This window comes from Collinsella aerofaciens (assembly GCF_040910185.1).
In the GTDB taxonomy this organism is placed as follows: domain Bacteria; phylum Actinomycetota; class Coriobacteriia; order Coriobacteriales; family Coriobacteriaceae; genus Collinsella; species Collinsella aerofaciens_BF.
In genome coordinates this window covers 1-49,835 of the sequence record NZ_JBDGBA010000016.1, presented here as the reverse complement: position 1 = coordinate 49,835, position 49,835 = coordinate 1, and the positions used below count along the sequence as shown (strand labels likewise).

The 49,835-nt window shown below is 58.7% G+C and carries 45 protein-coding genes, 2 tRNA genes and 1 riboswitch; of the genes, 6 read left to right on the top strand and 41 right to left on the bottom strand.

What is annotated here, in order from left to right:
- Positions 1-216 precede the first annotated feature (216 nt).
- From lysS to asnB, 13 genes are all read right to left on the bottom strand, one after another.
- Positions 217-2,181, bottom strand: coding sequence for a lysine--tRNA ligase (gene lysS, locus AB5Z54_RS07285; RefSeq protein WP_368160984.1), 1,965 nt, complete (start codon positions 2,179-2,181; stop codon positions 217-219).
- Between the two features lie 79 nt (positions 2,182-2,260).
- On the bottom strand, positions 2,261-2,731 hold the full coding sequence (gene greA / locus AB5Z54_RS07280) for a transcription elongation factor GreA (RefSeq protein ID WP_368160982.1): 471 nt from the start codon (positions 2,729-2,731) through the stop codon (positions 2,261-2,263).
- Between the two features lie 107 nt (positions 2,732-2,838).
- On the bottom strand, positions 2,839-3,114 hold the full coding sequence (gene tatA, locus AB5Z54_RS07275) for a twin-arginine translocase TatA/TatE family subunit (protein ID WP_368160981.1): 276 nt from the start codon (positions 3,112-3,114) through the stop codon (positions 2,839-2,841).
- Between the two features lie 112 nt (positions 3,115-3,226).
- Positions 3,227-3,303 (bottom strand) — tRNA-Pro (locus AB5Z54_RS07270).
- A 49-nt stretch (positions 3,304-3,352) separates the two neighbouring features.
- The gene (gene ispE / locus AB5Z54_RS07265; RefSeq protein ID WP_271730202.1) at positions 3,353-4,249 is read right to left on the bottom strand and encodes a 4-(cytidine 5'-diphospho)-2-C-methyl-D-erythritol kinase; all 897 of its coding nucleotides are present in this window, start codon (positions 4,247-4,249) and stop codon (positions 3,353-3,355) included.
- A gap of 2 nt (positions 4,250-4,251) precedes the next feature.
- Positions 4,252-4,548 (bottom strand): Veg family protein, encoded by a 297-nt coding sequence (locus AB5Z54_RS07260; RefSeq protein ID WP_006234957.1) that lies wholly within the window; start codon positions 4,546-4,548, stop codon positions 4,252-4,254.
- A 183-nt stretch (positions 4,549-4,731) separates the two neighbouring features.
- Complete coding sequence (gene dtd / locus AB5Z54_RS07255; protein WP_055286755.1) at positions 4,732-5,178, bottom strand: D-aminoacyl-tRNA deacylase; 447 nt, start codon at positions 5,176-5,178, stop codon at positions 4,732-4,734.
- A 3-nt stretch (positions 5,179-5,181) separates the two neighbouring features.
- The gene (gene rdgB / locus AB5Z54_RS07250) at positions 5,182-5,823 is read right to left on the bottom strand and encodes an RdgB/HAM1 family non-canonical purine NTP pyrophosphatase (RefSeq protein WP_022094898.1); all 642 of its coding nucleotides are present in this window, start codon (positions 5,821-5,823) and stop codon (positions 5,182-5,184) included.
- 140 nt (positions 5,824-5,963) lie between these two features.
- Complete coding sequence (gene rph, locus AB5Z54_RS07245; protein WP_368134973.1) at positions 5,964-6,689, bottom strand: ribonuclease PH; 726 nt, start codon at positions 6,687-6,689, stop codon at positions 5,964-5,966.
- A gap of 54 nt (positions 6,690-6,743) precedes the next feature.
- The gene (gene murI / locus AB5Z54_RS07240; RefSeq protein ID WP_117716881.1) at positions 6,744-7,628 is read right to left on the bottom strand and encodes a glutamate racemase; all 885 of its coding nucleotides are present in this window, start codon (positions 7,626-7,628) and stop codon (positions 6,744-6,746) included.
- Positions 7,629-7,679: 51 nt separating this feature from the next.
- Positions 7,680-8,591: an HAD family hydrolase gene (locus AB5Z54_RS07235; RefSeq protein ID WP_055309432.1), complete on the bottom strand. Its 912-nt coding sequence runs from the start codon at positions 8,589-8,591 to the stop codon at positions 7,680-7,682.
- Between the two features lie 107 nt (positions 8,592-8,698).
- Positions 8,699-10,261 carry a Mur ligase family protein gene (locus tag AB5Z54_RS07230; protein ID WP_368134972.1) on the bottom strand — a complete coding sequence of 521 codons (1,563 nt, stop codon included), beginning with the start codon at positions 10,259-10,261 and terminating at the stop codon, positions 8,699-8,701.
- A gap of 112 nt (positions 10,262-10,373) precedes the next feature.
- Positions 10,374-12,254, bottom strand: a complete 1,881-nt coding sequence (asnB, locus tag AB5Z54_RS07225) for an asparagine synthase (glutamine-hydrolyzing) (protein ID WP_368134971.1) — start codon at positions 12,252-12,254, stop codon at positions 10,374-10,376.
- Positions 12,255-12,441: 187 nt separating this feature from the next.
- Here asnB and AB5Z54_RS07220 point away from each other — a divergent pair.
- A tRNA-Val gene (locus tag AB5Z54_RS07220) sits at positions 12,442-12,517 on the top strand.
- 609 nt (positions 12,518-13,126) lie between these two features.
- Here the strand turns inward: AB5Z54_RS07220 and AB5Z54_RS07215 are convergent.
- The 9 genes from AB5Z54_RS07215 to AB5Z54_RS07175 all read right to left on the bottom strand — a co-directional run bounded on the left by AB5Z54_RS07215 (position 13,127) and on the right by AB5Z54_RS07175 (position 22,496).
- Positions 13,127-14,410 carry an aminotransferase class III-fold pyridoxal phosphate-dependent enzyme gene (locus AB5Z54_RS07215; RefSeq protein WP_368134970.1) on the bottom strand — a complete coding sequence of 428 codons (1,284 nt, stop codon included), beginning with the start codon at positions 14,408-14,410 and terminating at the stop codon, positions 13,127-13,129.
- A gap of 69 nt (positions 14,411-14,479) precedes the next feature.
- Complete coding sequence (gene argB / locus AB5Z54_RS07210) at positions 14,480-15,460, bottom strand: acetylglutamate kinase (protein ID WP_368160979.1); 981 nt, start codon at positions 15,458-15,460, stop codon at positions 14,480-14,482.
- A gap of 81 nt (positions 15,461-15,541) precedes the next feature.
- Positions 15,542-16,810: a bifunctional glutamate N-acetyltransferase/amino-acid acetyltransferase ArgJ gene (gene argJ, locus AB5Z54_RS07205; RefSeq protein ID WP_368160978.1), complete on the bottom strand. Its 1,269-nt coding sequence runs from the start codon at positions 16,808-16,810 to the stop codon at positions 15,542-15,544.
- A gap of 134 nt (positions 16,811-16,944) precedes the next feature.
- Entirely contained in the window at positions 16,945-18,015 is a 1,071-nt protein-coding gene (gene argC, locus AB5Z54_RS07200; protein WP_368160976.1) for an N-acetyl-gamma-glutamyl-phosphate reductase, read from the bottom strand.
- 257 nt (positions 18,016-18,272) lie between these two features.
- Positions 18,273-18,683 carry a pyridoxamine 5'-phosphate oxidase family protein gene (locus AB5Z54_RS07195; protein WP_055286773.1) on the bottom strand — a complete coding sequence of 137 codons (411 nt, stop codon included), beginning with the start codon at positions 18,681-18,683 and terminating at the stop codon, positions 18,273-18,275.
- A 44-nt stretch (positions 18,684-18,727) separates the two neighbouring features.
- On the bottom strand, positions 18,728-19,174 hold the full coding sequence (locus AB5Z54_RS07190) for a pyridoxamine 5'-phosphate oxidase family protein (protein ID WP_368160973.1): 447 nt from the start codon (positions 19,172-19,174) through the stop codon (positions 18,728-18,730).
- A gap of 30 nt (positions 19,175-19,204) precedes the next feature.
- Positions 19,205-20,005, bottom strand: coding sequence for an energy-coupling factor transporter transmembrane component T family protein (locus tag AB5Z54_RS07185; protein WP_368160972.1), 801 nt, complete (start codon positions 20,003-20,005; stop codon positions 19,205-19,207).
- Positions 20,005-21,909: an energy-coupling factor transporter ATPase gene (locus tag AB5Z54_RS07180; protein WP_368160970.1), complete on the bottom strand. Its 1,905-nt coding sequence runs from the start codon at positions 21,907-21,909 to the stop codon at positions 20,005-20,007. The genes AB5Z54_RS07185 and AB5Z54_RS07180 overlap by 1 nt, the downstream gene beginning before the upstream one ends.
- The gene (locus tag AB5Z54_RS07175) at positions 21,906-22,496 is read right to left on the bottom strand and encodes an ECF transporter S component (RefSeq protein ID WP_271738599.1); all 591 of its coding nucleotides are present in this window, start codon (positions 22,494-22,496) and stop codon (positions 21,906-21,908) included. Before AB5Z54_RS07175 ends, AB5Z54_RS07180 begins: the two co-directional genes overlap by 4 nt.
- A gap of 5 nt (positions 22,497-22,501) precedes the next feature.
- Positions 22,502-22,694, bottom strand: a riboswitch (FMN riboswitch).
- Positions 22,695-23,074: 380 nt separating this feature from the next.
- Between AB5Z54_RS07175 and AB5Z54_RS07170 the strand changes: the two genes are divergently transcribed.
- Positions 23,075-23,770: an NYN domain-containing protein gene (locus AB5Z54_RS07170; protein ID WP_368160968.1), complete on the top strand. Its 696-nt coding sequence runs from the start codon at positions 23,075-23,077 to the stop codon at positions 23,768-23,770.
- Positions 23,771-24,068: 298 nt separating this feature from the next.
- Here AB5Z54_RS07170 and groL read toward each other — a convergent pair whose 3' ends face one another.
- The 3 genes from groL to AB5Z54_RS07155 all read right to left on the bottom strand — a co-directional run bounded on the left by groL (position 24,069) and on the right by AB5Z54_RS07155 (position 28,660).
- Complete coding sequence (groL, locus tag AB5Z54_RS07165; protein ID WP_006234938.1) at positions 24,069-25,706, bottom strand: chaperonin GroEL; 1,638 nt, start codon at positions 25,704-25,706, stop codon at positions 24,069-24,071.
- Between the two features lie 96 nt (positions 25,707-25,802).
- Positions 25,803-26,096 (bottom strand): co-chaperone GroES, encoded by a 294-nt coding sequence (groES, locus tag AB5Z54_RS07160; RefSeq protein WP_022094351.1) that lies wholly within the window; start codon positions 26,094-26,096, stop codon positions 25,803-25,805.
- A gap of 920 nt (positions 26,097-27,016) precedes the next feature.
- Entirely contained in the window at positions 27,017-28,660 is a 1,644-nt protein-coding gene (locus AB5Z54_RS07155) for an amidohydrolase (protein ID WP_346978595.1), read from the bottom strand.
- A 162-nt stretch (positions 28,661-28,822) separates the two neighbouring features.
- Here AB5Z54_RS07155 and AB5Z54_RS07150 point away from each other — a divergent pair, with 162 nt between their 5' ends.
- Positions 28,823-30,286, top strand: a complete 1,464-nt coding sequence (locus AB5Z54_RS07150) for a M20 family metallopeptidase (RefSeq protein WP_368160966.1) — start codon at positions 28,823-28,825, stop codon at positions 30,284-30,286.
- 140 nt (positions 30,287-30,426) lie between these two features.
- Here AB5Z54_RS07150 and AB5Z54_RS07145 read toward each other — a convergent pair whose 3' ends face one another.
- From AB5Z54_RS07145 to AB5Z54_RS07095, 11 genes are all read right to left on the bottom strand, one after another.
- Positions 30,427-31,710: a zinc-ribbon domain-containing protein gene (locus AB5Z54_RS07145; RefSeq protein ID WP_368160965.1), complete on the bottom strand. Its 1,284-nt coding sequence runs from the start codon at positions 31,708-31,710 to the stop codon at positions 30,427-30,429.
- Positions 31,711-31,859: 149 nt separating this feature from the next.
- Positions 31,860-32,882, bottom strand: a complete 1,023-nt coding sequence (locus tag AB5Z54_RS07140) for a YitT family protein (RefSeq protein ID WP_368160963.1) — start codon at positions 32,880-32,882, stop codon at positions 31,860-31,862.
- A 204-nt stretch (positions 32,883-33,086) separates the two neighbouring features.
- Entirely contained in the window at positions 33,087-33,602 is a 516-nt protein-coding gene (locus AB5Z54_RS07135) for an Asp23/Gls24 family envelope stress response protein (protein WP_368160961.1), read from the bottom strand.
- Positions 33,603-33,646: 44 nt separating this feature from the next.
- Positions 33,647-34,024, bottom strand: coding sequence for a DUF2273 domain-containing protein (locus tag AB5Z54_RS07130; protein ID WP_040358983.1), 378 nt, complete (start codon positions 34,022-34,024; stop codon positions 33,647-33,649).
- The gene (locus AB5Z54_RS07125; protein WP_148331925.1) at positions 34,017-34,562 is read right to left on the bottom strand and encodes an Asp23/Gls24 family envelope stress response protein; all 546 of its coding nucleotides are present in this window, start codon (positions 34,560-34,562) and stop codon (positions 34,017-34,019) included. The genes AB5Z54_RS07130 and AB5Z54_RS07125 overlap by 8 nt, the downstream gene beginning before the upstream one ends.
- Before the next feature lie 166 nt (positions 34,563-34,728).
- Positions 34,729-35,535, bottom strand: a complete 807-nt coding sequence (locus AB5Z54_RS07120) for a YebC/PmpR family DNA-binding transcriptional regulator (RefSeq protein WP_006234926.1) — start codon at positions 35,533-35,535, stop codon at positions 34,729-34,731.
- Positions 35,536-35,699: 164 nt separating this feature from the next.
- On the bottom strand, positions 35,700-37,883 hold the full coding sequence (locus AB5Z54_RS07115) for a DUF6020 family protein (RefSeq protein WP_368160959.1): 2,184 nt from the start codon (positions 37,881-37,883) through the stop codon (positions 35,700-35,702).
- Positions 37,884-38,018: 135 nt separating this feature from the next.
- Positions 38,019-38,840, bottom strand: a complete 822-nt coding sequence (gene lgt, locus AB5Z54_RS07110; RefSeq protein WP_368160958.1) for a prolipoprotein diacylglyceryl transferase — start codon at positions 38,838-38,840, stop codon at positions 38,019-38,021.
- A 109-nt stretch (positions 38,841-38,949) separates the two neighbouring features.
- Complete coding sequence (locus tag AB5Z54_RS07105) at positions 38,950-39,228, bottom strand: NifU family protein (protein ID WP_117637654.1); 279 nt, start codon at positions 39,226-39,228, stop codon at positions 38,950-38,952.
- A 172-nt stretch (positions 39,229-39,400) separates the two neighbouring features.
- On the bottom strand, positions 39,401-39,925 hold the full coding sequence (locus tag AB5Z54_RS07100) for a deoxycytidylate deaminase (protein ID WP_050766113.1): 525 nt from the start codon (positions 39,923-39,925) through the stop codon (positions 39,401-39,403).
- A gap of 84 nt (positions 39,926-40,009) precedes the next feature.
- Positions 40,010-40,861 carry a type III pantothenate kinase gene (locus AB5Z54_RS07095; RefSeq protein WP_368160956.1) on the bottom strand — a complete coding sequence of 284 codons (852 nt, stop codon included), beginning with the start codon at positions 40,859-40,861 and terminating at the stop codon, positions 40,010-40,012.
- Positions 40,862-41,053: 192 nt separating this feature from the next.
- Here AB5Z54_RS07095 and AB5Z54_RS07090 point away from each other — a divergent pair, with 192 nt between their 5' ends.
- Together AB5Z54_RS07090 and AB5Z54_RS07085 are read left to right on the top strand one after the other, a co-directional pair.
- Positions 41,054-42,757 carry an OPT/YSL family transporter gene (locus AB5Z54_RS07090; protein ID WP_347479798.1) on the top strand — a complete coding sequence of 568 codons (1,704 nt, stop codon included), beginning with the start codon at positions 41,054-41,056 and terminating at the stop codon, positions 42,755-42,757.
- Positions 42,758-42,972: 215 nt separating this feature from the next.
- Complete coding sequence (locus AB5Z54_RS07085) at positions 42,973-44,112, top strand: DUF389 domain-containing protein (protein WP_368134958.1); 1,140 nt, start codon at positions 42,973-42,975, stop codon at positions 44,110-44,112.
- A 127-nt stretch (positions 44,113-44,239) separates the two neighbouring features.
- On the opposite strand, the gene AB5Z54_RS07080 is transcribed toward AB5Z54_RS07085, so the two are convergent.
- From AB5Z54_RS07080 to AB5Z54_RS07060, 5 genes are all read right to left on the bottom strand, one after another.
- The gene (locus AB5Z54_RS07080; protein WP_040358975.1) at positions 44,240-44,590 is read right to left on the bottom strand and encodes a hypothetical protein; all 351 of its coding nucleotides are present in this window, start codon (positions 44,588-44,590) and stop codon (positions 44,240-44,242) included.
- 632 nt (positions 44,591-45,222) lie between these two features.
- Positions 45,223-45,369: a hypothetical protein gene (locus tag AB5Z54_RS07075; RefSeq protein WP_368134957.1), complete on the bottom strand. Its 147-nt coding sequence runs from the start codon at positions 45,367-45,369 to the stop codon at positions 45,223-45,225.
- A gap of 40 nt (positions 45,370-45,409) precedes the next feature.
- On the bottom strand, positions 45,410-46,009 hold the full coding sequence (locus AB5Z54_RS07070; protein ID WP_368134956.1) for a type II CAAX prenyl endopeptidase Rce1 family protein: 600 nt from the start codon (positions 46,007-46,009) through the stop codon (positions 45,410-45,412).
- On the bottom strand, positions 45,993-47,567 hold the full coding sequence (locus AB5Z54_RS07065; RefSeq protein ID WP_368134955.1) for an ATP-binding cassette domain-containing protein: 1,575 nt from the start codon (positions 47,565-47,567) through the stop codon (positions 45,993-45,995). The genes AB5Z54_RS07070 and AB5Z54_RS07065 overlap by 17 nt, the downstream gene beginning before the upstream one ends.
- Positions 47,545-48,804, bottom strand: a complete 1,260-nt coding sequence (locus AB5Z54_RS07060; protein WP_368160955.1) for a radical SAM/SPASM domain-containing protein — start codon at positions 48,802-48,804, stop codon at positions 47,545-47,547. Before AB5Z54_RS07060 ends, AB5Z54_RS07065 begins: the two co-directional genes overlap by 23 nt.
- 540 nt (positions 48,805-49,344) lie before the next feature.
- On the opposite strand from AB5Z54_RS07060, the gene AB5Z54_RS07055 reads away from it, so the two are divergent.
- On the top strand, positions 49,345-49,797 hold the full coding sequence (locus AB5Z54_RS07055; RefSeq protein WP_368160953.1) for a LysR family transcriptional regulator: 453 nt from the start codon (positions 49,345-49,347) through the stop codon (positions 49,795-49,797).
- The last annotated feature ends 38 nt before the right edge of the window (positions 49,798-49,835 follow it).

Genomic DNA, 49,835 nt, shown 5'->3' with positions numbered 1-49,835 from the left:
GGCCCCGCCGACCGATTGCAAGCGGTCGGCGGGGCCATTGTGGCTCTTGACAGCGGATTGGGTCATATGAGCGAGCGGGTCGCATTTGAGGCAAGGTGACGTGAAACGAAAGGGCGCTGACCTTCTGGTCGCGCCCTTGAAGTTGAACGTCAGATTGCCCAAATGCGGACCGCGCAGCGTCGAGCCGTTACGCGGTTCGTAGAACCGCGTAACAAGTTAGTACATCTTTGCGCCGGCGGGGATGGAGGCGTCGAGCTGGATCAGGTTGAGGCGCTCCTCGCCCTCCTCCTCGTGGACAGCGCTGATCAGCATGCCGCAGCTGGGAATACCCATCATCTTGCGCGGAGGCAGGTTGGTGATGGCGAGCAAGGTCTTGCCAACCAGGTCCTCGGGCTCGTAATAAGCGTGAATACCGGAGAGGATGGTGCGGTCGGTGCCGGTGCCGTCGTCGAGCGTAAAGTTCAGCAGCTTCTTGGACTTCTTGACGGCCTCGCATGCCTTGACCTTCACAGCGCGGAAGTCGCTCTTGGAGAAGGTATCAAAGTCGACGAACTCCTCAAACAGCGGCTCAACGGCGATCTTGGAGTAATCGAGCGTGGGCTTAAGCGACTTAACGAATGGGCTCGCGGCGTTGCCGGCCTCGGCAGCCTTGGCGGCAGCGGCACCGGACTGGAAACCCTTCTCGGGCTTCATGTGCGGGAACAGCAGCACGTCGCGGATAGAAGCCTGGTTGGTAAGCAGCATGACCACGCGGTCGATACCAATGCCAATACCGCCCGCGGGAGGCATACCGTACTCGAGGGCGCGCACGTAGTCCTCGTCATACTCCATGGCCTCATCGTCGCCGCCGGCCTTCTCGGCCATCTGGGCGGCAAAGCGCTCGGCCTGGTCGACCGGGTCGTTGAGCTCGGAGAACGCGTTGGCGTACTCGTGGCCGGCAATAACCAGCTCAAAGCGGTGCGTCAGGCGCGGGTCGTCCTCAAAACGCTTGGCAAGCGGGCTGACCTCGATGGGGTAATCGCACACGAAGGTCGGGTTGACGATGGTGTCCTCGCCCAGCTCATCGTAGATCTCGGCGATAATCTTGCCGGCGGTCCACTCGGGCTTAATCTCCAGGCCCTTCTCGCGCGCGGCGGAAGCAAGCTCCTCGACCGGCGTGTCGATGGTGACCTGCTTGCCGAGCACATCGGAGACGATGTCGGTCATGGGACGGCTGGCCCACTCACCAGAAAGGTCGATGGTCTGGCCCTGGTACTCGATGACCTCGGGGTTGCCGATGGCCTTGTTGGCAGCCTTGATGACACCCTGGGCGAGTGCCTTCATGCCCTCGAGGTCGGAGAAGGCACGGTAGGCCTCCATCGTGGTGAACTCGGGGTTGTGGGTAAGGTCCATGCCCTCGTTACGGAAGATGCGGCCGATCTCGAACACGCGCTCAAAACCACCGACAATGCAGCGCTTGAGGTGCAGCTCGGTGGCAATACGCAGGTAGCACTCCTGATCGAGCGCGTTGAAGTGGGTAATGAACGGCTTGGCAGTAGCGCCGCCCTGGATGGTCTGCAGGATGGGGGTCTCGACCTCCATGTAGCCGTCGGACTCCATAAAGCGGCGGAAAGTGGAGAGAATCTGCGAGCGCTTGCGGAAGGTCTCGCGAACATCGTCGTTGGCAATCAGGTCGACATAGCGCTGACGATAGCGGGTTTCCTTGTCGGAGAGGCCATGGAACTTCTCGGGCAGCGGGCGAACGGCCTTGGAGAGCAGCGTCGCGCTCTTGGGGGCGACGGAAAGCTGGCCGCGCTTGGTGCGCACGACCACGCCGGTCACGCCCAGGATATCGCCCAAGTCGAGGGCCTTAAGCGTGCTCCAGGCCGCCTCGTCCATGTCGTTAATACGGCAGAACAGCTGAATCTCGGCGGTAGCGTCGCGCACGACGATAAACATGATCTTGCCCTGACCGCGCTTGGCGACCACGCGGCCGCCGATCTTCACGACGCCCTCAGTATCCTCGCCATCGGCAAGATCGGCATATTTGGCCTCAATGTCGACGACATAGTCCTCGATCTCGGAGTGCTCGGGATAGGGGTTCTGGCCCGCCTCGAACAGGGCGGCGCGCTTTGCCAGACGCGTGGCGCGCTCGTCGTTGAGCGTCGAGGCCTGATCGGCGACGTTCTGGTTCTCTGCCATAAGTTAGCTCCTCAAACTAAAACGCTCCCCAGGATTCGGTCCCAGGGAGCGAAAACATACCTTTACGCGGGACCGTGGTCTAGCGTGCGATCTTGGCGATGGTGTAGACGCGGGTCTTGCCAGAAGGCGTAACGACCTCAACGGAGTCGCCCTCGCCATGACCGATGATGGCGTGGCCGACCGGAGACTCGTTGGAGATCTTGTGCTCGAGCGAGTTGGTCTCGGTGGTACCGACGAGCGTGACCTCCATGACCTCACCGTTGGGATCAATCAGCGAAACAGTGGAACCGATGGAGACGGTCAGACCGCCCGTGGTGGCAGCAACCTGGGCGTTGGCGAGAATAGCCTGAATCTCGGCGATGCGAGCAGCATTCTGGGCCTGCTTGTCCTTGGCGGCATCGTACTCGGAGTTCTCCGAAAGGTCGCCGAACGCGCGGGCTTCCTTGATGTCCTCGACGATCTCCTTGGCGTAATCGCCCTCACGCCAAGCGAGCTCCTCGACGAGCTTCTGGCGGCCCTCAGCGGTCAGTACGATCTGGCTTGCGTCCATACGGATATCTCCCCAACTATGATGTAACGATCAACTGTCAACAAAAACGAAAAAGACCGGCTAGCCTGCGGGCAAGCCGGTCAGGTGCTCACCCCAAAGGGATGGGACTACTCTGCGTCCGCGTCGCTGTCCTCTGCCTTCTTTTGCTTGGCAGCAGCGAGCTTGGCCTCGAGCTCTGCGATCTCCTTGTCCTCCTTGGACTCCTCGACCACAACGTCCTCGGCCTGCTTGGTTTCGCCCTTATCGTCGCCCTCCATACCCTCGCGGATATTCTTGACGGTAGAGCCGAGGGACTTACCGAGCTTCGGCAGGTTCTTAGGCCCAAAGATAATCAGGACAACAACGAGAATAATGATGAGCTCAGAAGCCCTCAGTCCAAACATGTAGACCTCCACAATACAGCGAGACAAGCTCGAATGAGTATACCGCGGGTATCGCGGTATCACAACAATAGCTAAAAAAAGGGACCGCAAGAAGCGGTCCCTCCTCATGCTCTGGTCGGGTTGACTGGATTTGAACCAGCGACCCCTGCGTCCCGAACGCAGTGCTCTACCAAACTGAGCCACAACCCGTTAGCTCGACTATAGTAACAAAGATTTTCGCCGCGTGCTAGAGAAATTTTTATTTCTTTGGCGCGTCGATTTGAACCGTGTTGGGAATAAACTCAGTCGCGCAGGCCCACCAGCCATTTTGCTGGGCAGCATCGGCAAGCCTTTCGACCGTGGCAGCGGTGTCGCAAATGGCAAACGAGCAGGCACCCGATCCGCACACATCTACAGCAACGGTTCCGTCCTGTTTACGCAGCCAGTCGAGGACCGTTTGAATCTGCGACTCCATCTGTGCGGAAATGACACCCAGATTGTTATGGATGAGTGCATATGCCGTCTCGGCATCACCAGCACGCAAGGCAGAAGCTATCGCGCCGGGCTTGTCCGCAGGCACCGGGGCCTCGTCAAAACGTCGATAGGCTTCAATTGTCGAAACGCTTGCCTCGCGCGGCTTGACCAGCACGACGGGCGTCGCGGGCAGCGCGGGGTACTCAGTTGCCAGCACGTCTCCCCCACCTACGTAGAACGCAGGACTCGCGTGCAAAAAGAACGGGACGTCAGCACCAATGCCCCGCGCAATATCGTCGAGCGCTGGGTCGGTGCGATCAATGCCCCAGAGCTCTGCCAAGGCGACAATGACCGCGGCCGCATCCGTCGAGGGGCCGCCCAAGCCGGCGCACAATGGAATGCGCTTCTCAATCGTCACGCAGATGTTTGCCTCGCGACCATAATGCTCGGCCATAGCAACCGCAACCCGATACGCCGTATTCTTTTGCATGGGAAAATCTGATGCCGGAACCGTCTGGACGGTCAGCGCCTGCGCCGGCGTGACCGTCACGGTATCGGAAAGACCGACGGCCGCCATCAGGGAATCGACCCTGTGGTAGCCGCGGTCATCGCGCTCGGTATGAACCCCCAGGTAGAGGTTAATCTTTGCCGGCGCGGAAAGAGTCAGGGACCGATCGGTCACCGTTAATGCTCCTCGAGCTGATTGCCGAGCGGGGTAAAGATATGCTCGCCGCTCTCGGGGTCGAACAGCTCGACCTGACCGGTGAGCACATCGATATACTGGTAGGACTGACGCGACTTGCGGCCACGACGCTCGTCAACCTCGACAATGAAGACGGCCGGGTGGACGCTCTTGATGGTGCCCATGCGCTCGACGACGCGGGTACGGCCCATGTTGGCCTTAACCTTGACGCGATCGCCCACCATATCGGTCAGCTTCTCGTGGATGTCGTCGACGTGATTGACTTCCATCTCTTCCATGAACAGGGCCTCCAGAAGGTGCAATTCAAAAAGGGGATAATACCCCTAAGATAGACAAAACTCTAATACTATAGCACCCTGTTGTGGCCATACGCAAGTAGCTAAAAAAGCCCGGTCTCGAATACGTACCAGACGACAATCTCGCATGACCAGTTGTTACGCGGTTTGGTAAAACCGCGTAACCTAAAGGTTATCGGTGTCCAAGACGATGGTGAATGGGCCGTCGTTGACCAAGTCGACTTTCATATCGGCGCCAAAAATGCCGTGCGCCACGTGTTCGACATCTTGGCGAACGAGCGTCAGGAAGTACTCGTAGAGCTCGTTGGCAACATCGGGCGCGCCGGCATCCGTAAACGATGGGCGGCGACCGTGGCGGCAGTCAGCGAACAGCGTGAACTGCGACACCACGAGTACCTCACCGTCGACATCGGCAAGCGCCAAGTTGGTCTTGCCGTTCTCGTCCTCGTTGATGCGCAGCCCGCGGAGCTTGCCCCACAGCTTATCGGCCTCGGCACGCGTATCGCCATGGCCCACACCCAGCAGCACCAGGTAGCCGCGTCCAATGCGGCCCACGCACTCGCCGTCGACCGTCACGCCGGCGTTGAGTACGCGCTGCACCACCGCACGCACGGCCTACTCCTCGCCCGTCAGTTTGGCGGATAGGTGCTCGAGCGCATGGAATCGATGGCTGATGGCGTTCTTCTCGTCCGCCGTCAGCTCGGCCATGGTCTTGCCCGGCGTGTCGACCGGCAGGAACAGCGGGTCGTAGCCAAAGCCGTGATCGCCGCGGCCCTCGTGCGCGATAACGCCCTCGCAGGCGCCCTCACCATAGGTGACCAGACCATCCGTGTCGATGAGCGCGACGACACTCATAAAACGCGCGGTGCGATCCTCGTCTGCCACGCCTTCCAAGTTAACGAGCAGCTTGGCGTTGTTGGCGGCATCGTCGCCATGCACGCCCGCATAGCGCGCGCTATACACGCCCGGCTCGCCGTCCAGGGCATCAACGACCAAGCCCGAATCGTCGGCAATGGCCATAAGGCCCGTCTCCTCAACCGCGGCTTGGGCCTTGATGATGGCGTTCTCCAAAAACGTCGTGCCGTTTTCCTCGGGATCCTCAAAATCACCCAGCTGGCCGAGCGCCACAAAGCGCACCTCGGGCATGACCTTGCCCAAAATGGCCTCGATCTCGGTGAGCTTGTGGGCGTTGCCCGTTGCCACGACGATGGTCGCCGCCGGGTCGAGGGTGTCGATGTCAATCTTCTCAAGTGCCATGACTGGCCTCCTTGTCTCTATAGCAAGCCGCGTGAGGGGCGTTTGGGCACTTGACCTCTCCCCTCTCAGGCGATCGGACCTTTCAACGCAGCATTTCAGCAGATAAAACCTACCAAAATAAACCTGTCCCTTTTGGCAGGTTAGGCGATGGCTTGGCGCTGAAGCTCGATGAGCTCGGCGATACCCTTGTCGCCCAGGTCGAGCAGGGCGTTGAGGCGTTTGCGGTCAAAGGGCGCCTGCTCGCCGGTGCCCTGGAGCTCGATCATCTCGCCGGTGTCGGTGGCGACGAGGTTCATGTCGACCTCGGCATGGCTGTCCTCGGAATAATCTAGGTCGAGCAGAGTGTTGCCGTCGACAACGCCCATGGAAATCGCGGCGACCTGGCCCGTGAGCGGGATGCGCTCGAGCTTACCCGCCTCGACCCACATGGCAAGGGCGTCGTGCAGCGCCACCCAGGCGCCGGTAATGCTCGCCGTGCGTGTGCCGCCATCGGCCTGGATCACATCGCAGTCGACGGTAACGGTGTACTCGCCAAGTGCCTTCATATTGACGATGGTACGCAGGCTGCGACCGATGAGGCGTTCGATCTCCATGGAGCGGCCCTTGCGGTTGGCATGCTCGCGCTTGCAGCGCTTGCCGGTCGATGCCGGCAGCATGGCGTACTCCGCCGTTACCCAACCGGCCTTGGCGCCCTTGCGCCAGCCCGGCACGCCCTCCTCGATAGTGGCGGCGCACAGCACGCGCGTGTCGCCGAACTCGGCCAAACACGAGCCGTGGGCGTGCTTCATGACGCCACGGGTGAGCTTAACGGGGCGCAACTCGTTGGCGGCGCGACCGTTGGCGCGGTTGACCTGCATGTACTCCATAGAAATTTCCTTTCGGCAAAAGATGTGGCGAAGGCTTTGGCGGCTGCCTTACATCTATTTCAGCTCATCGATATCGATATGTTCGATGCTCTTGAGCGGCTGACCAAAGATAAAGCTACCCGCCACCGCAAACTCGGCAATGTTATCGGCCGTCGTGGCAAAACGATGCTGCGGCTCGGCGGCGTCGCCCGCCAGCTGCTCGCGGCGCGTGAGAATATCGGTCAGCTCGCGCGTGGTCTCCTCGGCGGAACTCACGACGCGCACCCCAGGCCCCAGCGCATGGCGGATAGGTCCCACCAACAGCGGGAAATGCGTACAGCCGAGCACCACGGTATCGATACCGTGGTCGCGCAGCGGCTCAACCGTGGCACCCACCAGCGCACGCACGGCGGGCGTATCGAAGATGTCCTCGTTCTCAAGCCACTGTTCCTGCAGATGTGCACCCGAGGCGAGCTCGTGTTCGACAACCTCGACAAAGCTCGAGGCAGGACAGCCGTATACATCGACACCGGCATCTAGATCCTGAATGGCGCGCGTGTAGGCGCCCGAGCGGATGGTGAGGTTGGTAGCGAGCACGCCCACGCGACGCGTACGCGTGCTGTTGATTGCTGCACGGGCACCCGGCGCGATCACGCCGATCACGGGAACGTCGAGCACCTGCTGGGCCAGACGCAAGGCCGCAGCGGTCGCCGTGTTGCAGGCGATGACCATAATCTTGACGTCGTGCTTCGAAAGCCAACGACCCGCCTGCAACGCAAACGAGCGCACCTCATCCTCGGTGCGCGTGCCGTAGGGGCAGCGCTTGGTGTCGCCAAAGTAGTAGACGGACTCGTGCGGCAGCGCCGTCGCGATGGCGCGCGCAACCGTCAGACCGCCCAAACCAGAATCGAACACGCCAATCGGGCGCGTGTCACCTGTCGGATTCTCGATATCGGACATTACCTCACCAGTCTCTCTCAAAAAGACATGTCCAAGTGCGGCGACGCCGCGCTACGAACGCGCCGCGACCAGCAGCTCTGCCGTCGCCGCCCAACCATCGACAATTTTGCCGCGCGTAACGAAAGCGTTCTCGCAAGCAGCCAGGAACTCGGGCGCGCCGGCGCTCGTCAGGCCATTCTCGACCAGGCAGAACGTGCCCACGTGATCGGCCATGTAGAAGTCGGACTCGGAATCGCCGAGCGCCAACGTCTCCTCGCGCTCGATCCCTAGGTGCTCGCAGAAGCGCGCAATGGCGACGCCTTTGTTGAGGCCTGCGGGGTTGATGTTGAATGCGCGACCGTCCTCGACGCGATCAAGCTCGAGCGTCGTCGGCTTGGACAGATGCGTCAGGTGACCGTTGCAAGCCCAGATCAGACCGCAGCCGGCCTCGTCCAGGATGGCCTGAACCTCATCGTCGGGCACATCGCCGCGCATGCCGACGGTGACCTCACGGTATTTGTAGCCGGTCGACATGTCGTTGTGATACTCGATCTTGTGCGGCCAGCGGGCGAGGATCTTCTCGCACACGCCGGTCTGCTCGATCACCTGGTGCGGCGTGAGGCCGCAAGAGGAGTCGTAGGGCATGTCGCCGGTCAGATACTCCCAATCGTTGGCTTTGAGGTCGTACATGACCAGGCCGCCCATCTCGCCGATGTAGGAGTTGAGACCGAGCACACGCGCGTCCTCGTGGATCATGGTACGGTTGCGGCCCGAGGTGGGAACCACCTGAATACCAGCGCGAGCGAGCGCCACGACAGCCTCGACGAGTTTGGTCGAGGGGTTGCCGTCGTTGTCGCGCAGCACGCACGAGCCGGGCGCGAGCATCGTGGCATCCAGGTCGGTAAAGACGTACTTGACCTTGGCCAAGCGCTCGCGCATCTCGCCCGAAAGCTCGGCAACGGTCGGCAGGGTGTTGTGGGACATGGTTACTCCGTTTACGTAGAAGGGTTTGGACTTGGACGGCATGTTTTGATTGAGGGAACACGCTTATGGCGACAGCGCACTCAGGGCGCCGCCGCCATCATGGTTCATTAGTCAAACTGGGTAACATCGATCAGGCGATTGGCCAGCGAAAGGTCGCTCTCGATGGGCACGAACTCGTCGCCCACGTGCATGAGCTCCTCGTCACCCTTTGCCAGCAGCAAGACAATGGTGGGAGCATCGGGGTTGACGTACTCCTCGCGCGCCGCCTTGAACGCCGCATGCACAGCGGCTTCGCGGTCGAGGATGATCTTGTTCGGCGTATCGTCGGGAACATGCTCGGCAAGCTCGCGACAGACCTTCATCGGGTCCTCGTGAGCTGGATCCTCGTTGGCAAAGATCATCAGGTCGGAATACGGTGCGGCCTCGCGCGGAAGCTGCTCGCGGCGCTCCTGCGCCTTGCCGCCGGCAGCGCCAAACAGCGCAATGACGGGGCTAGCGGGAAACGCGCGCTTGACCGACGAGAAAAGCGAACGGAACGAAAGCTGGTTGTGCGCATAGTCGACGACGCAGATCACGCGACCGTCCTTCGACTCCACGACCTCCATACGGCCCGGCACACGCAGTTTGGAGAGGCCCTTCTTGATGGCATCGATACCGATGCCGATCTCGCGCGCAGCGGCGATAGCGACCAGCGCGTTCTCCACGTTAAAGTCTCCCGCGATACCCAGCAGGATCTTCTCCCCCGCCTCGGACTCGTCGGCGCTCATGCCGTGCAGGTTAAACTCGATGTTAAAGCCGACCATGCGTACGTCGCTCGCCCACAGGCTTGCCTCGGGATGCTCGACGCCAACGGTCACCAAGCGCTCGGCCGTCGACGCTGCCTCCAGCACACGGTCGACCTCTTCGGTGCCCAGATTCACCACGGCGGTCTTTGCCTGGTCAAAAATCCTGAGCTTGCTCTCAAAATAATCCTCAAACGTGGGGTGTTCGATCGGCGAGATGTGGTCGCGGCCGATGTTGAGGAAGCACGCCACGTCAAACGGCAGATTCTCGACGCGTTGGTACTTGAGCGCCTGGCTCGAGACCTCCATGACCATGGACTGGCGACCGGACGTGCGGCAGTTGGCGATATGGCGCCAAACCTCGGGGGCCTCGGGCGTAGTATTGGTGCTCTCGTAGCACTCGATACCATCGTCGGTACTCACCGAGCCGATCATGCCGCAGGACTCGCCCGCCGCTTTGATAATCGACTGGAGCATAAAAGCGGCCGTGGTCTTTCCCTTGGTGCCGGTGATGCCCACGATCTTGACGTCGTGGTCGGGACGGTCGTAGACCTCCGGCGGCAACAGGGCCATGGCCGTGCGAACACTATCAACAACCAGCATCGCAGCACCGCTCTCCTTCGCCAGCGGCTCCAGAGACTCGACCAGCGACTCCTCGCACACAAATGCGACGGCGCCCGCATCGAGCGCCATGCTCAAAAACGCGGGCTTAAAGGCAGCACCTTTACAGAAGAACACGTCACCTGCCGAGACCGCGCGCGAATCAAACGAGCAACCGGTCACGGCACGCTCGTCAACCTGCTCTGATGCGCGCAGCTCGCCGCACACATCGAGCAGCTTGGCAAGCGTATCGACCGTGGTCACGGTCGCGGAATCCGAATGGTGCATCTTTCACCTTTCTCAGCCATTTGGCAGGGACGGTTTTCATAGTAACTGAAACGTGCTCGCGCAAAAACGGCTCCCGGAGGAGCCGTTACGCGCAGGCATTCGTAGGCCGAGACTAGGCAGCCTGAACAGAAGGCTGGCCCTCGTCGATAAAGAAGCGCTTGTACCACACTAGGAACACGAGCGGCGTATAGATCTTGCGCTGGAAATCGCCCTTGCCCGCAAAGTGCAGATCGAGCAGGTGCATGAGTTCGTCGGTATTGAAGAACTCACTTGCCCACGGCGCGGTGAAGTACTCCTTGACATAGTCGTACCACTTTTGCTCGCGCAGCCAGTAGACAATCGGCACCGGGAAGCCCACCTTGGGACGGGTGGCCCACTCATCGGGCAGCGACTTGTTGGCAGCGTGGCGGAGTACCTGTTTGTTGCCGTTCTCGTTGATGCGGTAGCGGTCGGGAATGTGCTCGGCGAACTCCATGACTTTGCGGTCCAGGAAGGGCACGCGCAGCTCCAGCGAGTGTGCCATGCACATCTTGTCGGCCTTGAGCAGAATGTCGCCCGGGAGCCACATGTTCATGTCCAGGTACTGCTTCTTGACCAGTTCGGGCTGACCCTTCACGCGTGCGTAGATGGGTGCAGCGAGCTCGAAGGCGCCGTCGCCGGTGTTGTACTCGGGCTTGAGCACGCCGTCGACCTCGCGCTCCGGCCATACCAGAGCCTGTCCCAGGAACGACTTCTCGGGGATCTCGGCACCCTTGACCAGGAAGTTATGTCCCTTGAAGTACGGCATATGCAGCGCCAGGTTACCGAGCGCGCGACGGATGGGCAGCGGTACCATCTTTTTGTACTTGCGCACCGGGACCGTATCCTCGTAGTAGGCGTAGCCGCCAAAGAGTTCGTCGGCGCCTTCACCCGAAAGCACCACGGTGACGTCCTTGCGGGCCATCTCGGCCAAGAACCACAGCGGCACGGAAGACAGGTTGGACTGCGGCTCGTCCATGTGATACTGGATGTCCTCGAGCGCACCGAAGAACTCGTCGGCGGTAATCATCTTGCGAACGTTTTCGACGCCGAGCTTATCGGAAAGCTCCTTGGCGTAGTTGGTCTCGTTGAAGTTCTTGTAGTCAAAGCCCACCGAGAAGGTCTTGTCGGGCATGAGGCAAGCGGCGATGTAGCTGGAGTCGACGCCACCGGAGAGGAACGACGCGACCTTGACGTCGGCGATGCGATGGGCCTCGACGCTCTCGTGCACGACCTCGTCCAACTCATCGACATACTCTTCGAATGGCTTCTCGACGGCAGAGTAATCGCAATCCCAGTAGCGCTCGATGTTCATCTTGCCGGTCGGGATATCGGCGGTAAAGTAGTGCGCCGGCGGCAGCTTGTAGACACCCTCGAAGAAGGTCTCCTCGGTTGCCGAATACTGCAGCGTCATGTACGGACGCAGGGCCTTTTTGTTGACCGCCTTGTGGAAGTGCGGGTAGTCCAGGAAGCTCTTGATCTCGGAACCAAAGAGCACGCCCGGAGCGCCGTCGCCCGCATCGGCCATGGGATAGTAGTAAAGCGGCTTGATGCCAAAGATGTCGCGGGCGCCAAAAAGCTTGTTCTTCTTTTTGTCCCAGATGACGAAGGCGTACATACCGCGCAGGCGATCGAGGACGGCCTCGCCCCACTCCTCGTAGCCGTGCAGGAGGCTCTCGGTGTCGGCGCCGCAATGGAACTTGTAGCCCTTGGCTTCGAGCTCGGAACGGAGTTCTTGGAAGTTGTAGATCTCACCGTTGAAGACAATGACGACGCTACCGTCCTCGTTGGCCATAGGTTGGGCGCCGGCCTCGGTCAGGTCGAGGATCGACAGGCGGCGGAAGCCGAGGGCAACGCGGCCGTCGATAAACTGACCGCCCATGTCGGGACCGCGATGGACGATGCGGTCCATCATCTTGGTGAGCACCTCGGATTGGTTATCCGTCCCACCGACAAAACCGACAAAACCGCACATATACTATCCCCTCTGCTGTTGCTGGGCATCAAATCGAATCAGTAGCTTTTGAGTATACCCGAGGGCGTAAAGAGGGGCGGAATGTTCAGGCAATCTCAACTGAATCAGCTCCGCTGTGACACGCGCGAGTTACCTTTAATGGATATGAGGTGAATGAGGCGATTGTTTTGCTATACTCTCTCCGCACGGGCGATTGGCGCAACGGTTAGCGCAGGTGCTTTACACGCACAAGGCTGGGGGTTCGAATCCCTCATCGCCCACCATTGAATTGGAAACGGTCCTCGAAAGGGGACCGTTTTTGTTTGGGCCCATTTCATGGGATTCGAACCCGCAAGGGTGCGGAGCTGAGGAAACGCGAAGCGTTTTCCAGCGCAGCACGCGAGGAGCGAAGCGACGAAGCGGATGCGGGCGGCGGAGCCGCACGCGGACATCCCTCATCGCCCACCACTGATTTGATAGGCTCCCAGCAATGGGAGCCTTTCTTTTTTGGGCCCAGCGCATGGGATTCGAACCCGCCAGCACGTCTGTCACAAAGGCCGTGGCCAAATAATGGCAAAAATGAGTACTGCTACTTTGCTTGCAACATATAAACAGATAGTGTTTGCTTAGGTTACGCAACATATGTCCATTATAAGGACTAACAGTCAGATCAAAATCGTGTATTCATCGCCATTTCGACTTGCCATCTGGCCTTATTAGTCCAAAATTGCTGCTACCAAATCGGTAACAGTACTCATATTTGATGTTTTTTGACCAGCAGGTCTCCCTGCCTTAGCAAATCTAAGGCAAAACGGGCTCCAGACCGCTGAATCATGCCGCATAGGGCACGTCCGCAGTCCGGAACTCGGTCCAAATTGAGTTATTGCGCCGCGTTAGCCCAAAACACCCGACAGGATCTCGATCAGACTGTCCACGTCGGCTTCCTCGCAGACGAGTGGCGGCAGGAAACGCAGCGTATGCGCACCCGTAGCGTTGATCACGGCACCGGCGGCCAGCGCGCGGGCAACAACACCATGCGCGTCGCCCGCGGCATCATCCAAATCACAGCCGAGCATCAAGCCGCGACCACGTACCTCGGTCACGTGCGGCAGCTTGGCGAGCTTTGCCTCCATATAGGCACCCACCTTGGCAGCATGCTCGGCATAATCGCCACGCACAAGCGCGGAGAGCGTCGCGGCACACGCCGCGATGGCCAAGCAGCTACCGCCAAAGGTCGAGCCGTGGTCGCCCGGCTTAAACACGTCGGCAATCTCCTTCTTCGCCACGACGGCACCCATGGGCACGCCATCAGCAATGCCCTTGGCAAGGCTCATGATGTCGGGCTCCACGCCATAGGTCTGGAACGCAAACGGCTTGCCGGAGCGGAAGATGCCGCACTGGACCTCGTCGGCGATAAGCACGGCGCCCACTTCGTGTGCCAGGTCGCGCGCCGTAGCCATAAACTCCTCGGTCATGGGATGCACACCGCTCTCACCCTGGATCGGCTCGAGCATCACGGCACAAATTTCGCTCCCCAGCTGCTTAAAGATCGCACGCAGCTCATCCACATCGTTGGGCGTGCAGGCCACAAAGCCACCCGGCAGCGGGCGGAAGCTGTCCTGCAGCCAATCCTGCATGGTGGCGGCAATGGTCTCGAGCGTACGGCCGTGGAAGCCGCCGCGCATGCACACGATGGTGTTGCCGCCATTACCGGCACGCTTGGCGTACAGGCGCGCGAGCTTCATCGAGCCCTCGTTGGCCTCGGCGCCAGAGTTGGCAAAGAAGGTCTCCCAAACCTGCTCATCCGCAGCCGGGGCACCAAGAGCAGCTGCCGTGGTCTCATCGCCGGCGGCAATGGCATCGGCAAGCACGCGCGCACCATCTACGTCGTCGTTAGCAAGCTTGGACAGCAGCGCCGCGACCTGTCCGCGCTGCTCAATGTAGAAGTAATTGGAGACATGCATGAGCTTTTTGGTCTGTGCCTCGAGCGCCGAGAGCACAGCCGGGTCGCCATGACCTAGGCTGCACACGCCGATGCCGGCAAGAAAGTCGAGGTACTCACGGCCATCGTCGCCGGTGAGCTTCATGCCGTGACCCTCGACAAACTCGACCGGAGAGCGGCCAAAGGTATGCATAATGTAATGGGATTCAAGCGATTGCTGAGCTGCAAGTGACATGAGATGCCTTTCGTTGGGCGCCAGACGGCGCGGGGCTATGGGTGCAGGAATGGGGCGGCTGAGGGTCAGCTAGACCGTCTGAAGCTTCTCGACCTCGTCAAGGTTCTCGGTCAGACGCGCAGCAAACGTCGAAAGCGGATGCGGATGCGTATCGAACTCGTAAGCCGTCTCGGTGGAATGGATCACGGTGCCGACGCCGGCATCGGTCAGCAGCTCCAGGAGCAGCGAATGCGGCGTAGTACCGTTAATGATGTGGGCACGAAATACGCCGCCGGTAAGCGCATCGACGGCCGCACGCAGCTTGGGAATCATGCCCTTATCGACCTCGCCGCCGTAGAGCATTTCGTTAACCTCGTTGAGCGTTAGGTTGGAGATAAGCGAGTCCTTGTCGCTAAAGTCCTTGTACAGGCCATCGACATCGGTCAAAAAGATCGCCTTATGCGCGTGGAGCGCCGCGGCAACGGCACCGGCGGCGGTATCGGCGTTGATGTTGAAGAAACCGCCGTCCTCCCCCGCCGCGACGGTAGCGATGACGGGGATGTACTCGCTATCGAGTAAGCGCTCGATATAGTCGGTGTTGACGTGCGTCACTTTGCCCACGCGACCGAGCTCGGGGTCGAGCGACTCGGCGATGAGCGTGCCGGCATCGCTGCCCGACACGCCCACGGCCAGGTTGCCGTGGTGGTTGATGGCAGCAACCAGCTCCTGGTTAACCTTGCCGCCCAGCACCTCGCGCACGATATCCATAGTCGCCGGCGTGGTCACGCGCTGGCCGTTCTTAAACTCGACGGGAATATCGTAATGGCTCAGCGCCTCGTTGATAGCCTTGCCGCCGCCGTGCACGATGACGGGGCGCATACCGATGATCTTGAGCAAAACGATGTCGCTCATCACGTCGCGGCGCAGCTGCTCATCAACCATGGCGGCTCCGCCATATTTGATAACAACCGTCTTGCCGGTCAGGTTCTTAATCCACGGCAGCGCTTCGAACAGCAGCTGCGCGGTTGCTTCGTTGGATTCGCTCGAACGACAATCGCGTGCGAATTTCATAATCTGCCTCGTCTTTCGTATCGTTATCGCGCCGTGCTCCGCTGTCCGCAATCGCGGCAAGATGCGCAGCGTGCCCGGAATCTAGGAACGGTAGTCGCCGTTGATGGAGATGTACTCATGCGTGAGGTCGCAGGTCCACACGGTCGTTGCCGCGTCGCCTGCGCCCAGGTCGGCCGAGATCACGATCTCGGGCGCCTCGAAACGTCGTAGAGCCTCGTCCTCATCAAAGGGAACAGTCAGACCGTCGCGACAGACAGGCATGCCCATCATGTCGATGGAAACGTCTTCCTGATTAAACTTCACGCCGCACTTGCCAAGCGCCATAGCAACGCGGCCCCAGTTGCAGTCGTGGCCGGCGATGCAGGTCTTAACGAGCGGCGAGTTGGCAACGGCACGGGCGGCGATATCGGCTTCCTCGTCGTTCACGGCGCCGGTAACGTTGACCGTAACAAGCTTGGATGCGCCCTCACCATCGGCGGCGATATTGCGCGCCAGGCTCTCGCACACCTCGTGCACGGCAAATGCCAACTCGTCAAAGGCATCGGAGCCCTCGACGATAGGCTCGGCATCTGCGGCAGCGGCGCCGGAGGCAAGCATGATGCAGGTGTCGTTGGTCGAGGTGTCGGAATCGACCGTTACCTTGTTAAAGGTCTGCTTGACGGTCGAGAGCAGCAGGGTATGAAGTGCCGCAGGCTCGACGGGGACATCGGTGGTGATAACTGCGATCATGGTGGCCATGTTGGGCATGATCATGCCCGAGCCCTTGCACATTCCGCCCACCGTATAGACATTGCCCGCATGACCCGCAGCCTCACTGACGTAGGTCACGGCGTACTCCTTGGAGTGCGTGTCGGTCGTCATGATGGCGCGAGCGGCATCGGGGCCACCGTGAGCGGAGAGCGCCTCGTAGGCAGCAGGAATGGCGGTCTCAAACGTGTCGATCGGCAGAATCTGGCCAATCACGCCCGTGGAGGCAACCAGAATCTGCTGGGGCTCGCAGCCGATGACCTGCGATGCGATGCTGCACGTCTCGCGCGCGCATGCAAGGCCGGTCTCACCCGTGGCGGCGTTGGCATTGCCAGAGTTGACCGAAACGCCGGCGATGATACCGTAACCCTTGTCGGCACCGCCCAAGTTGGCACGGCTCACTTGCACGGGCGCCGCGCAAAAGCGATTGGTGGTAAACACGCCGGCACCGGGACAGGGTTTATCGGGCACGACGAGCGCGTAATCCAGACGCTCGGGGTTCTTGCGGAACCCAGCGTGGATGCCCGCAGCTTTAAAACCAGCCGCAGCCGTAACGCCACCCTCGACGGCGCGAATCTTGATATCAAACAGCTCGGTATTCATCGTCTTTATGACTCCTTATGTCAAACAAATAACGGACATCGGTTGGTGCGCCATGCCAGTCGTAATCATGAGACCAGCTTAAGAGTGGCGCCCCACTCGATGCCCGACTACCAAATCGTTAACAATCGAATGTGCTACACCGGGCACGCCACTGTGGGCAAGCCTCGTCGCTCGTCAAAGCCAAAGACGATATTGGCACACTGGACCGCTTGGCCCGCAGCGCCCTTGCACAGATTGTCGATGGCGCCCGTCGCCACCAGCACGCCCGCGCGCTTGTTGAGCGCGAGGCCAATCTGGGCGGCGTTGGTTCCGACGACCGAAGCCGTCTTGGGCTGCTGGCCGGCATCGAGCACGCACACAAAGGTGCGTCCAGCGTAGAACTGCTTGTAATAGTCGACAACGTCCTCAAGGGTCAAGGTATCGATAGCCTGCGGCGTAAGCGGCATCGTCACCGTGGAGAGCAGGCCGCGCTTGAGCGGTGCCAGATGCGGGGTAAAGACGACGCGATCGGTTAAGCCAAGGATTTGCTCAATCTCGGGCGTGTGGCGATGTTTACCCACGCCATAGGCTTCCAGGTTCTCGTCCGCGCTGCAAAAGTGGGTGCGGGCGTTGCAGGACTTACCGGCACCCGTCACGCCGCTAATGGCATCGACGATTACGGGGCCGCTCTGGGCAACCCAGCCGGCGCGCACGGCGGGAGCGGCAGCAAGGCTCGTTGCGGTGGGATAGCAACCGGCGCAGGCGACCAACACGGGCCTGCCAGCGGCATGGCTGGAAGCAGCGGTCTCCAAGTCCCGGCAGAATAGCTCGGGCAGGCCAAAGGCACGGGTCTTGAGCAGCTCGGGGCTCGTATGCTCGGCGGCATACCACGTCTCAAAGACGGACGCGTCGTTCAGGCGGTAGTCGGCCGAAAGATCAAAGCAGGAGACGCCCGATGCAAGCAGCGCGGGCACCTGTGCCATGGCAGCCGTGTGCGGCACGGCAAGAAAAACCGCATCGCAGCTCTTAAGCTCGGGGGCGTCATGCGTGGTAAAAACCAGATCGCTCACGCCAGCAAAGCTCGGATACACCGCGGACAGCGGCTGGCCGGCATCGGCGTTGGACGTAATGGCAACAAGTTCAAACTCGGGATGGCCGAGCACGAGGCGAATGAGCTCGGCTCCGGCATATCCAGCCGCGCCGACGATTCCAACCTTCAATGACATATCAGACTCCTTGTCTGCGATTTATGCACCGATGCGCATTTCGCAGTGGTCGTTATGAAGTGGGTTGAAACTTTAGCACCAAAAGATGCATGAACACGTAAATGGCTTGCATATTCATGCATTGAAACAATCCCGACACATTCGCTTGAAGGAATTGACAAATGGAGCGGGCCCCGTATTGACCGGCGCTCCTAACGGCACCGGGCAATACGGGGCCCGCCCATGCGAAAACCAAGTTGTTAGGATGAGCCAGCCGGCTAGAGCTCGACCGGCACCCATTCGTCGTGATTGCAGATAAAAGCCTCGGGATCCTCGACGCTAAAGAAGACGAGCGTGGGGTCGTTAGGCCCCTCATAGTGCTCGCTCAAGCGCTCAAGATGTTTCCATCCGGCCTCGCGCATTTCGCTCGAAGCCCGGTCTTCCAGCCCCGCACGCCCGCGCAGAATCAACCAACCATGGCCCGGCCACCAACTCGTGGCCTCAAAGCGCTGGTTTTGCAGCAGCTCTTGCCACACATCTTTGGTGCGCGCTGTTACAAACCACAGTTTGCCATCCTGGATCTGCGCAAACGAAAACGGACGCACATGAGGCTGTCCGTCAACGCTCGTCGCCAAATACCATGCCGGCACCGACGTCAGATACTCCAACACCGTATTCAATCCGTCCACGTTTCCTCCTGTACTAGTTAGTTTGGGAACCTGGTTTGTGCGAGCTAGAGCTCCAGGCGCTCCTCGCTGCCGTCGATATCACAGAAGCGCGCGGCAATATTGCGGACCGAAAAGAAAGCAAGGCGGCCGTCGTTGGCACTCTCGTGTTCCTCGCCAATGCCCACCATGTGCTTAAAACCCGCTTGACGCACCTTGTCGCTCGCAACTGCGTCGTCCTCAAGTGCGGCTTCGCCGGTCAATACGATCCAACATTCCCCCGGCTTCCAGCCCGATACCTCAAACTTGGGATTCGCACTCAGCTCCGCCCACACGTCCTTGTCGCGCGACGTGCAAAACCACAACTTACTGTCATCGACCATGGTAAACGAAAACGGCCTCACGCGAGGCTGATGCCCGTCACTTGCATCGGTCGTGGCCAGATACCACGCCGGAATGCGCCTGAGATACGAACAGGCGCGCTCAAGCTGAGCCGTGCGGTCGTTGTCGGTCATAGGGACCCCTTTCTTGCGCCCGAATCGCGCCTAAACAAGTTGAAGATTGATGACGATGACGCAGATGAGCAGCAACGCCGTCACTACCGCCGCCAACGCATCGCCGCGGCCAAATGCAAGCGCATGCAGGCGCGTGCGGCCCTGCTCGCCGTGATAGCAGCGTGCATCCATGGCGGCAGACAGCGTCTCGGCATGGCGGAACACGCCCGTGAACAGCGGAATCGCCACACTGCCGAGCATACGCACGCCGCCGAGCGGACCGCCCATCACGCGCGCGCCGCGGCTTGCCTGTGCATCGGCCGTCTGCTTCATCTCAGTGGCAAACTGCGGCATAAAGCGTAGCGCGATACCCATGATCATGCCGAGCTCGTGCGCAGGAAGTCCCACACGCGCAAACGGCGCGAGCAGGCGCTCAAAGCCCGCGGTGAGGTCGAGCGTCGGCGTGGTGAGTGTAATGGCGCTCATGCCGGCCATCATCAACGTCAGGCGGCACGCCATAAACGCCGCAGAACGCAGCGAGCCCTCGCTTATCTGCAGAAAGCCGAGCTGCCACAAGATGCGCCCACTCTGATCGGCAAACAAGTTGAGCACCGCGACCACGACGACGATTGCCAGCAGCGGCGCCATCGATGATAGGACCCGGCGCAACGGCACCCGGGACACGGTATAGATCAGGACAACGAAGATTGCGACCGGGACCAGTCCGCGGAAGCTGCTGACCGTGAGCGTCGTGATCAGAAACACAAAGCCCAAGAGCAACTTAGTTCGCGGGTCCAGGCGGTGGATCGCACTATCGCCGGGATAGTAGCTGCCAAACGAAAACGCCTCCATCAGCAGCCCTCCTCTCGCGCGACCGTCTTGGATTTAGCAATGTCCGCGACGTTAGAAGGACCGTCCGAGCAACCGATTAGCAGGTCCGCCAACTCGCCTGCCAACGACTCAACCGTATAGAGGCCGTCAAAGTGCAGCGGCACGCCCGCCTCCGTAAGCGCCAGCGCCATGCGCTGCGCGGCAGGAACGCCCAAACCGATCGATTTGAGCTCGTCGGCATGCGCAAACACCTGCACGGGGGTTCCCTCGGCAAACACCGCACCTTCGTTCATTACGACGATACGGTCGCAGCAATTGGCCAGGTCATCCATACTATGCGAAACCATGACAACGGTCAGGCCATCGCGGTGAAGTCGATCGATAAGCTCAAGGAAATCCCTGCGCGCAGCCGGATCGAGCCCCGCCATGGGCTCATCGAGCACCAGGACTTCGGGCTCCATGGCGAGCACGCCGGCGAATGCCACACGCCGTTGCTGACCGCCCGAAAGCTCAAAGGGACTCTTGTCGCCGACCGTGGAAAGGTCGAGGCCCACGCGTGAGAGCGATGACTCGACACGACGGTCGACTTCATCTTGCGGCAAGCCAAGGTTATGCGGACCAAACGCCACGTCCTGTGCCACGGTCTCGGCAAACAGCTGACGCTCTGGATACTGAAACACCACGCCGACCTTTGCCTTAACCGCGGCGGCATCTTTCTTGTTTGCCAGGTCGAGCCCCAATGCGTAAACGGAACCCTCCTGGGGACGAATCAGGCCGTTGAGATGCTGAATCAGCGTCGACTTACCCGAACCGGTATGACCTGCCAAGCCCAGGAACTCGCCGCGACGCACCGTCAGCGATACATCGCGCAGCGCCCACGGGCTGCTGGGGTCGTTTCCCCAGAGAGCCTGTTTGCTCGATGTGTCCGCAGTGGTCGAGCGCTTGCGCCAGCGGTGGCGCTCGCGCGGACTGAGCGAATAACTGTACGAAACATGGGATAGCTCAATGACGGGCTCCGACGCGTTTTCCTCGTTGTCTGCCGAAACAGTGCCGTCAGCGATTTCCAACTGGGGCGCGGAAGGCTGCCCCGCGGTGCCCGCCTCACTTCGCTCGGTATAGACCTGCGCAACCTCGGCAACCATATCTGCCTCACGCACCTGCGAATGAACAGGCACGCCCTTCGCACGAAGCGCCATGCCCAAACGGCACGACTCTGGCATGTCAAGGTTGAGCTGAGCGAGTTCATTCGCCTGCGTCAAGATCTCCTCGGGCGTGCCCAACATGGCAACGCGGCCCGCTTGGAAGACAGCAACGCGATCGGCCTCAGCGGCCTCTTCCATAAAGTGCGTAATCATCACGATGGTCATGCCGCGTTCGTGCAGCGCGTGACAGGCCTTCATAAGGCCCTTGCGCCCGCGCGGATCGAGCATCGAGGAGGCCTCATCCAAAATGAGAACGCGCGGCTCCATGGCGAGCACGCCGGCAAGCGCCACGCGTTGCTTTTGACCACCCGAAAGCGCATGGGTCTCGTGGTGCTCAAAGCCCACCAGGCCCACGCCCTTCAGCGCCTCGCGTACGCGCTGCGCAATTTGCGCCGATGGCACGCCAAGGTTTTCGGGACCGAACGCAACGTCATCTTCGACAAGCGTTGCCACCAGCTGATCATCGGGATTCTGGAACACCATGCCCGCGGTCGAACGAATGTCGTAGACCAGCTCGGGGTCGGACGCATTCATGCCGTTGATGCGTACCGTGCCCGCGTCGGGCTGCAGCAGTGCATTCAGATGCTTGGCAAACGTCGACTTGCCCGACCCATTACCACCGAGGATGCAGAAAAACTCGCCGTCCTCGATATTCAGATCGACGCCGTCGAGCGCCGGTACGGCACCGTCATAGCTAAAGGAAACGCCCCGACACTCAATCATGCGCGGCCTTTGACCTGGTCCTTTTTAGGCGTGATGAGGTTGGAGACCGCCTTGTACACCGCAAGCGTCAATACCGAATTAAGCACGGTCTTGATAAGGTTGAACGGCAGCACGGCAGGAATCATGAGCGGGGCGATCACATCGACCGAGCCATACCAGAACCAAACGCCGATGGTCAGGTTCGCAACCATGGACAGCGCCGTAGCGGCAATGACGCCGAGCACCAGACCAATCACGGCACCCTTGTAGGTGTGCATCTTTTGGTAGACGATCGCCGCGGGCAGAATAAAGCCCAGCGTAGCGACCAAGTTCATAAGCGCGCCGACCCAGTCACCCGTGGTGAGCGCATGGATAACGATCGCCATGGCGGCAACAGCAGTACCGGCACCGGGACCGTACGCAAACCCGCACACCATCGCCGGCACCAGCGACGGGTCATACGTCAAAAACGGCGCCGAAGGAAGGATGGGCAGCTGCACGTACATAAACAGGGCGCCCAAGGCGCACATCAACGCCATGGTAACGAGCTGTTTGGTGCTCCACCTATTCGTGTTCTCAAAATGGATATGCTGCGACTGTTCAGACATAAGATCACCTGCCTCTTTCATCCGGACTCTAACCGTTGGTACTGGGATCTCACCAGTTCAGCCGGCATGCGAACCAACGCACACCCGGGTCGCGGACTCATCGGCTCGGTCGCAGGCACCTCGCCTGCGCCACGGCACCCCTTTGGCACCGCCCGATTTACCGCCAGTGGGGAATTCCACCCCGCCCTGAAACAGCAATTGCAAGTGTAGCACCAGTAGGCTTTCGCGCAAGTATGCCAAGGGTAATTTATGGTAGGGAAACGCCCCACAAATACGCCCGGGATAGAGCGGCGCAACAACAATGCTGCAGCACGCTAACAACTGATCGCAGGCAAGTACGAAAGATCAAGAAGGGCAGTCAACACAGAATTCCCCGAAGTGCAAAGGGCGCGATTCCACAATCTAACCCGAATTCCACCACAAATTGCTGAGTCAATGGATGTAGACTCAAGCCAGACAGAGAAATTAGGTTTTCCGCCATCTCCCTGTCCTCCGTTTTTTGAAGACCTCCGACAGTGGCTCCAATCTTTAGCCGGAGTACCACAGCTCGGGGGTCAATTCATGTAGCAGGAGATATCATGACAAGAACCGCTGTCCTAATCGATGGAAATTTCTTCCTGAAACGAGCGCGCAGGCTATGGGGAGACACTTCACCCGAAAAGCGCGCATCGGAATGTCATGCCTATGCCCTGCGGCACATATCCGCTAAACGAAAGATGACGCTAGAATACGGCGACCGCTCCCTATACAGAATCTTCTTCTACAACTGTCCACCACTAGAAAACGGCACTTTTAAGCAGCCCTGGGACGAACACAATACCGTGTTCAGCCGGAAGCATCCCTCCAATGTATGGATGTCCGATTTCCACGCAGCCCTCGGGGAGAAGAGGAAAGTTGCGATGCGCATGGGCGAACTACGCTCAGCGAACGCGCATTACAACTTGAAACAAGAATCGCTCAAGAAGCTACTCAAGGGTGAGTTGACAACAACCGACCTCGGGCAGGAAGATTTCACCCTCGTTGGGTTAAAGCAATCCGGTGTTGACATGAGAATCGGACTCGATGTCGCCTCGCTCGCCCATGGGAGAACTGTTGATCAAATCGTTCTCATAGCTGGTGACACAGGCTTCATCCCAGTCGCAAAAACGGCCAGAAGGGCAGGACTCGATTTCCTAATCGATCCGATGGGCCACCATCTGCCTAGCGAGCTCATTCTTCAATCTGATGGCATCGAAGATATATCGAATGAGTTCGATCCTGCCAAAGTCAGATAGCAAGTAAGGGGCCGTCCCGCGGGACGGCCCCTTTCATAAACCTCGAGCAAGCCGTCTACCCAAGAACTTGCAAGACGCGAGTCGAGACGAGCCCGCCACTCAATTGAGCAGACAGTCGATTAAAGTCGAACAAATGAGAGATTTCGAAAAGTTGAACAATAATTCAGCACAAAAAGGACCCCTTGTCCGCGGCTCCAAAGGAGCAGGACAAGGGGTCCCAATCTAACCGAGGACGTTCCGGAGAGAAGTCCCCGTCCCGCCCCCGGATTCCCGGTGGGAGTTCTAGACCTTGTCGGCCTTAGTACATACCGCCGCCCTGCTGACCAGCGGTAGCAGCAGCGATAGCATCCTCAAGCTGAGTGTTCTTGGGCACATCGGAGACGGTAGCCTCGGTGATGAGGATCAGGCTGGCGACAGAAGCAGCGTTCTGCAGGGTGACGCGGCTGACCTTGACGGGGTCGAGGACGCCCATCTCGATCATATCGCCCCACTCGCCGTTGGCAGAGTTGAGACCCTGGCCGGCGGGCAGCTCGGCAACCTTGTCGACCACGACAGCGCCCTCAAAACCAGCGTTCTTGGCGATGGTAGCGACCGGAGCAGTCAGAGCCTTCTTGACGATGTCGACACCGATCTTCTCCTCGGGGTCGTCGATCTCGACAGCATCGAGCGCAGGAGCAGCGTCCATGAAGGCGACGCCGCCACCGGCGACAATGCCCTCCTCGACAGCAGCGCGGGTAGCCTGCAGGGCATCCTCGACGCGATGCTTGATCTCCTTGAGCTCAGACTCGGTAGCAGCGCCAACCTTGATGACGGCAACGCCGCCGGAGAGCTTGGCCAGGCGCTCCTGGAGCTTCTCACGGTCGAAGTCAGAGGTGGTGTTCTCCATCTCACCCTTAATCTGAGCGATACGAGCGTCGATGGCCTCCTTGGAGCCAGCGCCGCCGACGACGACGGTGTTGTCCTTGGAGATGGTGACGGACTTAGCGGTACCGAGCATATCGGCGGTGATGTCAGCGACCTTCACGCCCAGCTCGTCCAGTGCAGCCTGACCACCGGTGAGGACGGCGATGTCCTCGAGGATGCGCTTGCGGCGATCGCCGTAGCCCGGAGCCTTGACGGCGCAGACGTTGAGGGCGCCACGGATCTTGTTGAGGACCAGGGTCGGCAGAGCCTCGCCGTCGATGTCCTCAGCGATGATGAGCAGGCCACGGCCAGCGCGCTGGACAGCCTCGAGAACGGGCATGATGTCCTGAACGCTGGAGATCTTCTGGTCGGTGATGAGGATGTACGGATCCTTCATCACGGCCTCCATGCGGTCGTTGTCCGTGACGAAGTAAGCGGAGACATAGCCCTTGTCGAACTGCATGCCCTCGACGGTGTCGATGGTGATGTCGAACGTCTGGGAATCCTCGACGGTGATGACGCCGTCCTTGCCCACGACCTCCATGGCCTCGGCGATCTTCTCGCCGACCTCGGGGTCACCGGCGGAGATGGTACCGACGGAAGCGATCTGCTCCTTGGTCTCGACCGGCTTGGCCTGCTTCTTCATCTCGGCGACGGCGGCGTTGACGGCCTTGTCGATGCCGCGACGGATGGCCAGCGGGTTAGCGCCAGCGGCGACGTTGCGCAGACCGTCGTTGACGATGGCCTGAGCGAGCAGGGTTGCGGTGGTGGTGCCGTCACCCACGGTGTCGTTGGTCTTGGTAGCGACCTCCTTCACCAGCTGAGCACCCATGTTCTCGATGTTATCCTCGAGCTCGATCTCCTTGGCGACGGAAACGCCGTCGTTGGTGATGGTCGGGGCACCGAACGTGCGCTGCAGCGCAACGTAGCGACCCTTGGGGCCCATGGTGACGGTAACGGCGTCGGCCAGAGTGTTGACGCCCTTGGCAAGCTTAGCGCGGGCATCGGTGTTGAACGTAATGTTCTTTGCCATGGTAGGTAATCCTCCAAAAGAAATGTGACTCGCGCCGCCGCTTCCGAGTCCTATGCGGCGGGCGCGTTCAAAGACGAATCAGAGATTCTGACGAGACTAGGCCTCGACGACAGCATAGATGTCGTCGGCGCGCATCAGCAGATACTTCTCGCCGTCGACCTTGACCTCGTTGCCACCGAACTTACCGTAGATGACAACGTCGCCAACCTTGACGTCCATGGGGATGCGCTCACCCTTGTCGTTGACCTTGCCGGCGCCCACGGCAACGATGGTGCCGCGCTGCGGCTTCTCCTGAGCGTTGCTGGCGATGTACAGACCAGAAGCGGTCTTCTGCTCGGCCTCGTCGGGCTTGACCAGAACACGATCTGCAAGCGGCTTCAAAGACGACATGCTTGTCTCCTCCTTTTTGGGCCGCGCGGTTATACCACGCGAATTAACCCTTTTTGTTTGCGTACGCGTTGAATGGTACCCACGAATGGCGGGTTATACAACACGGAGTCAAAAAATCTTATTTTTTGGCACTTAGATTTTCTGAATGCTGGGGGATAACTTAGCGATGCCTCCCGTGTGGCTCCGGAGGGGCGGGGCGTAAGGTTTCCTACTCGGGCAGTCCTGCTCGCACGAAGGCCACATTAAGTGGCCTTCGGCTCGTGCGGAACTCGCGATAAACCTTATGCCCCGCCCCTCCGGAGCCACACGGGAGGCAGGTTAACTAATTCGGGCCCGACATTCAGAAAAGTCAGTGCAGCAAAATGGCGATGCGGATAGGAACGTGGGTATGGTTTTCGCTGCGCGCACGGGTCCCCTGGGAAGCACCGTGCATTTTTGGGAGTATTCAGCAAGCCAGGACGGCTGCATACGCGCCGGACATACCTTATTGGTCCCAAGAACGCCCTCAGCGGGCGGTTTTGGTCGGTGGGCAGACCCCGTTGGGACAAATGGGCGTACTTCGCGCCGTACCGGAGCCCAAAATGACGTCAATCTCCGCAACGTTACTCAGCCACAGCGGCACCGGCAGAGCTCGTGGTGCTGAATACTCCGTTTTTTGCACGGCACGGGCGGGGGTACATCAGGATCAGGAAGAACATCCCAGCCTTTTTATGCAATCTGTAATGGGAAGTATGCAAAACACTAAGAGTCAGCATTGCTGATGTCCAAATTGAGCGCACGAGGCAGCAGCACCTCAACCCCGCGCCCAAATCCAACAGAGCGGGGACGCTCCTAACGAACCCCCATCGGCAAACAAATGCGGCTCGAGCGCCATCCCAAAATAGACTGCCCGAGCCGCGTTTAACGGTGCGGTATGAACGTCAGTGCTCGTAGATCAGGTTGCCGGCTAGGTAGGTGGCTTGGACTTTGGTGGCTTGGAGCTCTTGGGGGTCGATGGTGAGCGGGTTTTGGTCCAGGACTACCAGGTCGGCATACTTGCCGGGCTCCAAGCTGCCGAGGTTTTGCTCGTCGCCCGCTGCATAGGCGCTGCCCAGGGTATAGTTGCGCAGGGCTGTTGCTGCATCGATGCGCTCGCTCGGTAACCAGCCGCCCTCGGGCCAGTGGCTTTTGGGATCCTGGCGCGTGATAGCCGTGTAGAGCACGTTCATGCTTGTAACAGCTGTGATGGGGCTATCGGTGCCGAAGGCTTGGCGGATGCCGCGCTGCTTATAGGTCGCAAACGGCCACATGATGCGGCTGCGTTCCAGGCCCAGATCGCGCTCGGGGCCGCCCGGGTCGAGTGTAATGTGACAGGGCTGGCTCGAGGCAACGACGTTAAGCTTGCGTAGACGATCGATGTCCTCGGGCAAGAGGTTCTCCAGGTGCTCGAGCGTGTTATGGCCGTGCTGGGGCAGGCCGTACAGTTCGGCGGCCTTCTCAAAGATATCGAGCGCGGCATGGATGGCACCGTCGCCGATGACATGGATGCGCACGGTATGGCCGCGCTCCGCGGCCGCCAGAACCAGCTTGCGCATGCGCTCGGCAGGAACCGTCAGGCGACCTTGATCGCCCGGGAAGCGCGGGTTGGTATAGGGCTCGGTGAGATAGGCCGTGTGTTCGCTCGACACACCGTCGAAGAACTGCTTAAAGCCTGGCGCCGAAAGCAGCGCGTTGTTCGCGTAACGTACCTGCAGCTCTTCCAAGCGTGATTGGTCATCCAGCAGCGTGGGAAACAAATGGGCTCGGATGCCCAACTTGCCGGCTGCCTGCAGTTTGTCGTAGACGTCGTCGCGGATAAAATCGCAGCCCGGCATGGGCATGAGCGACATATCGCATATCGAGGTGATGCCCTGCTCGGCCATCCGCCTCATTTGATCGGCGTAAGCGCTTGCAATGCGATCCTCGCCCAGCCATTCAAGACAGCGCGGCAGCAGCTGCATAGCAGCTGCCTCGTGGGCGATACCCGTAAGCTCACCGTTTGAGTCTTTGTCGTAACTGCCACCCGCCGGAGGCTCGCTGTCGCGTGTCACGCCGAGGGCTTCGAGTGCGCGGCTGTTGAGCCAAAGCGTGTGCCCGTCGCCCGAATACATAGCGCAGGGACGATCGGGGAATGCCGCATCGAGCGACGCCTTGGTAGGATGCTCGGGCGGGTCCCAACGGTAGTCGCGCCAGCCCTGCGTCACAACCCAAGCGTCGTCGGGCAGGTCCTGGGAAAACTCGAGCGCATGTTGCACCAGCGCCGCCTCGGACGTGCCCATATCCATGAGCATGTACGGCGAGGAACCGACCGAGGTATGGAAGAAGTGCAGATGAGCGTCATGGAAACCGGGGCAGACAAACTGCTCGCCGCAGTCGATAACCGACGTGGCGGCGGGAGCGGCGGCGATCACGTCATCGGGCGCACCGACTGCGACGATACGGTCGCCTGCGATGGCAATCGCCAGCTCGCGGGCGGTATCGATGCCGTCTTGGGCGGTAAAAACGTTCTTGGAGCGGATAATCCGATCGATATGTTGCATGGGCATCCCCATCTCTGGCAGGAAATTCAACACCCCCGAGTGTACTCCCCCGCCCTTGTAACAAAACCCCAAGCGGCAAACGGCAACTTTACCAGCCCTAGCGGCAGGTGGCATACTGGAGAGAGCCTGTACGATTTTGCGATCAACCCAGCAAGGAGCAAATCGACCATGACGAAGACCAAGGCACAGCAGATCATGGCGGCAACCGAGGTTCGCGCGGCAGATGACGTCACCGCGGCCATCCAAGATATCGCCGCTGAGTTTGAGCCCTACATCATCAAGCAGCGCCGCCACTTCCATAAGCACCCGGAGTTGAGCCTTGCCGAGGAGCGCACGACCTCCGACATCGCCAACCAGCTCGACGCCATGAATATCCCCTACGAGCGTCCCCTCAAGACGGGCCTGGTGGCGACCCTTCGCGGCACCGCGCCCGACGCCTATCGCGAGGACGGCACGCCACGCCGCCGCATCCTGCTGCGCGCCGATATCGACGCCCTGCCCGTTACCGAGCAGACTGGCGAGGAGTTCGCCAGCGTCAACGAGGGCTGCATGCACGCCTGCGGCCACGACTGCCATATCGCCATGATGCTCGGAACGCTGCAAATCCTGCGCCATATGACCGACGACATCCACGGCGAAGTCCGCATCGTATTCCAGCCCAGCGAGGAAAACGGCCAGGGCGCTAAGCTCATGATCGGCACGGGTGTGCTCGACGGAGTCGATGGCGCCTACGCCGCGCACATCTGGAGTGAGGTCGACGCCGGCACCGTGAGCTGCGAGCCCGGTCCGCGCATGGCCAATACCGACTGGTTCCGCATCGACGTCCGCGGCACCTCGTGCCATGGCGCCATGCCCCAGCGAGGTCACGACGCCGTCATGGTTGCCGCCGAGATCGTCAACGCCCTGCAAACCATCGTTTCGCGCGAAATCAGCCCCTACGAGCCGGCCGTCATCACCGTCGGCGAGCTGCACGGCGGCACCGCGCGCAACGTTATCGCCGGCACGGCCTACCTCGCCGGCACAGTGCGCACCTACGGCGATTCGACCCACGAGGAAATGCCGGAGCTTATGCGCCGCATCGTGGAGCATACTGCGGCCGCCTTGGGCGCCGAGGCAGAGCTCACCGACTACACCATCGCCAACTACAAGGTCGAAAACGACGCGGGCTCGAGCGAGCGCTGCCGTCAGGCTGTCATCAAATGTCTTGGCCCCACCGGCCAGGGTCATTACCGCGGTACGCTTTCGGGCGAGGATTTTTCGGAGTACCTGCGTCGCGTACCGGGCGTGCTCGCCTTTGTAGGTACGCGCAACCCCAAGATTGGCGCCACATACGCCCAACATTCCTGCTTCTACAAGATCGACGAGACCGTGCTGGCAAAGGGCTCCATGGTGGCCGCCCAGTATGCTATCGACTTTTTGGCCGAGCCCACGCAAGAGGAGCTCGACGGCCCCGCGATTACCGCGGTCGCCGAAACCAACCCCGATCTGGCCGCCAAATTGCGCTCTGCCAAGGCGACGACCGCCGAGGCTCGCGACGCCATCCATGATGCCCGAACGGCTCGCCATGCCGCGATCAAGGGCATCCACGACGCACGCGCTGCTGCACGCCGCGAGGAGAAGCACGACGAGTAATCGATTCGCTGGCATCTCCCAGTCATAGCCACATCGCGATGTCAAAGCGGGGGCGGACGTTTCGACACGTCCGCCCCCGCTCATTCTTCAAGCGCTATTTCTACTATTTCTACCCCGTCCCCAAATGGCAGACGGCATGGCTACTCGTCCTGAGGTTCCTCGTCGGAGCTTGGCTCGGACGCCGACTCAGGTGCAGGTGCCGGCTCAGGCTCAGGCTCAGGCTCAGGCTCAGGCTCAGATGCCGTCTCAGGCTCGGGCGCCGGTTCAGACTCGGTCGCGGGAACGGGTGCAGGTGCCGGCGAAGCATCCGGAGCACCGTAACCCGAGGGAGCGGACTTCTTCTCGAAGGGCAATACAAAAGTCAGGACGTCGTCCTTGTCCTCGTCGGCCCACTCGCTTGCATAACGTGCGGCCCAATAGCCAACGGCACGGTGCTTGAGTATCTTGCCAAAGACCGTAAGAAATACGGTGACAAAAGCGACCAGCACCAAGAACAGCGCGAGCGTGACGCCACCGCCGGTAACAATTGCCTCAATACCCGTAGGACGATAGTAGTAGCTATACATACCGACAGAGGCAATGGCGCCAAAGACGACCGTCAAGATCCATGTGACAACGTTGGCGACCAGGCCCGTCAAAAACTCGGGAAGGAACGAAGCACAGAACAGCTTGGTCTTGTTGTGCTTAAACGCCGCCCAGACCTTATCGAGCGAAAACGCGCTCTCGACACGCCCGGTCACCGCAAAGTGCATCACGGCGATGTCGGCGAACATCTTAAAGAAGACACCCAGAATCGCCGAGGCAATTAGCGCCAGGACAAGCAGGCCGAGCGAGCCAAACAGCGCAGCCTCGAGCGCATAAGAGCCGTAATAAGAATACGAGCCCGCAGCGCCAATTACCACGCCCTCCACCAGCGAAAGCACTACACCGATAACGGGAATGGCAGCGATAACCTCGAGCACGACCGAAATAACGCTCGAAAAGACTCCGAGACCAAACGACGTGGAACGCATGAGTGGACGGTCCATGCCGTCATCGACCTTGAGCGACAGATCGCGACCCCACTCGATACCGAAGCCGGAACCGCACACACTCGCAATGCAAGCTGCCAAAAAGCCGATGGCAGCTGCAATACCGCCGATAACGGGGATGAACAACACGAGCACCGACACAACGCAAATCAGCGCCGGCAAAAACGCGATTTGGCATACACGCTGAAGCACACCCGGAGTCTTGGTCATATCTTGGAACGCCTGAGCCACACAGCCCTTTGGCGCATTCGCCACGGGCGGTTGCGGAACAAACTGCTGGGGCTGAGGCTGTCCCTGGGGAGCGGGGCCAGCGGCACCGGCATTAGGAGCACCACACACGCCGCAGAACTTGTCGTTATCGCCCATGGGGGCGCCACACTGCGAGCAGAACATAGAATCATCCCTTCGTATCTTGAACGAATCACTTGGATCGCAAACGATGTCTTTGGCATCATTATCACCCAATGTGAGGACAAATACTCTTAGATGACGTATTTGCAACGCGCGAGGCGCTTTTCGATTGTTTGATGAGTGTGTCCGCGCTAGTTCGTTCCGCGGAAGCCCTTGCCGACGATCTCGGAGCTGTCGACGATCGTGATAAAGGCACCCGGATCGACTTCGCGCGCATAGCGGCGTAGTTGCACGGCCTCGCGACGGCTCAGCACGCTCATGATCACCGTCACGCACTTGCCCGAGAAGGCACCGTAGCCGCGGCTGATGGTCGCCGTGCGGTTGAGATGCTTGACGATAAACTCCTCGACCTTAAGGGGCTCGGAGCAAATGACCGTGCAGACTTTGCGCAGGTGAATGCTCTCAATGGCTTTGTCGACCACAAGCGTCTTGGCAAACAGGCCGAGCACACAATACAGACCGACACGCGGGCCATACAAAAAGGCCGCGATGGCCACGATGCCGATATCGACCAACAGCAGCGCGCGGCCAATCTCGAGCGTCGTGCGGCGCTTGAGGATCATGGCAAGAATGTCCGTGCCGCCCGTCGAGGCGCCGATGTCAAAGACAATAGCGCTGCCAAGCGCCGGCAAGATGACGGCAAAGCACAGGTCGAGCCACATATCACCCGTCAGAGAGACATCAGTCGGAATAAAGAGCTCAAACAGCGAGACATAGGCCGAAAGCGCAAACGAGGCGAAGACGCTCCACAGGATTGCCTTGCGCTCCAAAAAGATAAAGCCCAAAACGACGAGAACCGCGTTGATAATCCACATAAAGACGCCGACGGGCAGGGTCGGGAACAGCGTGGACAGAATGACCGACACGCCCGAGGTACCGCCAAAAGCAAAGTGATTAGGGGTTTTAAACGCAACGATGGCGAAGGCCGTAAGAATCAGACCCAGATTGAGCTCGGCAAAAAAGCGCGGGAAGCCTGGCTCCTGGCTGCGCTTTTGACCGGCACGCTCGCCGCGCTCGATATCGGTGCGATCAACCACGCGCTCCATCGGCACCACGGGAGGACGATGCACCTCCTCGGCAGCACGCGATGCCGCCTCTGCAGCGGCGGCCTCAATCGCCCATGCCTTGCTTTCTGTTTCGTGCTCGTCGGCCATTACGGCAACTCCTCGTTAACAATTTGGAAACAATGCGCTCATTAGCGTAACGCGGAACGTGGGGATTGCAACCCTTAGTTAGACGAGCGGTATGACTATATCGGGAGCGTACAAAAACAGCCGGCCACGCTTTTGCTTGCGCGGTCGGCCGTTTAACGTTTTCGCAGATAAAACCTGCCAAAACAAACCTGTCTTTTTGGAAGGTTATTCGTGCTGGCTGGTGCGGTGCTCGTACTCCTCGGGGGTGATGACGTCCTCGATACGCAGGTTGACGCCCGCCACCTCAAGGCCGGTCATCGCGGCAAGGCGCTCGGTGACACGTGCCTTGACATCGTCGAAAATCGCGGGCGCATAGGCGCCGTACTCGATAATGACGGAGATGTTGACGACCACACGATTGTCATCGGTGACCTCGACCGTCACGCCCTTGGTCAGATTCTCGGCACCAAACTGCTCCTGCACAAAGTGCATGAGGTTACCCTTCATGCCCAGAACGTGCGGAACCTCGCGAGTGGCCATGGCAACGATCTTCTCGATCACACCGTTGGAATAGGTCAGCGAGTCCTCGGACTCGTCCGCCTCCTCGTCGTCCTCATCCTCATCGGACTCGGCCTCGACGAGCGCCTCATCCTCGAGCGTTACGTCCTCGGCCTCGGCGGTGACGGTCTCGTCTGCCTCGAGCTCGGTATCGGCCACATCGACCTTCGTATTAAAAGCCATGGTTCCTCCTTATGCCTGCCGCGGATGCGACAGTCGAATACATATTAGCGGCCGCTAAACAGACGGCCGAAGAAGTTGACGATCCCGTTCTCGCCGTCGCGAATTTGGCCGATCACAGCGCCGATCAGCACGAAGAATGCAATGACGAGCGTGTCCCACAGGCCCAACGTGAGCACCAACACAGCGAGGATAAAGCCAGCGACGGCGCCGAGCGTGGTGTTGGGATGACGCACAGCATAGCTCCAGATGGCAGCGCCCGTACCCTTGATGAGACCCATAGCCTCGTCAAAATCCGCGGCTGCCGCATCTTGCAACTCGGTTGCCTCTGCTTTGGAATCAACAGGTTCGCTCGCCGGCGTGGCGCTCTGGTCAATCGTCAGGCGCGGCGTACGAGCGGTCTTATCTTGATTGGTATCACTCACCGGAAACCTCCACGGTCTGGACGGTAGTCTTGGACGGCAAAAAACGGACGCGCGTGGTCGTACCCGGCGTGCCGAGCATGGTGTCGCAAGCTTCCTCGATGCGCTGCTGCATCGCGGTAGCCAGAGATGCCACGTCCTTATCGTCAAGCGCGATAGCGTCGACCTTAAATCGGACGTGCGAATCGTCGGAGCCTTGGACGCGGGCCTCGACATGCTCGACCATCACGCGGTCGTCGCGCTCGGCAGCAGCTCTGGCGCACGAAGAAAGCGCCGCAAGGGTAACCTCGATATTGCGCTCCCCCGCCGGATGTACACAGGACGGCTCGCGACGAGCAAACATCAGGCGGAAGAAGCTTACCAGCACGCCGATCGCCACAACTCCGCCGCATGCCGTCACGACAATGCGCGGCATGGGGTCGCGCATCAGCAGCATAAAGCGATACGTATACGGCCCCCAAAACTGGCAGACAAGCGTACCCAGCGCCACGATGGCGGCGGCAAGATACACAATCGCTAGGGCTCGTTTGAGTACGCGCACGCGGCGCTCCCTTCAAATCTCGGCTCTCGAAATGCAAAACGGTTCGCATCATTATAAAAGAGCCGGGTCCGGTGCTCTACGCACGCGGATCCGGCTCATCTATTCCACGAGGCTTGCATGCTCGCTTCATTATGCCCAGATATGCACGGCTTAACCCGTGCGGGCGCTACTCCTCCTCGAGGGCAGCGATGACCTCGTCGGTCATGTCCATGGTGCTGTAGACGTCCTGGACGTCATCGAGCTCCTCAAGACGGTCGATGAGGCGCTGAACCTTCTTGGCGTCGGCGCCGGAGACCTCGGTCGGGGTGGTCGGGACCATGGTGGTCTCGGAGCCCTTGACCTGGACGCCCTGCTCCTCGAGCGCCTTGGAGACAGCCATGACCTCGTTGGCAGTAGTCCAGACGATCCACTCCTCGCCGGCGTCCTCGTAGTCCTCGCCACCGGCCTCGGCGATGGCCATCATGAACTCATCCTCGTCACCGGCAGCACCGTTGGCGATCATGGTCTCCTTCTTGGCGTTCTCGTCCAGGATCTCCTTGGCGACGACGATCTGGCCCTTGCGCTCAAACTGGAAGGCGACGGAGCCAGAGGTGCCCAGGTTGCCACCAGCGTGGGAGAAGGCGGAACGGACATCAGCGGCGGTACGGTTGCGGTTGTCGGTCAGGCAGTCGACGTAGACGGCGACACCGGCGGGACCGTAGCCCTCGTACACGATGTTCTCGTAGACAGCGGCGTCAGCACCCGAACCAAAAGCCTTGTCGATAGCGGACTTGATCTTGTCCTTAGGCATGGACTGAGCCTTGGCCTTGGCAACGGCAGCGGCGAGGCTGGCGTTGTTCTCGGGCAGCGGGTCACCGCCGAGACGGGCAGCAACGGTGATGTTGCGGCTGAGCTTGGAGAAGAGGGCGGAACGCTTGGCGTCCTGCGCGCCCTTACGATGCTTGGTTGTGGCCCACTTAGAGTGTCCGGACATACGTGTCTCCTATCGGTTTCGACCTAAAGCCCAGCGCAGATGCTCGGGCAATATAAACAAACGTCGTTATGATATACCTACTGGCCTGCGAGATAAACCCCAAAATGAAGGCGTCGTGATGATGACCCCTTTGGTGCAAAGAAACCTGACCCCAATGCACCAAGTTAGGACCAGAGGAAGTCACTGCGGGTGACGGTGGCGCCGATGGCGAAGGGCATGCAGGCGATGACCGGATACAGGTAGCGCATGTAGGTCGAGCCGTTGCACGGACCAATCAGGCACACGGCGAGCACGCCCAGCAGCGGCACCCAGATCGCCAGCGCACGCCATGAATGACGACGCAGCAGGTAGACCACCACGGCGATCATGATCCACACATAGGTGGCCGAGCTCATGGTGAGCGAGATAAACGGGACGCGTTGTACTGCCACGCGATACAGGTTGATCAGGTGGTCGCACCAGCGCACAACCTTGCTATCGACCGGATGGAAGTCGAAGTACTTAAGGTTATCGGGCTTCGCCATAATCTCGGCACTGCGCGCCGTGCTGTAGACCCACGCATCGCGGGCACTCGGATAAAAGTAGCCGTAGTAGTTATTGATGAGCGCCGAGATATAGCACTCGGGATCCTTTTTGAACATCTGGGCCCATACCTCAAAATAGGCCTTGATGTCCTCCTGCGAGGCGTACTCGTTAAAGCAATTCTTGACGGCATCGGACTTGTCGGGGTTGTAGCGGCGGCCCAGGTTCTCGTACTTGAGCACGCGATCGATCACGGCACGCTCTTCGTCGGTCACCGAACCGTCGCAAGGAGCCTCCACGATGGTGCCGTCCTCCTTAACCGTGGGGTTGACGCCCGAGTTGAGGCCGTCGTGCTTTTGGACAAAACGAGCCGTCTGCTGGAACGGAATCGAGAGGATTTCGCGCTTGGAACCAGGCGTGATGTCGTGTGCCGGCATAAAGACCTTGGTGAAGTACATATTAGAGGCAAGGCAGAGTGCAAGCACCGCAAGAACTCCCACCCAGCGGAAACGCGGGGTGGTGCCCGAAGGCGCAGCACCAGCCTGCTTGGCTGCACGACGAGCCGCATGCGCGTCCCATGCGCTAAACGCCGCCGCGATTACGCATGCCGCCAGGGGAAACACCAGGCCGCCATTGCGCAGAAACGTGGAGCCCATGGCGCCCAGAGCGAGCAACAGCCAGTCGTGGCGCACAAAGAGCACGGGGGCTTTCTCGCCCGCACGCTCGACATTGGCATCACGACGGGGCAAGCCACATGCCACGAGCTTGACGGTCTGTACCAGCAGCACCAAGAACGCGTCGGCAAAGAGCACGTCTTTGGTGAGCAACGCCGCGTAGTTAGAGAACATCGGCATAAACGCAAAGAACAGCAGGATCGCACCGCGAACCGGCAGGCTCACGCCCAGTTTGCGCAGCGACGAAATGGAATAGGCCATGCAGGCAGCCGTGATGACAAATTGAGCGCAGGTATAGATGATGAGGCCCGCGTTAGCGCTGTTGAACAGCGAAAGCCCCAGCTGAACGCACGAGCCGATAATGGCCGTGTGCACTACGGGATGATGCCCGTTGAGCAGCACGTTGGGGTTGAGTAGGCGCAGGTAGTCGCTCGTGCCGTTGGGATAGTTAAACCACTGGCGAATCTGCGCGCCCGTATCTCCCATAAAAAGGCCAGGCAGCGAAGCGATGAGCGTGGGCGCCCAGGCGATCATAAGCACCAGGAAGGGCCCGGCAAAGGGATGGACCGAGAGCACGGCGTGAGTCACACGCCATACGCGGCCAAAGTGCGCCTCGGAAAACGGAATGCGCCGAGAGCTCAGCCAATCTAGACACTCAAAGGCAAGGTAGAAGGCAACGACCGCCAAGAGCATCCAGCCCGCGCCGCCAATCCAGGCGCAGATGATGCGGGCTTTGTCGCCAAGGACAATCTCGGCCGAGTCGGTGAGATCGTAGCTGCGGCCGAACACCATGCAGATGGCGAAGAACAGCGACGGCAGAATGATCGATGGACGCCAGGTGTCGCCACGGCCAAAGAACACGTAGCGAAACGGCAAGGTGAGCAGGCAGGCAAGTGCAAGCAGCATGACCGCGTCGGTATGGCCGGCAAACGAGAGGAGCACCTCGTAGCACACGTACAGCATACCCGAGGCTTTGGGGTCAATCGCCAAGACTGCGTTGCTCGACACCGGGGCGGGATCGATGGAAAACGCCGTGGTCGCCAACAGCGCGAGCAAAAATGCGATGAGCGTCTGCTTGGCGGGGTAGCGCTTAAACCAGACGATGCGGGCAGCGTCGCGCGCAGCCGTTGTGGAGAGATCGGAATCCTTCACAGTCCAAAGAGCCTTTCTAGAAACCTGCCAAAAAGGGACAGGTTTATTTTGGCAGGTTTTATCTGGGGAAACGTTACTGTTCTGTCATCGTTGCCCAGCGAACCACCACAAAGGTGCCTGCCCCCTTTGTGGTGGTTAGGCGTCGAGGTAGATGCGCTGGGGACGGTTGTGGCGGAGGGCAAAGATGACGAGCGCCAGGCCCGCAATCACGAGTGGCAGACTCAACAGCTGACCCATGGTGATGACGCCGCCCAGCAGATAGCCCAGCTGGGCATCGGGCACGCGCACAAACTCAATGAGGAAGCGGACGATGCCGTAACCCATCACAAACACGCCCATAAACGTGCCTTGGGGCAGTAGCGGCTTTTTGCGGCTGAGCACCTGCAGAATGCAAAAGAGCACGATGCCCTCAAGAAATGCCTCGTAGAGCTGGGAGGGGTGACGCGGCATATCCCCCGCGGTGCCACCGAAGACCACACCCCAGGGCAGATCGGTCGGCTTGCCCCACAGCTCACCATTGACAAAGTTGGCACAACGGCCCAGGCACAAGGCCAGCGGCGCGCCTATGACGGCAAGATCTGCCAAAGTCCAGGCATCGAGCTTATACATGCGGCACACGATGATGCCGCCGATAATGCCGCCCACCAAGCCGCCATGGAAGCTCATGCCGCCCTCGTTGGTGGCAAAGATCTCGAGCGGGTGCGCCCAGTAGTAGCCATCACCATAAAAGACGACGTAGAACAGGCGGGCGCCAATGATAAGGCCAAAGACCACGCCGACCACGACACTCGTCAGGTCGTCGACCGTAATGTCAAAACCCCAACGGCGCTGCGTGCGGTACATGACGACCGCCGTGAGCAGAGCTCCGACCACATAGGCCAAGCCGTACCAGTAGATGGTGATGGGCCCCGCCGAGATGGCGACGGGATCAAGCATATGGTAGAGGTCGTTGAGCATATCGGTCCCCCTGCTCCCTACATACAAATGCGGCCGCGGGCCTTGCGCTCGCAGCCGCATATTCGGGCGTGACGTCTATGCGGAGCATATCGCCCGCAGCTTTCACTTCTTAGAACGGCGCATACTCGTCGTACAGGTCATCGGTCTCGCCGGAGGCATTGACCTGCTCGACACGCGTAACGCCGGGCACGTGCTCCTTGAGGATACGCTCGATGCCCATGGAAAGCGTCAGGGCGCTCATGGGACAACCGGCACAGGCGCCCTGAAGCTCCAGCTTGACGACGCCCTCGTCGTCGACGCCCACATACTCCATATCGCCGCCGTCGGCCTGTAGATTGGGGCGAATCTCTTCAAGAACCTTCTTAAGCAGCTCTTCGTTAACAGCCACAGGGGCTCCTTTCTCACAATAACGCGGGCGCGCCCGCGGACAGAAGCTATGTTACTACAGCCATGTACCCGCTCACGAGCCGTCCATGCGCGCAGACGCGACTTTCACGAGTAGTCAATTTGGGACGGGACTCTTTGAGCTGCGTTCGTCGTCAGATAGCGACAACGCATAATTACTGTCGAGCCTGTCCCCCGGTACCAATCTGGACATCGACGATAACCTGGCGGTAGCTGATGCCACAGGAGTCGAGGATGCGGCGGCTGATGCGTCCATCATCGGTGTCGGCGTACTTGTTGTCTAGGTAGACAACCTCGCCCACGCCCACCTGCGCCAAAATCTTGGCGCAGTCGTGGCACGGGAACAGCGTGACGTAGACCGTGGAACCCTCGAGGTCCTTGAGCGAGCCACGGTAGTTGAGCACGGCGTTGGCCTCGGCATGGACCACGTAGTTGTGCTTGTCCTGCAGCGGGTCGTCGCTCGTACCCCACGGAAAAAAGTCGTCGTTGAGCGCCGAGGGCGTACCGTTGTAGCCCACCGAAAGGATGCGGTGGTTGGTGTTGGCGATGCACGCACCCACCTGCGTGTTGGGGTCCTTGCTGCGGCGCTGCGCGGCGATGGCCACGCTCATAAAGAACTCGTCCCAGCTAATGACGTCCAGGCGCTTGCCTGACGAAGTTTGATGAAGATCGTCCGACATGGCAGACACCTCCGTAATCGCAATAGTTTGACCCATTGTAGCAGGTGAAAGGTGGAGGCGTTTGTCCCACCGGCGCCCTCACTTTTACACGCGGCGGGGCTTTTGGTTGATGCGGTAGAGCTCGGCGAGACCCCGCAGCGTCAGCGCGTCGTCTACCGTCAGGCTATGGCCGACCAACGCCGCGAGCGCCTCGGCATCATCGCCGGTGATGATGATGGGCACGCTGCCCTCGCCCGCCGCCTTGGTCGAGCGCATCTCGGCAAGCACCATGTCGAGCATGCCGTCGATGCGGGCTACCTCGCCCAAAACCACGCCCGAGCGCATGGCCTCGCGCGTGTTGCGACCGATCACATGCGTTGGCGCCGAGGGCTCAACCTGGGGTAGGCGCGCTGCTGCCGCCGAAAGCGAGCGGGCGCCAAGTGCCAGACCCGGCGCGATGACGCCGCCGACAAAGGTTCCGTGCGCATCGATGACCTCGATATTGGTCGTAGTGCCCAGGTCGATCACGATGCACGGAGAGCCGTAGACGGCACGGGCCGCCACGGCGTCGGCGATGCGGTCGGGACCGATCTCTGCTGGATCGTCGTAGTGCACGGGCATGCCGGTCTTGAGGCCCGGTCCCACGGTGAGCACGCGCCCCGTGCAAGTGCGGGAAAGCGCTGCCTTCCACGGGCGCTCGAGCGCCGGCACTACGCAGCTCAGCACTGCGGCTGCGGGAACGAGCGCACCCGGCATGCCCGCATCGGCTGCCAGTGCGCCCATGACCTGCGCGAGCCTCATGCGCGCCTCGTCGGCCGTGATGCTCGACGGCGTCGTGATCTCGCACGTCGCGAGCGGGCGCTCCTGCGCCGCGGCCGAATCCTCGGCAAACAGGCCAAAGCGAATGAACGTGTTGCCCACGTCGACCGTCAATATATATGCGCACCCATTAAGCATCGTCGGCGCTCCTTTCGTCTGCCCAGCAGTATATCGCCTACCTAAACCAGTCATCCCGAAATGACTAGCTTGCGGTTATACTGGTGCGCGGTCGCGCGCGAGCTCACGCGGCGGCCCTTGGTAACCCGACTTCCCGCGCCGTATCCGTAGCGGCGCTCCCGGGGGAAGCGGATATACGCAAAGGAGTTTTATATGAGCAATCCCTCGAACCGCGCCTCGATGCGCGGGCAACTCACGCTGCGCGGCGTCGTCATCGGCGTCCTTGGCTGCGTGATCATCACGGCAAGCTCGGCCTATACCGCCCTCAAGATGGGCGCCCTCCCCTGGCCGATCATTTTCGCTGCCGTCATTTCGCTGTTCTTCCTGAAGCTCATGGGCAACGCCAGCCTCAACGAGGCCAACGTCACCCACACCATCATGTCTGCGGGCGCCATGGTCGCCGGCGGCCTGGCGTTTACCATCCCGGGCGCCTGGATGTTGGGCTATGCCGACCAGATCAGCTGGCTCGACATGTTTATCGTGGCGCTCGCCGGCACCATCTTGGGCCTTCTAGCGACAGCGCTCATCCACCGTCACTTTATCGTGGACGCCGCGCTGGAGTTCCCCACCGGCAACGCCGCAGCTCAGACCCTACGTGCTACCGAGGCCGGCGGCAAGACCGGTAAGCAGCTCTTTGGCTCCATGGCCATCGCAGGCATCTACAGCGTGCTGCGCGACGCCCTGGGCGTGGTGCCCAGTATGCTGTGCACGCTCAATATCCCCGGCGTGACCTTTGCCATCTACAACTCGCCCATGCTGCTGTCCATCGGCTTCCTCGTGGGCTTCGCCCCCGTCGCCTTCTGGTTTGCCGGCGCGCTGCTGGGCAACTTTGGCATCATCGTTGGCGGCACCGCTGCTGGCCTGTTCGATATTGTGACCGCGCAGGGTATCGTCAAATCCCTCGGTATGGGTCTTATGATGGGCTTTGGCGTCGCCGTCGTCCTTAAGGACATCCTGCCGCAGGTCGCCGGTATCGTCCGTGGCCTCGCCGCCGACAGCTCCACCGACACCGACGAGCAGTCGCTTATCTCGGGCTCGCTTAAGCTCGACGCCGGCATCATCGGCCTGGGCACCGCAGCCATCGCTGTGATCGTTGCCATCGCGCTCGACCTCGGTCCCGTCCCGGCCGTCATCGTCACACTGTTTACCTTTGTCACCACCATCATGAGCGCACAGAGCTGCGGCCAGACGGGTATCGACCCCATGGAAATCTTTGGCCTCATCGTCATGCTCATCGTGGCAGCCTTCGCGCAGCTCGCGCAGGTCAAGCTGTTCTTTATCGCCGGCGTCGTGGCCGTGGCGTGCGGCCTTGCGGGCGACGTCATGAACGACTTTAAGGCCGGCGCCGTGCTGGGCACCAACCCACGCGCACAGTGGGTCGGCCAGGCCATCGGCGGCATCGTGGGCGCCCTGGTCGCTGCCGCCGTCATGGTCGCGCTCGTCACCGCCTATGGTCCGGACGCCTTCGGCCCCGACAAGAGCTTTGTGGCCGCGCAGGCAAGCGTGGTCGCCACCATGGTCTCGGGCATCCCGAGCGTGCCGTGGTTTGCGGGCGGCTTTATCGCCGGCATCATCATGTACTGGCTCGGCATTCCGGCCATGATGATCGGTCTGGGCGTGTACCTGCCGTTCTACATGTCGCTCACGGCCTTCTTGGGCTCCTGCGTTAAGCTCGCCTACGACAAGTGGGCCGCACACCGCGACGCCGAGGCCGGTCTTTCGGACGAGGAAAAGGCCGCCAAGGACGCCGCCTTCCAGGAGCAGGGCTTGGTCGTTGCCAGCGGCCTGCTGGGCGGCGAGTCCATCGTCGGCGTTATCCTGGCGTTTGTCTCTGTTGGCTTGAGCCTGCTGGGCTAAACCCAATAACAACGCACCCGTGCAGAGCGCGGGGTCGGAGACCATCCGGCCCCGCGCTTTTTTGTCTATTTGACTCTTATGATCCTCACGGCGTTTTTTGTCATGCCGATTGGCCTGACTTCCAGGTCAACAAACCCTGTCTGACACCTCGCTCAACGCGGTGTAGAGTAAAGACGACGGGCGGGATACGCGGCACGTGCCAGAACGAGGTGGACATGGAACTCGATAAACAACAGCTCAAGCGACTGCGCGAGCGCCATCATCGGCGCCATGGCATCCGCCCCGCCCACAGCGAGGCCATGGAGAACGCAAGCCGCTTTCTAAAGCGGGCATTCAACATTCGCGAGGGACGCGCGCCCTATCACGTGATTCGCAAGCGCTTTGTAAACGGGGCGCGCCTGACTGGCTCACACTTATGCATCTTGATCATTGCCATGTTGATCGCGAGCATCGGCCTCGATATCGACTCGGATATCGCCATTGTAGGCGCCATGCTCATCTGCCCGCTCATGGGTTCGGTCCTTGCCATGGCATACGGCATCGCCACGCTCGACCGCGAGATTACCCTTGAGGCCGTCGCGAGCTTGGCTCTGCAGATGGCCTTTTGCCTGGTCACGTCCACGTTGTACTTTAAGCTCTCGCCCCTTGGCACCACCACGGCCGCCATCATCGACAATTCGACACCGACTGTGTGGGACCTTGCCGTCGCGCTCGCGGGCGGCTTTGCGGGTGGCCTGGGCAACTCGCGCGACCAGGAACCCGCCACGCTCATCGCCGGGGTGGCTGTGGCGACCGCGCTCATGCCGCCCCTGTGCGCGGCGGGCTATGGCATCGCCATCGCAAGCGGGTCGCTGTTCCTCTCGGCACTCTACGAGTTTGGCATCAACGTGGTCTTTATCGCACTGGCCGCCGAAGCCGTACTGCTTCTTTTGCGCGTGCCGCTCAAGCGCGACCTGAACGGCGACGGTATTGTGACTGCTGAAGAAAACGCCGAGGTCGACGAGCTATCGCGCAAGGTGCGCCGCCGCATCATTGTGGGCACGGTAGTCTTTGCCATCCCCTGCATCGTTATGACGGCGGGTTCCATTGGCTCGGCGCAGGCCGGCGTGCAGGACGGCTACGGCGTGACCGAAACCACGCGCGAGCTTGCAGCGGTGCTGCCAGGCTTTAAGGATTACACCGTCGCCGTCGAGACCTCGGCTACCGAAGGTGACGAGGAAGGCATCGTCGAGCGCGAGATTGTCGCCCATGTGACAACGAGCGAGGCGCTTGGGGCACACGACCGCCGTATCGCCCGCAAGCTCATCGACCTCAATGTGCCCGGGCTCGATCGCGTGGAGTTTGATGTGGAGTAATGCGGAGCATGGGATGGCTCTCGCGCACAGGCGCAAGTCGCGGCGAGGCTCAGACGCGACGCAGGCACATGCAAAAAGCGGGACGTAGTTCACGTTCGCGCCCCGCTCGCTGTTTTATTGCCGTGAATCAGACGTCCGCATCGACATCGCCAGATTCCACTGTAAACGCCGGATCGGTGCTCACCAGATAAAATCGGGTCACCTTAGTATTTCTAATTAGGTAAATCTGCCCCTGATTGCGTCGGCGCGATATATACGCAACGTGAATCGTGCCGAATTCTTCGCCGTTTTCCTTCTTTAATATCAGGATGTTGGGGTCATCCGTACGCTTAAACTGCCCGTCTGTGCAGATTCCGTCTTGATCGACCAGCTGCCATCGACAGTTGTCCTCCTCAAGAAAAGCCAGGGTTTCCCGACTCGTTTTGTCATCCCGATAGTAACCATCAATGGCAAACCCTTCGGAAGCGCATTCCTGCATATAGGACGTTTCTCGGCTTATAGCAAACAGCCCTGTAGCGCCCAGGAGCACAGCCAGGCAGACCACTGCAAGGGTTATCGAAGTAGCACAGCGACCCATGTTAGCCAGACCAATACTTGTTGAACGGAGTGCAAAACATACTTGGCACCTCCGATATCAAAGCAAACGTCACCCGCGGCCCGCCGGCAACTATGTGTTTCTAACATTAAACCATTTGGCTACGACTCGTTGGAGATAGGTTCCATAAACGGACAGTGATATACGGCGAAAGGCCACACTTATCCATTAACCCAGAGTTATGAAGGCCGTTTTTCATATTGCGAGACCGCGGTTTTCGGAAGTGCGGTGAAAAACTGAGCGCCGCCGACCAGACCGACTTTTTTAGCAACAAAACCGCAGGTCACAAGGGTGCAAAAGAGCCGTGTGCTCGGAAATTCGGAGTTTTTCCCCGCACTTCCGAAATCCGAGTCCGCGAAAGGTGCCGGCAAGGCCAATTACGCAACATATATCCAGTAAAAACGGGTGGCAGCCGGTATGGCTGCCACCCGTTTTTCTCATACCAGCCTAAAGCAGGCATGTTTCTTCTTAATGCCGCCCCCAGACGCTCGGCGACCGATGCCACGGCATCCTCGCTAACCGAATCGCAGGCAGGCGAAGGGCTGCGTGCAGATGGTGTTGGGCGCACCGTGATCGATTAGGTCGAGCATCTCGGCCGTGAGCAGCCAGCCCTCGCCCATGTTATTGCATACCGAAAGCACCGTGCGGGCTTTATCTGCCATGGTGCCAACACCTGAAGATTTTGAAGATTTTGTCCGTAACTCAAAGAGCTAGGATGTTGATAAAATCCAGAGACATCATGGCTAAAAGAGACGGACACACTGTCCCTGTTTTTCGCACGAGCAGCGCAAAAATAAGGCCCAAACAAAGATAGCCCCCCATCATTGCAATGATGTAATTTGTGGGTGCCCCGATTAAACACTGTTGAGTCACGAGAAGCAATGACCATAGCATCGACTGTATAAATGCCCTTATGCAAAACGGCCGAACTATTCCGACGATTGTGTATTCAAATAAAAATACGTACCTAAATAACAGCTCATGCAAAACTGAAACCGAACAGACCAATACCCATCTGGATATTGATTTTCCACCTATATCGAGCATAAAGGCCATAATAATAAATACGATGAAAATGAACTGCCATCCCAAAAGAATCCCACGCCGTTTGGGCTTATCGCAAGAAACAGCGCCCCGAGTTGCAAAAAGATAGACTACCAACGCACAAAAGAGCGCCCCTGTAGAGCACAGCCAAGCGGGGGATCCTTTTGCAATAACCCAAATAGCCCACGGCACGCTAGCAACCATCGTGCCCAGTAGATAACGTGCCCCCAGGCGCATTATTTCAGTCGCTTTTCCCAAGCTCTACCACCTCATCACTAGCATCTATTAGGTCCATATCGTGTGTAATTGCAATGACAATCTTGTGCTTTCGCATTTCCTTCATAGCTTTTATCAGAGCTTCTTTATGAGCAATATCGAGTGATGCTGTTGGCTCATCGAATAAATAGACGTCTGCCTTCTTTTCTAAGACCCGTCTAATTTCCAGTTGTTCCAGTTCCCCGGGAGACATTCCTCCGCACCTCTTCCTTTCGATAGAAGGAAAGTTTCTATCGCAAAGAATATCCTTTACTGATATCGGAGTTTGTTCAGCAAACGAAACTAGCTTCTGCCTAAGGAGCTCACAGTTGATTTCTTCTTGGGCCTTACCGTTGTAGGAAATAGTTCCAACGTAATCCGAATTGAAACAACCCATCAATAAGTACGCAAGGGTCGTTTTGCCCGAGCCATTAATCCCTACAAGAGCATAGAGCTTTCCTTTTTCAAACTTGACATTCAAGTTGCTGTAGAGACACTTTCCATTTAATGTAAAGCCGAAATTATGCAGTTCGATGTAATCGATCTCCAAGAGCTCCTCTCCAGCAGCAGCCGAAGGCATTTTAGAGGCATTTAGACGGGATATCGATGAGAAGCAGTCTTGTGCGCTGCTACCTATACCGTAGATTGACCTCACGGCAGATAGCATTAAAGCCATGTAGCTCGAAACAGCAACAAGTTGGCCTACACTCATGCTTCCATGCATTACATAAAAAGCCGAAATCAAAAGAATGGTCACCTGGGACGCAGCCGCAGCAAAGGAATCAGTTGCCTGAAATTTCGAAATGACACTTTGATAGGCGACTCCGGCGTGCAGCAAAGACGAAAAATAGCTATCTATGGATTTCAATGCTCTTTCGAACAGCGCATTAACATACAAAAATCTCTGATGCGCAAGTAGGGACTCCACTTTTCCGAAATACAGGGACTGCTCTTCCTTAAAGGTCAGACCTGAAACAAAAAGCGGTTTTTTAAATGAAGCATATGCAATTGCATACAAGATGCAAAATGTCACGGAAACCCAAAAGAGCGCTGTGGAACATCCATAGAGAAAAAATAAACTGATACCTAGCTGGACAATCGCAAGGAGTACCGTCTGGAGCATCGACAATCCGAAGGACGCCACAGTATTGGCATCTGAACAAATCTGTTGAGTTTTTTCAGCAGACTCCTGCTCAAAAAACAACTCAAAAGGCATCCGCACGAGCTCATCGATTTTCTTTCGAGCAATCGAGAATGCAGCCACGGTCGTTATCCGCATTGAAAGAAGGGTGCTTAAATAGCTGACAACAATATCGATTAATGCCGCGAAACCAATTAACGCACTGTCAATCATAATAGCACCATAAGGAGCTTTTTTAGATATATTATCAACCAGAGCGCTCGTGAGCAGCGGGGATACAGAGGCCATCATTCCAGATATTATTAAGCACAACGTAAAGGCTATAACCAGAAGCAATTGGGAAGAAAACCCAAGTCTGAAATATGGCAGATAGTCGAAGATCGCCGTTGAATCCGCATCACTTCTTATGCTTGAGATCATAGGCCGCCCTCATTACTTTTATACAGTTCTTTCTTGCGGATACACAGCTTGTCTTATTTTCATACAGCCTGGTGAAGGGACAGCCACCCATGCACATAGGAAGAAGTGAGCAGTTAAGGCATTCTGAATCTGAACAAAAGTCGTAAGCATTCCATATGGAAACTTCGGATGCGCTACTCGTTACATTTTCAAAGATGCTCCCATAGCTTCTGTCGGAATATCCTATTTCATTCCAGCATTTATATAAGGAACCGTCTGGTCCAATAACTTCTGAATATTTATTGACGGCTCCGCATATGGTCGGATTAAAGCCTGGAAGAAATGGATCCATGTACCCTGTCATTTTGTAGCGAGACAGACAGGATGCTTCAATCGAAGCAAATTCATCCTCTGAATAGCATGGAGAGTTAGCGCACATCCCATTTATATCATCCACTGCCGCTAAATATAGTTTTACTTTATTACGAAGACCTTTACAATCAAGCGAATCAACCAAACGATCAATCTGATCACCGTTCGACGGATCAACATTGACTCTTAAGATGACATCAAAGTACGCACTAGCCCTTTTTACGTTATCAATAATACGGTTGAACGTATCGCCGCCAGAAGGAAGACATCTTCTTCGATTGTGTATCTCAGGCGGACCATCGACAGTTACCTGAACGTGCGTAACCCCATTTTTTGCAAGCAACTCCGCCGTTTTCCCATCTAAGAAATAGCCATTGGTCACCATGCTGGCGTTAAATAAGATTTCATCGCTTCGGATTCCGCGCGTAATCTTCTCCACAGTCTCAATCGCCAATAAAGGCTCGCCGCCATACCAGGCAATCTGCAAACTTTCCGCCTGATTGTCTATAACCATGCCATTGATATGCTTTATTACCTGATCGACGCATCGGTCGCTCATTGAGCCATAACGCTTGCCGTTCTCATAACAATACGGACATCTGAAGTTACAATTCAATGTCGGGGCTATCGTAAATGAAAGTGATTTTGATTGCATGCGACAGGCCAACGATATCTCTTTTAAATGTTCGATCTCGTCAAGTCCGTCGGGAACCAACAACCCCGCGTCCGTCAAATTATCGACAATTTCCGAAGGGTAATTAGCTCCATTCTCAAAAAGCCCCTTCTCGTATTCTGCATCCAACGCAACGATTGCACCAGAGTACGAGTTATATGCCAGCGTAGGTTGATTCCCTTTATCGATTACATTAAAGCGAGACTGTTTCATTTCTACTCCGTTGCATATTTCAATATTTCAACCTGCCATTAGGAGTAATTCCAGCCACAAAATTTGGTAATGCAGATCCTCAGGCCACACGGTCCTCCCCCTGAATAACTCCAACAAATATGTGCTGCACAGGACACACACGTAGAAATATCTCGAGACGAAGCAGGCATCTGAGTATTCACTGGCTTTTGAATATATTCCATCGGAGCTCCTAGCTAACGTGTATACCGCAATGTTGAAATGCGCGGCAATTCCCGCCCGTGTACACGGCACACATCCCCCAGGGATTACAGCGCCCTTGACATTTTGCGCCCTGACAAGGACACCAACTTGATAGCAAAGCAATATCGTTAGGTGTTTGAGTTGGCTGTATCCAATCCACAATGGCTCCTTTCTCGTTCTAGGCCTAGTTATACTTTGGTCAAAAAGTCAAAAGCTGTTTGATAACTTTTTGTACTAGATGAAACAATTTGTTTGCCTTGTTTAACATTATTTAATTTACACTTAGACTGATTAAAAATTCAACCTAAGGAAATTCTGGTGAATGTTGTTCAGCTGCAGTATTTCATAAAGGTATTTGATTATCAGAATTACTCGGATGCAGCAACTATATTAAGCGTTTCGCCGCAAGCTGTTTCAAAAGGCATTCGAGCATTGGAATCTGAACTTGGTCTGAAGCTGTTCGAAAAAAGAGGCAGTATTCTACATCTAACAAACTATGGAGAGGAAATCCTTCCTATAGCATTAGATGTACTAACTTCAGTTGAGGGAATTCAAGCGTATGCGCAAATCACGCGTGAAAAGATAAAAATAACCCAGACACGTTTGACACGCGTTGCAGTCGGACTAGCACCAATACTCGCAAGCTGGTTCAACCAGCCCACACTGAACAGGCTTTCGAAAAAGTATAAGGGCGGTAAGTTTACTGTTTCCAGATATGACGACGGCGGAACGGATCGCGTCGAAAATGTTGGTGTAAGGGTGACACCCTAGCGCCCGTTTAACGAAAAACGGCCTTCGTCCTAGAATCT

Coding starts and splice junctions, on each gene's coding strand:
- groL (WP_006234938.1), bottom strand. CDS start 25,706: ATGGCAAAGAACATTACGTTCAACACCGATGCCCGCGCTAAGCTTGCC.
- tatA (WP_368160981.1), bottom strand. CDS start 3,114: ATGTTTGGACTGAGGGCTTCTGAGCTCATCATTATTCTCGTTGTTGTC.
- argB (WP_368160979.1), bottom strand. CDS start 15,460: ATGAAATTCGCACGCGATTGTCGTTCGAGCGAATCCAACGAAGCAACC.
- AB5Z54_RS07260 (WP_006234957.1), bottom strand. CDS start 4,548: ATGGAAGAGATGGAAGTCAATCACGTCGACGACATCCACGAGAAGCTG.
- AB5Z54_RS07080 (WP_040358975.1), bottom strand. CDS start 44,590: ATGCAGGAATGCGCTTCCGAAGGGTTTGCCATTGATGGTTACTATCGG.
- argJ (WP_368160978.1), bottom strand. CDS start 16,810: ATGAATACCGAGCTGTTTGATATCAAGATTCGCGCCGTCGAGGGTGGC.
- AB5Z54_RS07185 (WP_368160972.1), bottom strand. CDS start 20,005: ATGGAGGCGTTTTCGTTTGGCAGCTACTATCCCGGCGATAGTGCGATC.
- greA (WP_368160982.1), bottom strand. CDS start 2,731: ATGGACGCAAGCCAGATCGTACTGACCGCTGAGGGCCGCCAGAAGCTC.
- murI (WP_117716881.1), bottom strand. CDS start 7,628: ATGTCCGATATCGAGAATCCGACAGGTGACACGCGCCCGATTGGCGTG.
- AB5Z54_RS07230 (WP_368134972.1), bottom strand. CDS start 10,261: ATGCACCATTCGGATTCCGCGACCGTGACCACGGTCGATACGCTTGCC.
- argC (WP_368160976.1), bottom strand. CDS start 18,015: ATGTCATTGAAGGTTGGAATCGTCGGCGCGGCTGGATATGCCGGAGCC.
- AB5Z54_RS07075 (WP_368134957.1), bottom strand. CDS start 45,369: ATGGCAGATAAAGCCCGCACGGTGCTTTCGGTATGCAATAACATGGGC.
- AB5Z54_RS07175 (WP_271738599.1), bottom strand. CDS start 22,496: ATGTCTGAACAGTCGCAGCATATCCATTTTGAGAACACGAATAGGTGG.
- AB5Z54_RS07150 (WP_368160966.1), top strand. CDS start 28,823: ATGACGAAGACCAAGGCACAGCAGATCATGGCGGCAACCGAGGTTCGC.
- AB5Z54_RS07100 (WP_050766113.1), bottom strand. CDS start 39,925: ATGTCGGACGATCTTCATCAAACTTCGTCAGGCAAGCGCCTGGACGTC.
- asnB (WP_368134971.1), bottom strand. CDS start 12,254: ATGTGCGGTTTTGTCGGTTTTGTCGGTGGGACGGATAACCAATCCGAG.
- AB5Z54_RS07060 (WP_368160955.1), bottom strand. CDS start 48,804: ATGAAACAGTCTCGCTTTAATGTAATCGATAAAGGGAATCAACCTACG.
- AB5Z54_RS07155 (WP_346978595.1), bottom strand. CDS start 28,660: ATGCCCATGCAACATATCGATCGGATTATCCGCTCCAAGAACGTTTTT.
- AB5Z54_RS07090 (WP_347479798.1), top strand. CDS start 41,054: ATGAGCAATCCCTCGAACCGCGCCTCGATGCGCGGGCAACTCACGCTG.
- AB5Z54_RS07190 (WP_368160973.1), bottom strand. CDS start 19,174: ATGACCGACAACGACCGCACGGCTCAGCTTGAGCGCGCCTGTTCGTAT.
- AB5Z54_RS07215 (WP_368134970.1), bottom strand. CDS start 14,410: ATGTCACTTGCAGCTCAGCAATCGCTTGAATCCCATTACATTATGCAT.
- AB5Z54_RS07095 (WP_368160956.1), bottom strand. CDS start 40,861: ATGCTTAATGGGTGCGCATATATATTGACGGTCGACGTGGGCAACACG.
- lgt (WP_368160958.1), bottom strand. CDS start 38,840: ATGCTCAACGACCTCTACCATATGCTTGATCCCGTCGCCATCTCGGCG.
- AB5Z54_RS07170 (WP_368160968.1), top strand. CDS start 23,075: ATGACAAGAACCGCTGTCCTAATCGATGGAAATTTCTTCCTGAAACGA.
- AB5Z54_RS07120 (WP_006234926.1), bottom strand. CDS start 35,535: ATGTCCGGACACTCTAAGTGGGCCACAACCAAGCATCGTAAGGGCGCG.
- groES (WP_022094351.1), bottom strand. CDS start 26,096: ATGTCGTCTTTGAAGCCGCTTGCAGATCGTGTTCTGGTCAAGCCCGAC.
- AB5Z54_RS07235 (WP_055309432.1), bottom strand. CDS start 8,591: ATGTCCCACAACACCCTGCCGACCGTTGCCGAGCTTTCGGGCGAGATG.
- AB5Z54_RS07180 (WP_368160970.1), bottom strand. CDS start 21,909: ATGATTGAGTGTCGGGGCGTTTCCTTTAGCTATGACGGTGCCGTACCG.
- AB5Z54_RS07065 (WP_368134955.1), bottom strand. CDS start 47,567: ATGATCTCAAGCATAAGAAGTGATGCGGATTCAACGGCGATCTTCGAC.
- AB5Z54_RS07135 (WP_368160961.1), bottom strand. CDS start 33,602: ATGGCTTTTAATACGAAGGTCGATGTGGCCGATACCGAGCTCGAGGCA.
- AB5Z54_RS07140 (WP_368160963.1), bottom strand. CDS start 32,882: ATGGCCGACGAGCACGAAACAGAAAGCAAGGCATGGGCGATTGAGGCC.
- lysS (WP_368160984.1), bottom strand. CDS start 2,181: ATGGCAGAGAACCAGAACGTCGCCGATCAGGCCTCGACGCTCAACGAC.
- AB5Z54_RS07085 (WP_368134958.1), top strand. CDS start 42,973: ATGGAACTCGATAAACAACAGCTCAAGCGACTGCGCGAGCGCCATCAT.
- rdgB (WP_022094898.1), bottom strand. CDS start 5,823: ATGGCACTTGAGAAGATTGACATCGACACCCTCGACCCGGCGGCGACC.
- rph (WP_368134973.1), bottom strand. CDS start 6,689: ATGGAGTACATGCAGGTCAACCGCGCCAACGGTCGCGCCGCCAACGAG.
- AB5Z54_RS07145 (WP_368160965.1), bottom strand. CDS start 31,710: ATGTTCTGCTCGCAGTGTGGCGCCCCCATGGGCGATAACGACAAGTTC.